The organism is Dyadobacter sp. OTU695, from assembly GCF_038440355.1.
Classification (GTDB): Bacteria; Bacteroidota; Bacteroidia; order Cytophagales; family Spirosomataceae; genus Dyadobacter.
In genome coordinates, this window is the sequence record NZ_JASATN010000028.1 from 1 (window position 1) to 57,671 (window position 57,671).

48 protein-coding genes and 1 tRNA gene (1 of these 49 running past the window's edge) are annotated in these 57,671 nt (G+C 50.1%); 21 read left to right on the forward strand and 28 right to left on the reverse strand.

From position 1 onward, the window contains the following. Nucleotides 1-1,458 (reverse strand): TolC family protein (locus tag AAHB90_RS29665; protein ID WP_342088934.1); only part of this gene is annotated, 1,458 nt, incomplete at its 3' end. 155 nt (nucleotides 1,459-1,613) lie between these two features. On the opposite strand from AAHB90_RS29665, the gene AAHB90_RS29670 reads away from it, so the two are divergent. After that, complete coding sequence (locus AAHB90_RS29670; protein ID WP_342088935.1) at nucleotides 1,614-2,291, forward strand: response regulator transcription factor; 678 nt, start codon at nucleotides 1,614-1,616, stop codon at nucleotides 2,289-2,291. Beyond that, the gene (locus tag AAHB90_RS29675) at nucleotides 2,288-3,550 is read left to right on the forward strand and encodes a sensor histidine kinase (protein WP_342088936.1); all 1,263 of its coding nucleotides are present in this window, start codon (nucleotides 2,288-2,290) and stop codon (nucleotides 3,548-3,550) included. Before AAHB90_RS29670 ends, AAHB90_RS29675 begins: the two co-directional genes overlap by 4 nt. 39 nt (nucleotides 3,551-3,589) lie before the next feature. Here AAHB90_RS29675 and AAHB90_RS29680 read toward each other — a convergent pair whose 3' ends face one another. Next, nucleotides 3,590-5,059 carry a TlpA family protein disulfide reductase gene (locus AAHB90_RS29680; RefSeq protein ID WP_342088937.1) on the reverse strand — a complete coding sequence of 490 codons (1,470 nt, stop codon included), beginning with the start codon at nucleotides 5,057-5,059 and terminating at the stop codon, nucleotides 3,590-3,592. A gap of 188 nt (nucleotides 5,060-5,247) precedes the next feature. Here AAHB90_RS29680 and AAHB90_RS29685 point away from each other — a divergent pair, with 188 nt between their 5' ends. Further along, complete coding sequence (locus AAHB90_RS29685) at nucleotides 5,248-8,199, forward strand: FAD-linked oxidase C-terminal domain-containing protein (protein ID WP_342088939.1); 2,952 nt, start codon at nucleotides 5,248-5,250, stop codon at nucleotides 8,197-8,199. 3 nt (nucleotides 8,200-8,202) lie between these two features. Here AAHB90_RS29685 and AAHB90_RS29690 read toward each other — a convergent pair whose 3' ends face one another. Beyond that, complete coding sequence (locus tag AAHB90_RS29690; RefSeq protein WP_342088940.1) at nucleotides 8,203-8,463, reverse strand: hypothetical protein; 261 nt, start codon at nucleotides 8,461-8,463, stop codon at nucleotides 8,203-8,205. A gap of 222 nt (nucleotides 8,464-8,685) precedes the next feature. Here AAHB90_RS29690 and AAHB90_RS29695 point away from each other — a divergent pair, with 222 nt between their 5' ends. Then, nucleotides 8,686-9,450, forward strand: coding sequence for a hypothetical protein (locus AAHB90_RS29695; RefSeq protein ID WP_342088941.1), 765 nt, complete (start codon nucleotides 8,686-8,688; stop codon nucleotides 9,448-9,450). Nucleotides 9,451-9,533: 83 nt separating this feature from the next. Here the strand turns inward: AAHB90_RS29695 and AAHB90_RS29700 are convergent, their stop codons facing one another. Then, nucleotides 9,534-10,994, reverse strand: coding sequence for a SusD/RagB family nutrient-binding outer membrane lipoprotein (locus AAHB90_RS29700; RefSeq protein WP_342088942.1), 1,461 nt, complete (start codon nucleotides 10,992-10,994; stop codon nucleotides 9,534-9,536). 17 nt (nucleotides 10,995-11,011) lie between these two features. Continuing rightward, complete coding sequence (locus AAHB90_RS29705) at nucleotides 11,012-14,149, reverse strand: SusC/RagA family TonB-linked outer membrane protein (RefSeq protein ID WP_342088943.1); 3,138 nt, start codon at nucleotides 14,147-14,149, stop codon at nucleotides 11,012-11,014. A 374-nt stretch (nucleotides 14,150-14,523) separates the two neighbouring features. Between AAHB90_RS29705 and thrA the strand changes: the two genes are divergently transcribed. From thrA to AAHB90_RS29735, 6 genes are all read left to right on the forward strand, one after another. Continuing rightward, nucleotides 14,524-16,980, forward strand: coding sequence for a bifunctional aspartate kinase/homoserine dehydrogenase I (thrA, locus tag AAHB90_RS29710; RefSeq protein ID WP_342088944.1), 2,457 nt, complete (start codon nucleotides 14,524-14,526; stop codon nucleotides 16,978-16,980). Between the two features lie 41 nt (nucleotides 16,981-17,021). Further along, complete coding sequence (locus tag AAHB90_RS29715; RefSeq protein ID WP_342088945.1) at nucleotides 17,022-17,360, forward strand: nucleotidyltransferase domain-containing protein; 339 nt, start codon at nucleotides 17,022-17,024, stop codon at nucleotides 17,358-17,360. After that, nucleotides 17,357-17,749 (forward strand): HEPN domain-containing protein, encoded by a 393-nt coding sequence (locus tag AAHB90_RS29720; protein WP_342088946.1) that lies wholly within the window; start codon nucleotides 17,357-17,359, stop codon nucleotides 17,747-17,749. Before AAHB90_RS29715 ends, AAHB90_RS29720 begins: the two co-directional genes overlap by 4 nt. Beyond that, nucleotides 17,746-18,675 (forward strand): homoserine kinase, encoded by a 930-nt coding sequence (locus AAHB90_RS29725; protein WP_342088947.1) that lies wholly within the window; start codon nucleotides 17,746-17,748, stop codon nucleotides 18,673-18,675. The genes AAHB90_RS29720 and AAHB90_RS29725 overlap by 4 nt, the downstream gene beginning before the upstream one ends. A 90-nt stretch (nucleotides 18,676-18,765) precedes the next feature. Then, complete coding sequence (locus AAHB90_RS29730; RefSeq protein WP_295934580.1) at nucleotides 18,766-19,092, forward strand: HesB/IscA family protein; 327 nt, start codon at nucleotides 18,766-18,768, stop codon at nucleotides 19,090-19,092. A gap of 133 nt (nucleotides 19,093-19,225) precedes the next feature. Then, entirely contained in the window at nucleotides 19,226-20,125 is a 900-nt protein-coding gene (locus AAHB90_RS29735) for a nucleotidyltransferase family protein (protein WP_342088948.1), read from the forward strand. A gap of 87 nt (nucleotides 20,126-20,212) precedes the next feature. Here the strand turns inward: AAHB90_RS29735 and AAHB90_RS29740 are convergent, their stop codons facing one another. The 5 genes from AAHB90_RS29740 to modA form a co-directional block, all read right to left on the reverse strand. Then, the gene (locus tag AAHB90_RS29740; RefSeq protein ID WP_342088949.1) at nucleotides 20,213-22,612 is read right to left on the reverse strand and encodes an FG-GAP-like repeat-containing protein; all 2,400 of its coding nucleotides are present in this window, start codon (nucleotides 22,610-22,612) and stop codon (nucleotides 20,213-20,215) included. A gap of 200 nt (nucleotides 22,613-22,812) precedes the next feature. After that, nucleotides 22,813-23,490, reverse strand: a complete 678-nt coding sequence (locus tag AAHB90_RS29745) for an SGNH/GDSL hydrolase family protein (RefSeq protein ID WP_342088950.1) — start codon at nucleotides 23,488-23,490, stop codon at nucleotides 22,813-22,815. A gap of 88 nt (nucleotides 23,491-23,578) precedes the next feature. Further along, a complete protein-coding gene (locus tag AAHB90_RS29750; RefSeq protein ID WP_342088952.1) occupies nucleotides 23,579-24,508 on the reverse strand; it encodes an ABC transporter ATP-binding protein in 930 nt (309 codons plus the stop codon). Continuing rightward, on the reverse strand, nucleotides 24,489-25,163 hold the full coding sequence (gene modB, locus AAHB90_RS29755) for a molybdate ABC transporter permease subunit (RefSeq protein ID WP_342088953.1): 675 nt from the start codon (nucleotides 25,161-25,163) through the stop codon (nucleotides 24,489-24,491). The genes AAHB90_RS29750 and modB overlap by 20 nt, the downstream gene beginning before the upstream one ends. Before the next feature lie 262 nt (nucleotides 25,164-25,425). Next, a complete protein-coding gene (gene modA, locus AAHB90_RS29760) occupies nucleotides 25,426-26,178 on the reverse strand; it encodes a molybdate ABC transporter substrate-binding protein (RefSeq protein WP_342088954.1) in 753 nt (250 codons plus the stop codon). Between the two features lie 188 nt (nucleotides 26,179-26,366). On the opposite strand from modA, the gene AAHB90_RS29765 reads away from it, so the two are divergent. The 3 genes from AAHB90_RS29765 (at nucleotide 26,367) to AAHB90_RS29775 (ending at nucleotide 29,411) form a co-directional block, all read left to right on the forward strand. After that, nucleotides 26,367-27,524 (forward strand): pyridoxal phosphate-dependent aminotransferase, encoded by a 1,158-nt coding sequence (locus AAHB90_RS29765; RefSeq protein WP_342088955.1) that lies wholly within the window; start codon nucleotides 26,367-26,369, stop codon nucleotides 27,522-27,524. Nucleotides 27,525-27,551: 27 nt separating this feature from the next. After that, nucleotides 27,552-28,409 carry a prephenate dehydrogenase gene (locus AAHB90_RS29770; protein WP_342088956.1) on the forward strand — a complete coding sequence of 286 codons (858 nt, stop codon included), beginning with the start codon at nucleotides 27,552-27,554 and terminating at the stop codon, nucleotides 28,407-28,409. Nucleotides 28,410-28,643: 234 nt separating this feature from the next. After that, the gene (locus AAHB90_RS29775) at nucleotides 28,644-29,411 is read left to right on the forward strand and encodes a murein L,D-transpeptidase catalytic domain family protein (RefSeq protein ID WP_342088958.1); all 768 of its coding nucleotides are present in this window, start codon (nucleotides 28,644-28,646) and stop codon (nucleotides 29,409-29,411) included. Here AAHB90_RS29775 and AAHB90_RS29780 read toward each other — a convergent pair. The 3 genes from AAHB90_RS29780 to AAHB90_RS29790 form a co-directional block, all read right to left on the reverse strand. Next, nucleotides 29,384-30,580 (reverse strand): L,D-transpeptidase family protein, encoded by a 1,197-nt coding sequence (locus AAHB90_RS29780; protein WP_342088959.1) that lies wholly within the window; start codon nucleotides 30,578-30,580, stop codon nucleotides 29,384-29,386. The genes AAHB90_RS29775 and AAHB90_RS29780 overlap by 28 nt on opposite strands. 134 nt (nucleotides 30,581-30,714) lie before the next feature. Continuing rightward, the gene (locus tag AAHB90_RS29785; protein ID WP_342088960.1) at nucleotides 30,715-33,372 is read right to left on the reverse strand and encodes a permease prefix domain 2-containing transporter; all 2,658 of its coding nucleotides are present in this window, start codon (nucleotides 33,370-33,372) and stop codon (nucleotides 30,715-30,717) included. A 3-nt stretch (nucleotides 33,373-33,375) separates the two neighbouring features. Continuing rightward, nucleotides 33,376-33,729: a PadR family transcriptional regulator gene (locus AAHB90_RS29790; RefSeq protein WP_342088961.1), complete on the reverse strand. Its 354-nt coding sequence runs from the start codon at nucleotides 33,727-33,729 to the stop codon at nucleotides 33,376-33,378. 240 nt (nucleotides 33,730-33,969) lie between these two features. Between AAHB90_RS29790 and AAHB90_RS29795 the strand changes: the two genes are divergently transcribed. Beyond that, nucleotides 33,970-34,854, forward strand: coding sequence for a KilA-N domain-containing protein (locus tag AAHB90_RS29795; RefSeq protein WP_446717941.1), 885 nt, complete (start codon nucleotides 33,970-33,972; stop codon nucleotides 34,852-34,854). Between the two features lie 18 nt (nucleotides 34,855-34,872). Here the strand turns inward: AAHB90_RS29795 and AAHB90_RS29800 are convergent, their stop codons facing one another. From AAHB90_RS29800 to AAHB90_RS29830, 7 genes are read right to left on the reverse strand one after another with little or no spacing between them, the layout of a single operon-like run. Next, nucleotides 34,873-35,811, reverse strand: a complete 939-nt coding sequence (locus AAHB90_RS29800) for a glycerophosphodiester phosphodiesterase family protein (RefSeq protein ID WP_342088962.1) — start codon at nucleotides 35,809-35,811, stop codon at nucleotides 34,873-34,875. Between the two features lie 14 nt (nucleotides 35,812-35,825). Then, entirely contained in the window at nucleotides 35,826-36,428 is a 603-nt protein-coding gene (locus AAHB90_RS29805; protein WP_342088963.1) for a histidine phosphatase family protein, read from the reverse strand. 2 nt (nucleotides 36,429-36,430) lie between these two features. Beyond that, on the reverse strand, nucleotides 36,431-37,888 hold the full coding sequence (locus AAHB90_RS29810; RefSeq protein ID WP_342088964.1) for an FGGY-family carbohydrate kinase: 1,458 nt from the start codon (nucleotides 37,886-37,888) through the stop codon (nucleotides 36,431-36,433). Nucleotides 37,889-37,891: 3 nt separating this feature from the next. Then, nucleotides 37,892-39,337, reverse strand: coding sequence for an FGGY-family carbohydrate kinase (locus tag AAHB90_RS29815; protein ID WP_342088965.1), 1,446 nt, complete (start codon nucleotides 39,335-39,337; stop codon nucleotides 37,892-37,894). A 10-nt stretch (nucleotides 39,338-39,347) separates the two neighbouring features. Next, on the reverse strand, nucleotides 39,348-40,352 hold the full coding sequence (locus AAHB90_RS29820) for a 2-hydroxyacid dehydrogenase (RefSeq protein WP_342088966.1): 1,005 nt from the start codon (nucleotides 40,350-40,352) through the stop codon (nucleotides 39,348-39,350). A gap of 15 nt (nucleotides 40,353-40,367) precedes the next feature. After that, nucleotides 40,368-41,627, reverse strand: a complete 1,260-nt coding sequence (locus AAHB90_RS29825; RefSeq protein ID WP_342088967.1) for an MFS transporter — start codon at nucleotides 41,625-41,627, stop codon at nucleotides 40,368-40,370. 28 nt (nucleotides 41,628-41,655) lie between these two features. Beyond that, nucleotides 41,656-44,829 (reverse strand): TonB-dependent receptor, encoded by a 3,174-nt coding sequence (locus AAHB90_RS29830; RefSeq protein ID WP_342088968.1) that lies wholly within the window; start codon nucleotides 44,827-44,829, stop codon nucleotides 41,656-41,658. Nucleotides 44,830-45,231: 402 nt separating this feature from the next. On the opposite strand from AAHB90_RS29830, the gene AAHB90_RS29835 reads away from it, so the two are divergent. Continuing rightward, the gene (locus AAHB90_RS29835; RefSeq protein ID WP_342088969.1) at nucleotides 45,232-45,999 is read left to right on the forward strand and encodes a DeoR/GlpR family DNA-binding transcription regulator; all 768 of its coding nucleotides are present in this window, start codon (nucleotides 45,232-45,234) and stop codon (nucleotides 45,997-45,999) included. Nucleotides 46,000-46,024: 25 nt separating this feature from the next. Here AAHB90_RS29835 and AAHB90_RS29840 read toward each other — a convergent pair whose 3' ends face one another. The 7 genes from AAHB90_RS29840 to hflX all read right to left on the reverse strand — a co-directional run bounded on the left by AAHB90_RS29840 (nucleotide 46,025) and on the right by hflX (nucleotide 52,110). Next, a complete protein-coding gene (locus AAHB90_RS29840; RefSeq protein WP_342088970.1) occupies nucleotides 46,025-47,245 on the reverse strand; it encodes an inositol-3-phosphate synthase in 1,221 nt (406 codons plus the stop codon). Between the two features lie 389 nt (nucleotides 47,246-47,634). Further along, complete coding sequence (locus tag AAHB90_RS29845; protein ID WP_342088971.1) at nucleotides 47,635-48,189, reverse strand: fasciclin domain-containing protein; 555 nt, start codon at nucleotides 48,187-48,189, stop codon at nucleotides 47,635-47,637. Between the two features lie 328 nt (nucleotides 48,190-48,517). Further along, the gene (locus tag AAHB90_RS29850; RefSeq protein ID WP_342088972.1) at nucleotides 48,518-49,210 is read right to left on the reverse strand and encodes a hypothetical protein; all 693 of its coding nucleotides are present in this window, start codon (nucleotides 49,208-49,210) and stop codon (nucleotides 48,518-48,520) included. A gap of 310 nt (nucleotides 49,211-49,520) precedes the next feature. After that, nucleotides 49,521-49,913, reverse strand: coding sequence for a hypothetical protein (locus AAHB90_RS29855; RefSeq protein WP_342088973.1), 393 nt, complete (start codon nucleotides 49,911-49,913; stop codon nucleotides 49,521-49,523). Between the two features lie 151 nt (nucleotides 49,914-50,064). After that, nucleotides 50,065-50,442, reverse strand: coding sequence for a DUF3805 domain-containing protein (locus AAHB90_RS29860; RefSeq protein WP_342088974.1), 378 nt, complete (start codon nucleotides 50,440-50,442; stop codon nucleotides 50,065-50,067). Between the two features lie 292 nt (nucleotides 50,443-50,734). Beyond that, nucleotides 50,735-50,806 (reverse strand) — tRNA-Arg (locus AAHB90_RS29865). 68 nt (nucleotides 50,807-50,874) lie between these two features. Next, nucleotides 50,875-52,110 carry a GTPase HflX gene (gene hflX / locus AAHB90_RS29870; protein WP_342088975.1) on the reverse strand — a complete coding sequence of 412 codons (1,236 nt, stop codon included), beginning with the start codon at nucleotides 52,108-52,110 and terminating at the stop codon, nucleotides 50,875-50,877. A gap of 339 nt (nucleotides 52,111-52,449) precedes the next feature. On the opposite strand from hflX, the gene AAHB90_RS29875 reads away from it, so the two are divergent. From AAHB90_RS29875 to AAHB90_RS29900, 6 genes are all read left to right on the forward strand, one after another. After that, on the forward strand, nucleotides 52,450-53,835 hold the full coding sequence (locus tag AAHB90_RS29875) for an MATE family efflux transporter (protein WP_342088976.1): 1,386 nt from the start codon (nucleotides 52,450-52,452) through the stop codon (nucleotides 53,833-53,835). 359 nt (nucleotides 53,836-54,194) lie between these two features. After that, nucleotides 54,195-55,586 (forward strand): MBL fold metallo-hydrolase, encoded by a 1,392-nt coding sequence (locus AAHB90_RS29880; protein WP_342088979.1) that lies wholly within the window; start codon nucleotides 54,195-54,197, stop codon nucleotides 55,584-55,586. Nucleotides 55,587-55,632: 46 nt separating this feature from the next. Beyond that, nucleotides 55,633-55,842 carry a hypothetical protein gene (locus AAHB90_RS29885; protein WP_342088980.1) on the forward strand — a complete coding sequence of 70 codons (210 nt, stop codon included), beginning with the start codon at nucleotides 55,633-55,635 and terminating at the stop codon, nucleotides 55,840-55,842. Beyond that, nucleotides 55,827-56,048, forward strand: a complete 222-nt coding sequence (locus AAHB90_RS29890) for a hypothetical protein (protein ID WP_342088981.1) — start codon at nucleotides 55,827-55,829, stop codon at nucleotides 56,046-56,048. Before AAHB90_RS29885 ends, AAHB90_RS29890 begins: the two co-directional genes overlap by 16 nt. Before the next feature lie 29 nt (nucleotides 56,049-56,077). Then, nucleotides 56,078-56,653, forward strand: coding sequence for a YeeE/YedE family protein (locus tag AAHB90_RS29895; RefSeq protein WP_342088982.1), 576 nt, complete (start codon nucleotides 56,078-56,080; stop codon nucleotides 56,651-56,653). 109 nt (nucleotides 56,654-56,762) lie between these two features. Continuing rightward, nucleotides 56,763-57,221 carry a DUF6691 family protein gene (locus AAHB90_RS29900; protein WP_342089001.1) on the forward strand — a complete coding sequence of 153 codons (459 nt, stop codon included), beginning with the start codon at nucleotides 56,763-56,765 and terminating at the stop codon, nucleotides 57,219-57,221. Here the strand turns inward: AAHB90_RS29900 and AAHB90_RS29905 are convergent, their stop codons facing one another. Continuing rightward, on the reverse strand, nucleotides 57,222-57,671 hold the 3' portion of the coding sequence (locus AAHB90_RS29905; protein WP_342088983.1) for a class I SAM-dependent methyltransferase. Its footprint extends 294 nt past the window's final position; only the last 450 of its 744 coding nucleotides appear in the window; the start codon falls outside the window, past its right edge; its stop codon occupies nucleotides 57,222-57,224.

Genomic DNA, 57,671 nt, shown 5'->3' on the forward strand with positions numbered 1-57,671 from the left:
TGTTTGATTTAAGAACATACTTAGGTCTCCGGCAGCGGCGGCTTTCAGCAAGAGCGAGCGCCATGCATTGCCGTTGGTTACGAACTTGTCAATCTCCGCACGATTGAGTGCATTTACACTTTGCGCGAGCGTGAAAAGGTCGGTCAGGCCGCTCTGGTAGCGGGCTTCTGCCTGGTTAAAAGCCGTCTTCGCGGCTGCGAGCTGTACGGGCGTGAGGCGTGCCTGCGCGAGCGAGAGCTGAAACTGCATTTCCGATTCGCGCGCCTGGCGGTCGAGTTGGAGTTGCTGGGTTTGATACAATGATTTGAATCGTTCTGCCTGGAATTGCTCGGCCCGGTAGTCGTTTCTGACTTTGAAAATGTTGGTCAGGTTCCAGCGTGTCGAAACGCCTACGAGGTAATTGTACACCTGATATTTGACTCCGCTTCCGAAATCGGTACGGAAGGAATCGTCCTTATTCGAAACCCCCGAGCCGCGCCCCCAACCTGCTCCTACCAGCGAAACGGATGGCAGGTACGACCGTTTTACAGCAAGGCTCCGAGCCACCGAGGCGTCAATCTGAGCTTGTGAAAACCTCAATGCAGGGTTTTTAAGAAATGACCCGGTTTCTCCCGGTACGACAGGTAGCTGGGAATAAAAACCCATCGTATCGACTTCGATGCTGTCGTGCAGCTCGCCGGTCAGCTCTGAAAATCGCAGGCGCTGTGCTTTTTCCGAACGTTGGCTTTCCAGTAACAGCAACTGTGCTTTGGCATATTCCGCAGCGGCCAGCGAGCTATCGACGCCCGGGCGCATGCCGGAAGTCACGGCGGCATCGGTGACGCGTTTGAAAACAGTTGCGCGTTGCAGGTTTTGCCGCTGGGCTTCTACCAGTTTCTGGTTGATCAAAAGCAGCAGATAAGCATCGATGATTTTGACCTGATGTTGAAAAAGCTCGTTCTCGTAGTCGGCCTGGGTACGGGCAAGGTCGGCTTTGGCGGCGTTTACGTTCGCATTGACCTTTCCGAAATTAAACACCTTCCAGTCGACCATGGCTGTGGTGAAGCTGCCGAATGTGGGCGTGTAAATATTTTCGGAGCGAATGCCGCCCGAAGGCGACAATGCGCTACCCTCGTTGGGCAGGAATGCACCGGCCACGCTGTTGCTTGTGGCATAGGTATATTGGTCCTGCACGATGAATGCGGGCAGGTAATCGGTTTTAACAGACTTTATGCGGCTTTCGGCGCTGTGTACTTCTGCTCTTTTGGCTTTCAGAAAGGGAAAATTGCCTTTGCCCTGTTCCAGCGCTTCGTGCAGTTTGATGTGCTGCGCGTTCGCCTGTATACCTGCGAAGGCAGCGAAAAGCAGCGCGAGCCAACGGTTTCTGATATTGAAGAACCGGAGCGTAAGTCTTTCCGGAGAATGCATGTTTCCCGGCGGAAAAATGCGTGGAAACGAATGATACTTGGAGTGCTTCATAATTCGGGTTAAAGAGATTTTTAGCCGAAATTAGAGCTCAATTCTGGAAACATTTGGGAAGCCTGGCCGTACAATGGACTGTTTATTACCGGATTATCCTTCCTAAATGTTTCCAACTTCCGGGTGTATTTTTGTAAAGTATCTTTTGAAAGAGAATGAAAATTTTAATTGTCGAGGACGAAAAAGGGCTTGCAGAAAGTATCACCGAATACCTTTCCCGGGAAGGGTTCGTTTGCGAAGTGGCCAACACTTTCTGGCAGGCCGATGAAAAGATCAGCCTATACCAGTACGATTGCACGATCGTAGACCTGACATTACCCGACGGCAACGGTTTCGATATCATCCAGACATTGAAAAAGATTGCCGCAGCCACGGGTATTATCATTATTTCTGCACGTAATACATTGGAAGACAAGCTGAAAGGACTCGAAATCGGGTCGGATGATTATATGACGAAGCCGTTTCATCTTTCCGAACTAAATGCCCGGGTGAAGTCGCTGATCCGGCGCAGGAATTTTGGGGGGAACAATGATATGACGTGGAAGGATATCAGAGTGAACCTCCCCGCACGGAAGGTTTTTATCAGGGATATTGAAACCGCATTGTCGCGCAAGGAATACGATCTGCTGCTTTATTTTCTTTCCAATATCGATGTGGCATTAACGAAGGAATCCATTGCCGAGCATCTCTGGGGCGATAATATGGATTCGGCCGATTCGCTGGATATGGTGTATTCGCATATCAAAAACCTCCGCCGGAAAATCGTGGAAAAAGGAGGAAAAGATTACATTCAATCGATTTACGGAATAGGTTACAAATTCACCGCGCCTTGAAACTGCTCGAAAAAGCCAGTCGCATTTACCTGCTCGCCTCGCTGCTGATTTACCTGGCGGTGGGGATCGCGTTTTTCTGGATCATCAAATTCATGATCTACGATGAAGTGGAAAGCCGGCTTATGGTTGAAAAGCAGGACTTTGAGACTTACATCCGCACAAATGATACTTGGAGCAATAATTCCTATTTTGTCGAGAATAAAATTGAAGTAGTACCGGTTTTTGGCAAAGTCGATAACAGGGTTACTTTTACCGACACGCTCATCCGCAATCGCTACGAGGAAAGTGCTGACCCGTTCCGGCAGCTTACATTTCATACATTGATCGGTGGCTCACCATACCGCGTCGCGATCAGAAAGTCGATGATCGAATCTTATAAGCTGATCGAGGCGATTTCCGTCGCAATGGTCGCCTTTCTGGGATTGCTTTTGGTCAGTACATTTCTCTTTCACCGGGTGTTGTCGGGCAAGCTATGGAAACCGTTTTATGATTCGCTGTCAAGAATTAAAGAGTTTGACTGGACGAAGAACAAGCCGCTGGAAACAGTACGGAGCGAAATCACGGAGTTCAATGAGCTGGGTGATGTGATGGAGAAAATGGCTTCGAAAATGCAGCACGATTACCGCAGCCTGCGTGAATTTACCGAAAATGCCTCCCACGAAATCCAGACACCTCTGGCGCTCATCAATGCGCGGGTAGAGCAGTTTATCCAGTCTAAGGATCTGGGCGAAACCCATACCTATTGGATCGAGGAGATCTACCACGCCGCGCGCCGCATGTCCCGACTGAACCAGGGCCTGCTGTTGTTGGCCAAAATTGAAAATCAGCAGTTTACAGAACAGGAAGAGATCGACCTCTCGGAACTTGCATTGAATAAGCTGAAAGATTTCGAAGATATTCTGCAACATAAGGAGATCATACTCAGCGTGCAGTCGACGGCGAGTTTCCGGAAGGTAATGTCACCCGCATTGGCGGAGATTTTGCTTACCAACCTGATTAATAATGCGGTGAGGCATAACTACACCGGCGGGGAGCTCAGGCTGGAATCCGGGAACGATTATGTACAGGTCAGCAATACCGGAAATCCGCTGAAAAGCGATCCTGAAAGGCTTTTTGAAAGATTTAAAAAGGAGTCTGCCGGAGCGGAATCGCTGGGGTTAGGGCTGGCGATTGTGAAGCAGATCTGTGATAGTTACGATTTGCAGATCTCGTACCACTATGATGAGCCGATGCATTTGATCCGCATTGCCGCGAAATAGCGCGAAGCTCCTGCTTCGCGCCTGCTATTCGCAGCTTAACTATTTGGCAACTTTCTGCAATTCAGCTTCCAAGGTTTTATTGTTAGGGAACTCCTGCGGAATCCACCGGTTCACGATCTTGCCAGTAGCATCGATCACCAGGAACGGGTAACGGATATCAATGCCGTATTTTTCCTTCAAAACCTCGATATTTTCATCCGAAGCCCAAAAATGCTTGGCTGTCGGCCTTGTTTTTACATATTTTTTCCAGGTCGAAAGTGGGATGCCCGTCGCGACGGAGATGTAGGCGAAGGTCACTTTGTCTGCATATTTATCTTCCAAAACTTTCAAACCCGGCTCGTGCTGGCCGATGCTGAATGAGAAGACCATCAAAACAGGCTTGCCTTGCAATGAGGACACGGTTACGGCCGTGCTGTCGGTATTGAGCAGGGTAATATCGGGAACAGCTGCGCCGGGTTGCAGGGATTCTTTGGTTTGGATCAGTTTAGAAATGTATTCCGAGTAAGGCGATTGCGGGAAGGTCGTTTTGTAATCCGCCAGCAGCGTTTTAGCCGTTTCAATACCGGGAATGGCCGTTGCGGCATAGTTGAGCCAGTAAGTAGCCAGGTACTCCTTCTGTTTGGGATAATCGGCCAATTTTTCCTTGCTGAATGTGTACACATCCTTCAAAGCCTCCGGACTGATCTCATAACGCGTTTCCGATTCCAGCGGGAATTTGCGGGTAGAGGGGATAAGCGCCCAGTTGCGGAGCTCGTCGCGGTAGGCCTGGCTGAGCAATGCGTCGTCGGGCTGGATTTTAAAGTCGGTCAATGTGAAATCTTCGAGTTCCTTCCGCTGCGTCGCATCGAGTTTGGCCACCCGGTTGCGGCGCATGATCTTTTCCTGAATAAGCTGGCGCGTCAGCGAGGGTTCGGTTGCCGTGGTAGCGAGTACATAAGATTCAAATGCTGGTACCACCGGGTTCGCCATTTTGAATTTTTCGAAAGCGTCAAGCCGCACCTTTTTCAGGCTGTCGCTTTGCTGAACTACGCTTTTGTTATCGATTTGGGAGGGTTTATAGCCAAAAACGGGCAGGTATTGGTATTGATTTTCAAGAAAGTAGTTCTTTAAAAATGTCTGATAACCTGCATTCTTGCCCGTGAAGGTAACATCCGCATTCTCCGCGACGTTGATCGTCAGGTCGTCGCCGGGTTGCAGAAAGACCATCCACGTTTTATTTACGCCGCCGCCGCTGTATTGCAGGCGCATCATTTTGGGCTCGCTGAGCTGGATCACGGCTTTTTCAGTGGTTTTATCTGCAAAGTTTATAGAAGCGACTGCGTCGAGCTTGGCGTCGGCTAGGCCCGTGCCCAGATTGGGGTGAAAATGTACATCTTCCAGCACCAGGGTAACGGTCACGGGCGCTTGTTTGGCCGCGGTGAGGGTTATATTAGCCGTATTTTGCGCGTAAGCAGCCCAGCTGAATGTGCAACTGAATAGTGTGAGGATCAGAATGTTTATGTGTTTCATCGTTTCGAAAGGGAAAACAGTTTTTTACCAGAACAGGAAGTGTAAAAATTGTGCCAATATACGTAACTCGGACCGGTATCTTTTCCGGCTGCTTATTGAGCGTTGTCCGGGAGTACATTAATGCAGTTTTTTCGACGCATTAATAGGCCAACTACCGTAAATTCGCTCTTTGATTATCGATTGTTCCCATGACCCGCGTTTCACAATTTCAGTTCAATACGCTCCGCGCCCGGTTCGAGGGTGAGCTGTATTTTGACAATTCCACCCTGCACACCGCCCAGCGCACTGTTTACGCTACCGATGCATCCGTTTATCAGGAAATGCCCGTTGCGGTGGCTTTGCCAAAAAACGTGGAGGACATCCGCGTGCTGATTGATTTTGCCAAAACCAACCAAGTGACATTGATTCCCCGGGCGGCAGGGACTTCCCTTGCCGGGCAGGTGGTAGGAAAGGGTATCGTGGTCGATATTTCAAAACATTTCAGGAAGATTATTGAAGTCAATGCAGAAGAAAAGTGGGTACGCGTGCAGCCGGGTGTGATCCGCGACGACCTGAACAAACACCTGGCACCCTACGGCCTGCTTTTTGGCCCCGAAACTTCCACGGCCAGCCGCGCGATGATCGGCGGGATGATCGGCAACAACTCCTGTGGGCTGCATTCGATCACATGGGGCGCCACGCGAGACCATTTGCTGGAAGTGAAAGTATTGCTTTCCGACGGTTCCGAGGCGGTATTCAACGAACAATCGATTGCGGATTTTACCACTGAAATCCGGGAAAAGCAGGTCAAAGGCCAGCGCTTGCAATCGATCCTGGCGGGAATGTTCGGGTTAATATCTAACCCTGTTGATCAGGATTTAATCAAAAAGCAATTTCCCAAGCCTACGGTCACACGCCGGAACTCGGGTTACGCGCTCGACGCGCTGGTAAGGAATTTCGAGAAAGGAAATATCAACCTCTGTAACCTCATTGCAGGCTCAGAAGGTACATTATGCTTTGTAACCGAAGCGAAAATCGCATTGGTGGACGCGCCTCCGGCTGCGGTGGGCGTCGTGTGTGTGCATACGGGCTCGCTCGCGGAAGCGCTGCACGCGAACCGGGTAGCGATGCTGCACGATCCGAAAGCCTCCGAACTGGTCGACAAATACATCATGGATTTTACCAAAAACCATAATGTATATTCCCAAAACCGGTTTTTCATGGAAGGCGACCCAGCCGCGATGCTGATGGTCGAGTTCTGGGGCCTTGCCAAAGAAGAAGTAGAGCAAAAAGCTTCCGCATTGATCCAACAACTGAAAGCTGAGAACCTCGGCTATGCCTATCCATTGCTATTTGGCGACGATGCCAACAAAGCCTGGGATATTCGGAAAGCCGGCCTCGGCCTGATCCGTAACCTGCCGGGCGATACACAGCCTGTGAACCTGATCGAGGATTGTGCCGTGGCAGTGGAAGACTTGCCTGCATACATTGAAGAGTTGGAGGTTTTATTGGAAAAACACGGCTTGCGCGCCTCGTACTATGCACATGCGGGTGCGGGAGAGCTGCACGTCGAGCCGATGATTAACCTCAAAACCAGTGAAGGGAAGCAGCAATTCCGCGCTGTGCTGGCCGATACGGCGGTACTGGTGAAGAAATACAACGGCGCATTGTCGGGGGAGCATGGCGACGGTCGGCTTCGCGGCGAGTTCATTCCTTTCATGATGGGCGAGGAAGTATACGAAATGTTCAGGCAGGTGAAGCGGATTTGGGACCCGGATGGCGTTTTCAATGCCAACAAAATCGTCGATACACCGCCGATGAACGAGTTTTTACGCTATGCACAGGACACGCCTAACCCGCAGATCGATACTATATTTGATTTTTCGCGTCAGGAAGGGATTCTCCGGCTGGCCGAGAAATGCAGCGGTTCGGGCGATTGCCGCAAAACCGAACTGACTGGCGGTACCATGTGCCCCAGCTACATGGCCACGCGCAGCGAGCGCGACACCACGCGTGCCCGTGCGAACATTTTGCGCCAGTACTTCACACCCGAAACCGCGCCGGCCACCAGCCAGGAAATGGTAAAGGAAGTGCTGGATCTTTGTCTTTCCTGTAAAGGCTGCAAATCCGAATGCCCTTCCAGTGTCGATATCGGTAAAATGAAGGCGGAATTCACGCAGCAATATTATGAGACACATGGCGTGCCAATGCGCAGCAAGCTGATCGCCAATTTTTCCAATCAAATGAAACTGGCTTCTATCGCTCCCTGGGCATTCAACGGGATATTCGGAACACCCGCATTGCGGAAAATGGCCAACAAAATGGTGGGTTTCCATCCCGACCGGTCGATGCCTAAGCTAGATAGCGAGACGTTAAAAGCCTGGTGGAAAAAGCATCAGCGGACGAAAGCCGCCGCACATCCCCATTCGCGGAGGGTATATTTGTTTTGTGATGAATTTACCAATTACAATGACGCCGAAGTTGGTAAAAAGGCAGTGCTTTTGCTTGAAAAACTGGGCTATGAGGTCATTATCCCCGAGCACGTGGAATCGGGACGTTCTTATTTATCCAAAGGATTTGTCAAAGAGGCGCAGAAATTGGCGGTCCGGAATGTGGATTTGCTGAAAGATAAAATCACTTACGACGCGCCGCTGGTGGGAATCGAGCCGTCGGCAATCCTTTCGTTCAGGGATGAATATGTGGACCTGGTAGGGGAGATTGAGCGAGAAAATGCACAGAAAATCGCCGGGAATGCATTGCTATTTGAGGAATTTATAGCTCGCGAGATCGATGAAAAACGCATTCAGAAAAGTGCTTTCATTGCTCAGAAACAGCTGATCAAGCTGCACGGGCATTGCCATCAGAAAGCGCTTTCGACATTAACGGCTTCTAAAAAGGCATTGCAATTGCCGGAGAACTATCACGTTCAGCTCATTCCGTCGGGCTGCTGCGGAATGGCGGGGTCGTTTGGATATGAAGAGGAGCATTTCGAAGTATCGATGCACATCGGCGAGTTGGTATTGTTCCCAACTGTCCGGCAGCAGCCCGAAGATGTGATCATCGCGGCCGCCGGGACAAGTTGTCGCCATCAGATTAAGGATGGTACCGGACGCAAAGCGATGCATCCGGTGGAAATTTTATATGATGCATTGATCAAATAACGCTTATTCGGTGCCGCGGACATGCTCATAAACGGTGTCGGGCCGCATTTGAGTACCTGCTGTATCGGATGCAACGCTGTCCACTGTCACCGTGCCCTGATCGGCCGGGTTATCGGCCTGGCCTGAGAAATTCCTGTCGTGGTTAAAGAAGCCGCCAAACCAGGCGATCAGCGAAAGAACGATACCGATGCCGACAATCCACTTCCAGACGTTCTTGACATTCTTGGTGGCTCTTGCTTCCTTATCTGTTTCTTGCCTGTTCATGGGTTTAATGATTTAGTTTGAAACAAACCCTTACCATTTCCATACCAGCGCAGATTCAGCACTTTTTGAGCGACTTTTCAAGCGAATTATATAACATTGTGTTGATAAAATTTCCCCAAACTAAGTAGCTGAATAAAAATGTAATATATCGGGGATGTTTGATGTTACCTTAGCGGAAAATTTCGTTTCACGTACTAGTTCTTCTCACAAACAGCCATATTAATGAAAATTAGCCAACGTTTCTCTATCACGCTTTTTGCACTTTTCCTATTTACGCAAGTCGGCGCCAAGGCGCAGAACGATAACCGGCATTTCCTTTCCGTTACTGCCGGATACAGCTTGCCGGTAGGGGAGCTTGCCAGGGAAAAACTCAATGACCCTTTTGCAGGTCTGACAGGCTCGGGTTATTATGGACAGGCCAGTTACGACTTTCGTATCGCACGCTGGTTTGGTTTGAAACTCTCGGGAAGTATGAATAAAAATACCACCCGCCCCCAGCCGATCGTTGACATTGCCGACCTCCGCGTGGAAGAAATCAAGGGATTTATCAATGAAACATCCTCGCACACCTGGGACACCCGCGTGTCGCGCTGGAAATTCAATGCGATCATGGCTGGACCGGCGATATTTCTCAATTTCAACAGGGTACAGATTGAGGGCCACGTGCAGGGCGGTTATGTGGAGGTTACATCGCCTACGGTGGATATGACGGGTACATTTCAATCCGGCGAAAACCAGATTTTAGTGCATTTAAGTCCGGCCTCCACGAGCGGTTTTGGCGTTGGCGCCGGAGCAAGTTTGCGTCTTCCTATTGCCGGGCCATTGTACTTCCACCTATCCGGCGATTTTCTTGCTACGGAAGCTGAGTTGAAGAATGTGGCGGTGAATGTACGCGTGGGTAGTTATCCCGAAGTAGGTATTCCTATTAATGAAAAGCGTTTTGTAGGGGTTGCGAATATCGGTGCGGGGTTAGGGATTTCGTTTTAATCAAATACAATACTCAAAGAAAACGGGCCGGATGCCGCACGCATCCGACCCGTTTTGCTTTTTTAACAGGGTTTGGGTATGCATTATTTTGCAAACCAAAGCTTCATTTTCATGTCATTCTTGCCTCCCTGGGCGGTGAGCGCCGCTGAGAAATTTTCGTAATTCAGCGATTCTTCCGAGTTCGGGTAGGGCAGCCGCGTTGGAATGACATTCTGGTTGGTATTCAATACAGGAGGTTTCAAATCGGGGATGCCTGTTCTGCGGAATTCAGTCCAGGCTTCGAGTCCCTGTCCGTACAATGCGATCCATTTTTGCTCGATAATCTGAGTGAAACCGGCTGCACCGGGCTTCAAGGCATTCGCGCTGAGGTATTCAGGGGTAACGGTCAATTTGTATTGGGCAAATGAGGCGGTAATCGCATCCGAGTAGTTCTTGGCTGCTTCGCCGGCGGCCGCTATTCCTTTGTAGGCAAACTCGCTTTTGAGGAACAACAACTCCGCATAGCTCATGATGACGCCCGGCGCTGTGGGGCCGGTAAAGTAACTTCCTACCCTAGAAGTACTGTCGAGGCCCAGTTTTCCTGCTTGTGAAGAGGAAAGTCCGTTGGGAACGCCCGTGTATTCGTCGCGCAATACTGGCTTGTTGGCGTAAATTGGCAGGCGTGCATCTTTCAAATCCTTCAATTTATTCACCAAAGTAGCGCTTACGCGGTGGTCGTCGCGGGTTTTGCGGTTCACGTTCACCGGGTTTTGGTTGTTGGTGGCATCTAGGTAATTGAGCTGAATGTTGTCGGCGACAGATGCGATCACGGGATATTTGGCAGGGTCGCTCAAAATCCGGGTGATTTCGGCCTTCACGTCGATGGGCGCGTCGGCTTTGTCAATCATGCGGCTTAGTACACGCAGACTCAGTGAATTGGCAAATTTTTTCCATTTGGCAAGGTCATTATTGAAGAGAATGTCGCCCGCTATCGCCATACTCTTGTCGGTCGTGTTGATAGACTCTCCCGCCGATTTAAGTTCGGCGACAATGCCCGCGTAAACGTCCTTTTGTTTGTCATATTTAGGCAAAAGGTTTCCTTCCAATCCCTGCAACGCATCGGTGTAAGGGATATCGCCATATACATCGCTGAGCAGCGTAAACGCCCATGATCGCAGTATCATTGCTACTGCCTGGTAATTGACGTTGCCTGTCTCCTTGCCGATTTTATAAATGCGTTGATAATCCGCGAGTGATTCCACATATAATCCCTGCCACGCGGCAGTATATACATCGCTTGAAACCGTGTATTGGTCAATGTCTGTGTACTGGATCCGGGCCCAATGCTGTGAATAGCCGTCGCCGATATCCATTCCCAGCGAGCCGCCCCAGTAAATATCGACGGCGCTTTGGATGCCGTGCGGCAGGAAAAGGTCTGCCGTACCGGTGGCCGCGCTGTTGTTGTTGGTATTAATGGTGTCGAAATCGCCGGTGCAGCTCGTTGCGCAGATAATAGGGAACGAAAGCAGCGTCGAAATGCCCAATGAATATATTTTCTTTTTCATCGTCTCGAAAAATTATCCTATAAGTTGAAACTGATATTAAAACCCATGGTTTTGGTGGTCGGGATCTGCCCATTTTCGATCCCTTGCAGGTTGCCATCGTTGTAATAGCTGGTTTCAGGGTCGATGTGCGGTAGGTTGCTCTTCAATAGGGCCAGGTTACGCCCGACGATGGAGATCGCGATGTCGCGGAATGGCAGCTTGTTAAATACCTTTCCGGAAATCATGTAAGTAAGCTTCACCTCCCGCAGTTTGATGTAGCTTGCATCGAAAATGGTGTTCTCGTTGTTGGTCAGCAGGTAATATTTATGATGGTACTCTTCCGACGAGATCCGCTTTTCGTTAGGCACATACTCGGGAGCGGCTGAGGTTCCGATATTCACCACGCCTTGTCCGACGACACCATCTTCGCGCCCGAAAGTGGTTTCTTTCAGCACGCCGGTATATCTGCCGATATTGATCGATTGCGAGAAAATGTCCCCACCCTGCTTCATATCGATGAGTGTGCTGAGCGAGAAGCCTTTGTAGGTAAATGTGTTGGAAATACCGCCGATCCAGTCGGGTGTAAAGCTGCCGAGTACCCGGCTCACTGGGTCGATCATCGGGTATCCCTGGCTATCGTACACGATCTGGCCGTCCGGCGCGCGCAGGAATCCTTTGCCAAAGAAGGTGCCGTAAGGCTGGCCCACGCGCGCTTCCACTGATAACCCTCTGAAATTGTTGCTCGATGTCGCCTGGGTCAATGCATTATAGCTGTTGTTCAGCTGATAGGTGGTAAGCCCGCCGTCCAGTGCCACCACTTTATTGTTGTTTTTAGCCCAGTTTACCCCGATGTCCCATGAAAACTTGTCGAGCTTCACAGGCGTGGCGGTCAGCTGGATTTCGATACCCGAGTTTTTGATCTTACCCGCATTCAGCAATTTGGACAAGAACCCGGTCGCATTGGAAATATTAACGTCCAGGATCTGATTCTTGGAAACCTTACTGTAGTAAGTGACGTCGAGGCCTACCCGGTTGTGCCAAAGCCTGATATCCGCACCAATTTCATAAGAGGAAGTGATTTCCGGTTTCAGGTTAGCATTCAGCATCGCATTGTTCTCCGACAGGCTCGGCGTACTTCCCCACGCGTTTTCGTATTTGTAAGTACTCACCAGGCGATAGGGATCGGTATCATTTCCCACCTGGGCAACGCCGGCGCGTATTTTTGCAAAGGACAAAAGCGATGATTTAATGTCGAACATATCCGTCACGATCGCGCTCACCGCTGCCGACGGGTAGAAATACGAGCGGTTATTGGACGGCAATGTGCTTGACCAGTCGTTTCGTGCGGTCAGATCAAGGAATAGGTAATTTCGGAAGCCGAGGTTAGCCGCTGCGTAAAGGCTGTTAACCGTCTTTTTGATATAACTGTTTTCACCAACGAGCTTCTGACGCGAGTTTCCGAAGTTGTAAACCCGGGGGATCGCCAGCTCGGTAGCGCCCATGTAGTTGCGTTGCGCGTAGTTGGTGCGGTGGTTTCCGCCAATATTGGCAGTAATGTCGAAATCGCCGAACTTATGGGTCGCATTGAGCAGGAAGTCGGAGTTGGACTCGCGGACGAAGATTTGCTCTTCATTGTATGCGTCGTAAAGTGCCGAGGTTCCGATAATAGCCTGCCGCGCGGCACTCTTTGTCTTGCGACGGTCTTCGTAGAAATCGGTACCGGTCCTGGCGGTCAATGAGAGCCAGCCGGTGAACTTGTAAGTTGCCGAGAAATTGCCGTAAAGCCGGTCCTTTTCGTTGGCCCGGGTGCTCTCGTTGAGCAGGTAATAGGGGTTTGTCCAGTAATTGTCGTTCCAGTTGTACTGGTAAATGCTCCCGGGTTTTTTATACGCTTTCAGCTTGTCCATATCAACCTGGCGACCGAACCAGATGAAATAGAGGCCGAAATTGTTACGGTTATCAGAGCCGTCCTTGATGTAATTTCCCGTTGCGCGGATACTCAGTTTGTTGGTGAGGTTCCAGCCGGCATTCAGTGAAACAGTTCTTCTTTTGTAGTTGGTGTTTGGTAAAATACCCGTTTGGTCCAGGTTTGTGAATGCGAGCCGGAAATCCGCTTTGTCGTTCGAACCTGTCACGGCAACGCTGTTGGTAAATGTTCTGCCGGTTTCAAAAAACTTGTCTACATTGTCCGGATGGGCAATCCAGGGTGTGGGAGTCCTTGTACCATCAGCCGCGATCGGCGAATCGAATTGTGCGATCAGACGGCCATCCAATCTCGGTCCCCAGCTTTCGTCCACACCGTCGCCCTTACCACCGCCTCTGCCATCCACATAAGTAAACTGACCCGCAGCGCCCTGGCCATATTCGTTTTGCCATTCAGGCAACCTGAACGGGCTTTCGAAGGCCGTATTGGAATTGACCGAAACACCGATCCCTTTCGTGCCCTTACCGCTTTTGGTGGTGATCAAAACAACGCCATTCGCCCCGCGGGAGCCGTAAAGCGCTGCTGCGCTTGGGCCTTTCAGCACGTTAATGGATTCCACATCGTCGGGGTTGATCGACGCCGCAGCATTACCATAATCGATCCCTGTTCCCGAGCCGAAGTTGCTGTTATCTACCGGCACGCCATCCACTACGAACAAGGGCTGGTTGTTGCTTCCGATGGAACTGGCACCGCGGATGATCATCCGGGACGACGAACCCGGCGCGCCATTGGAATTGGTTACCTGCACACCCGCCAGGCGACCGGAGAGTGAATTCACGAGGTTTGTCTCTCGGGCCTGCGTGAGGGTTTTGCCGCTCACTTCTTGTACGGAATAGCCTAATGCCTTTTTCTCTCGGGCAATACCGAGTGCCGTCACGACGATCTCGTTGAACTGCGTCGCGTCACTTTCGAGCATAATGTCGAAAACGGTCTTTGAGCCGACGGGAATCTCCATGGTTTTGTACCCGATAAACGAAACGACGAGGGTTGCATTAGCCGGCGCGCTGAGGGTAAAATCGCCGTTGGCGTCCGTGGTACTGCCACGACTCGTGCCCTTGATGAGGATGCTGGCACCGGGAAGGTACCCGTCCGCCGATTGCACTTTGCCTTTGATGCTCAGGTCTTGTGCAAAACCTGTTCTGGTGAGGGACAGCAAGAGCAATAAGAAGCCTAATGTAAAGACTTTCTTCATGATTGATTAGGTAATGGAGTGAAACAGTTAGGTAACTCTATTAAAACAGAAGAATCTTCTATTTTTAATTAATTTCAAAAAATATCTAATTGGGAAAAAATGTTTTAATGAAATATTCCTTGATAAATATGATTTTGTTTGAAATTTAATATTTTTAAAAGAGATGTTTATATGAAGTTACACTCACTGGCAACTTGCTGAGGGTGAGGGGTGCGGATTGTCTTCGTATTTCTCGGTCAGCTTAAATGCCGGGAGCCTGCTGCATTTAGGGGTATTATTGAAAGTAAGCGGCGATTGAATTGCTATATTTGCATTCTGTTCAAAATGAGCGGCCCTGTGCCGTTCACATTCGCATATTTCGAATATAGCTTTAAATGAAGGTTCTTAAATTTGGCGGCACCTCTGTCGGATCGGTCGACAGTATCAAAACGGTAATCAGTATCCTCGAAGAAAATCTGTCAAAAGGCGAACGCATTGCGGTCGTTTTTTCCGCTATGGGCGGGGTCACGAACAGGCTGATTGAGATCGGGAAAATGGCCGCTGCCGGCAATACGGAATATGTCGAGTTTTTGAAAGGGGTAGAAGAACGGCATTTTGCGGTCGTGCGTGGGCTGATCCCCGTGAAGAACCAGAGCAGCACATTTGCGGCCGTAAGAGGGCTTTTCAATGAATTGGAGGACATTCTCCGCGGCGTTTCCTGGATCAGGGAGCTGTCCGAACGCACGCTCGACCTCATTATGAGCTTCGGTGAACGGCTTTCCACGATGGTAATCGCCGAGATACTCAAAAGCAAAGGTGTCGCCGCAGAGTTCTGCGACGCGCGCCAGATCATCCGTACCAATGCTACCTATGGCATGGGCGATGTAAATTTTGAAACAACCAATCACCTGATATTAGAGCATTTCGCGAAAAGCACGGCGCTGCAATGCGTTACGGGCTTTATCGCATCGACTGCCGAAGGTGTTACGACGACGCTCGGCCGGGGAGGCTCCGACTATACTGCCTCTATCCTGGGTGCCGCGCTCGAAGCCGATTCGATCGAAATCTGGACGGATGTTGATGGTATGATGACCGCCGACCCGCGCAAGGTCGCGAATGCATTTACGATCCCGTCCATTTCGTACGCGGAAGCGATGGAACTGTCACATTTCGGCGCGAAAGTGATTTATCCGCCAAGCTTGCAGCCTGCATTTGCCAAGAATATTACTTTAAAAGTCCTAAATACATTCAATACCGGTTTCGAAGGGACATACGTCCAGAAATCCGCTAACGGTAAGGAATATGTGATCACGGGGATTTCGTCGATTGATGAAATTGCGCTGGTGAATATCCAGGGTAGCGGGATGATCGGCGTGGCGGGTATTTCCGGCCGTTTGTTCACAGCCCTTTCTAACAATGCGATCAGCGTGATCCTCATTTCGCAGGCATCTTCCGAGCATTCGATCTGTTTTTCCATAGACCCGAAAAACGCGCAGAAGGCAATCGATGTCCTCGAAAAAGAGTTCGCGACCGAGATTGGTCTGGGGCATATTGATGGCATTTCGGTAGAGAAAAACCTGTCGATCGTTGCGATTGTCGGCGAGGGAATGAAGAAGAACACCGGTATTTCCGGCAAGCTGTTCTCGGCCCTCGGGAAAAATGGTATCAATGTGGTGGCCACCGCGCAGGGCTCTTCCGAGCTCAATATTTCGGTGGTTATTTCAAAAAGCGACCTCTCGAAGGCATTGAACGCGATTCACGGGGTGTTCTTCCAATCGGAAACGCGCTCGCTGAACCTGTTTATCGTCGGCGTAGGGTTGATCGGCGGCACATTAATCGAGCAGATCCGCAACCAAACGCAGTATTTGCGCGAGGAAAAGTTGCTGAACCTGAATATCGCCGGTTTGTCCAATACAAAAAAAATGCTTCTCGACCCGGACGGTATCAAACCCGAAAACTGGCGCGACCGCGTGATGGATGAGGGCGTGAAAACGAGCCTGCCCGCGTTCGTGCAGCGCATGATCGAGCTCAACCTGCCGAACAGCGTTTTTGTGGATTGCACTTCTGATAAGGATATCGTACAATACTACCACATGCTGCTCGATGCGAGCATCAGCGTGGTAACGCCTAATAAAGTGGCCAACTCGGGCAGCTATTCTGAATACATTGCATTGCAGCGCACCGCATTGCAGCGCGGCGTGAAGTTCCTGTATGAAACGAATGTAGGCGCGGGGCTGCCCATTATTAATACCATTCAGGGCCTGATGGCCAGCGGGGACAAGTTCCTGAAAATCGAAGCGATCCTGTCGGGAACGCTATCCTATATATTCAACAATTTCGGCGGCGACAACCGTTTTGTCGATGTCGTGAAGGAAGCCAAAGCCAAAGGCTTCACGGAACCCGATCCGCGCGACGACCTCAGCGGGGCGGATGTAGGACGCAAAATCCTGATCCTTTCGCGGGAAGTAGGGGTAGCATTGGAGCCGGAAGAGGTAAAGATCTCGCAGATCCTTCCGGGAAATTGCCTTAATGCACCCACCGTGGATGCATTCTTCGGCGAGCTGGAAATTTCCAACGCCTATTTCGCCGATATGCAGGCAGCAGCCGAAGCCAAAGGCGAAAAACTACGCTACATCGCGACGCTCGAAAACGGCAAAGCCACGATCGAGCTCAAAACCGTCGACGCCTCGCATCCGTTTTACACGCTTTCGGGCAGCGACAACATCGTTTCCTTCACTACGGAACGTTACAAAGACCGCCCGCTCGTGATCAAAGGCCCGGGTGCGGGAGCAGAGGTGACAGCATCCGGCGTGTTCGCGGATATCATGAGTATCAGTAGCTATTTGGGATAGAAGAAGCTAAATTGCGATAGTTATTCTCAACCATTTGAGTGATGAGCAATAGGAAAGTCCCCGAATCGATAGCGGCATTGGCCAGGGAGTTTGCGGAAAAGGTTCGTGGACTCTATGGTGACCGGCTTGACAAGGTAGTCCTATTCGGTTCATACGCAAGGGGAGAGCAGCACGAAGAGTCGGATGTTGACTTTTTGGTGGTTTTGAATGACGAGAAAATAAATGCTTTTGCAGAAATAAGCCGAATGTCCGGCATCAGTGCCGAGCTTGGGTTGAAATTTAATTTCTGGATATCAACGGTTCCTATTTCGATAAACAGGCTGCTTCGAGGTGAGGTAGCTTTGGCTATTAATGTTCAAAAAGAAGGAATCGTTGTATGACAGAACTAACCGCAGGCCGGATTATGAAAAAGGCTGCGGATTGTTTGGAACACAGCAGAGAAGCATTTGATCGCAAATCATTTGAGGCGTGCATTAACAGAGCCTATTATGCCATGTTCCATTCCATCCACGCTTTGTTATTAGTATCGGGAGTTCAGACAAAAACACATGTCGGAACCCACAATAGGTTTAGAGACATATTTATCAAGACGGGTGTGATGGATATGTCCCTAAATATGAGACTGCAAAGAACATTCGAAAAAAGACAGTTTGGCGACTACGATTATGATGAGGTGGCGGAATCTGAGGCTTTGGAGTCTTTCGAGGATGCGACACATTTTTTCGAGGTAGTCGTTCGATATTTAAAGGAAAACAACCACATAAAGTGAATTCAGTAAAAGCTTTTGCGCCGGCGACAGTCGCTAATGTGTCGTGTGGGTTTGATATTTTCGGTTTTGCTATTCAGGAGCCGGGGGATACGGTTGAGGTACGCAGGCGCGACGAGCCTGGGATTGTGATCACGGAGATTACGGGTGATGAGGGCCGGTTACCACGGCAGGCAGAGAAGAATTCCGTGACGGTAGTCATGCTGGCTTTGCTGAAACACCTGGGAATCAACGACCTGGGCTGTGAGGTGGTTTTGAACAAAAATATGCCTTTGGGCAGCGGAATGGGTTCCAGCGCGGCGAGCGCGGTGGCTGGTGTGGTGGCGATGAATGAGTTGCTGGGTAACCCGTTAAGCCGCAAAGAATTGCTGCCATTCGCGATGGAAGGTGAGCGCATTGCATCGGGCTCGGCGCACGCTGACAATGTGGGGCCGTCGCTTTTGGGCGGTTTTGTTGTAATTCGTAGTTATAACCCGCTGGATATCTTCACGATCCCTGTTCCGGATGATCTTTATTGCACGCTCGTGCATCCCGATATCGAGATCAATACCAAAGATGCGCGCTTCATTCTGCGTAATGAGGTTTCCCTGAAAAATACCATTGCTCAAATGGGCAACGTGGCCGGTCTGGTGGCCGGGCTTATGAAAGCGGATTATGACCTGATCAGCCGTTCGATGGTGGATGTGATCATCGAGCCGGTCCGTTCGATCCTCATTCCTGAATTTAAGGAGGTGAAACAGGAGGCTATGTCGAATGGTGCCTTGGGGTGCAGTATTTCGGGATCAGGGCCGTCGATGTTTGCCCTCAGCCGGGGCATTGAAAACGCTCAGAATGCCGGTAATGCGATGCAAGCAAGGTTTGCCAGTGCGGGTATCGATTCGGCCGTGCACGTTTCGGCTATTAACCAGGGCGGGGCTGTAATTTTGTAGTATTGTGAAGAATGAGACGTTTTCTGCGGCTTGGTGAACTTTCAGGTTCTGTTAGAACGTTAGTTCGACAGGTAATAAAACATTAGAAAAATGGTTACGGTAAGCGATACAGCCAAAAATAAAATTGTAGAACTCCGCAAGGCCGATGGTTTTGAGGAAGATTATCAAATCCGCGTCGGTGTGCTTGGAGGCGGTTGTTCGGGTTTGACCTACAATCTGGAATTTAACTCCGAATCGAAACCGAACGATATGGTTTTCGAAGACAAGGGAGTGAAGATTATCGTAGACAAAAAGAGCCTGCTCTACCTAGCCGGAACGACACTTGATTTTTCCGACGGACTCAATGGAAAGGGCTTCCAGTTCATCAATCCCAACGCAACCCGCACCTGTGGATGCGGTGAGAGCTTCGCGGTATAATTAAATTATTAAAATATTTTATTTTGAAAAAACGCGCTCCGAAACCCGGAACGCGTTTTTTTTATCGTTTTGAATGGGTTTATTTTGAACCGTCTTTAACACACCACATTAAGGAACGTTTAAATCCATTTGAATGAAACCAACTCTTTTGATTTTGGCTGCCGGCATCGGTAGCAGGTACGGAGGTATCAAGCAGCTCGACCAGTTCGGTCCCAACGGAGAAACCATCATCGATTATTCTTTATACGACGCCATTCGCGCAGGTTTTGGAAAAGTAGTGTTTATAGTCCGCCAGGAGATCAAGGACAGCGCCGAAGCCATTTTCGCCCCTAAGTTGAAAGGTAAAATCGATTTCGACTTCGCTATACAGGGCGTACAGTCGTATGTACCTGAAGATCTCGGCACCGTCGAACGCACCAAGCCCTGGGGGACCGGCCACGCTACGCTTTGTGCCTGGGAGCAGACAGATACCCCTTTTGCCGTCATCAATGCCGACGATTTTTACGGGCGCGACGCATTCGAAACAATGGCCAAATTCCTGCAAACGGATACCAACGATAAGCAGCATGCGATGATCGGCTACGAGCTGAAACGCACGCTTTCCGAAAACGGCACTGTCTCGCGCGGCATATGCGTGGAGCGTGAGGACCATAACCTCGAATCGGTGGTTGAAAGAACCAAAATCTTTGAAGAAAACGGTACTATTTATTTCGAAGAAGGCGAAACGCGCACCGAACTCGCTCCTGAAACACCCGTTTCGATGAACTTCTGGGGCTTCAAACCATCGATGTTCCCGATCACCAAAGACCTTTTCGAAAAATACGCCCGCGAAAATATAAACACGCCGAAAGCAGAATTCTACATCCCGACCGTGATGACGCATATCATCAAAAGCGGGCTGGGCGATTGCCGGGTATTCCGTATTGCTTCGGACTGGTTCGGGGTTACTTATCCGGAAGACAAACCATCGGTACAAGCATCGCTGAATGCATTGCATGAGGCAGGGGTTTATCCCGGGAAGTTGTGGGATTGACAAAAAATAAAAAGGCGTTCACGAACCACTCGCGAACGCCTTTTGCATTACCGCTAAACCTTATTTGTACTCATGGAATTCTCACATTCATCGGCGGATGAGGATTTTGCGGGTGGTATGCGAGCCGTCAGTTTTGGTAATGGTCAGGAAATAGGTCCCCTGGGAGAGTTTGCTCACATCAACCCATGACCTGAACCCGCTTGCTTGATATACTACCGATCCGCTAGCCGTGTGGATTCTCAGACTTTCTACCTGGTCTTTATCTTTCAAATCAATGTCCAATCGATCGGCGACCGGGTTAGGGTATACGGTAACCGGTTCAGATCTTGCCTCGCTTTTCATCTGGGTATTTTCCGGCTGCATGTTTCCCAAAAGGCGTTCCTGTGTTTCCTCTGGCACCGGAGAAGCGCTATTTCCCATCAGGTAAGCCGGTAAATAACGCCACGGACCATACGACTGCCCGGTTAGCGCCAATACCGGATCATATTTGACCCGTACCCGCACTTTCGTCTCCGCTCCCTGCTTATCGATTACATTTTTCAGTTCGAACCCTGTTGTACCGAGATTGGAATATGCATTTTGTGAGCCGGTGGATTGTGTGCTGTTGGTAATGCGGTTGTTGCTGCCTTTTGAAAATCCCTGGTTCACCGGTTTTGTTTCCCAAACCAGTTTGCCTTTGTTTCTGCCCTGGAATGATTTAGCGAAAATGCTTGCGCCGAAGTTGGGTTGAGGGAATTGGGTATGGTTGATGGGAGTAGTGAGGTCGGAGTTGTAGAGGCGGAGGTTGTTGCGGACGCCTAATGCGCTGTTGCCGTAATAGATGAATGCTTTCCCTTCATTGTATTGGCCATTGTCATATTGATGGGCACTCAAGATTATATCGCTGAAACCGTCTCCATTTATATCTCCTGCACCTGCCACATCATTCCCTAAAAATGCACTTGCCTGATTGCTTTGTAGCAGAATATTAGAACTACTAATAAGTCCGTTAGGGGAACCGAGAAATAAGTAACCCGCTCCTTCGTTGTCCTGACCATTTGAGTAGCCATAACTTCCGACAACTAAATCACTAAATCCGTCGCCATTTACATCGCCTGCAGATGAAACTCTACCAAAATACCCATCATGAATGTTACCTTCTATAATTAGTGGCTTTATGTTTATCCCATTACCTGAACCGTAATAGACAAAAATAGCCCCTTCCGAATTTTCGGGATTTGAATACGCGGTAGCGCCGACGGCAATATCATTGAAACCATCACCATTGAAATCGCCGGTAGCGATCTTATTGCCCATTTGCGCCCCCATTACGTTGCTTTGCACAATTGTGAGGTTTAAGGGGGTTACACCGGTTTGAGACCCATAGTAAACATATGCTGCACCCTCGTAGTATTCCCCGTCTGCAAAAAATGTACATCCCACCAGAACATCACTGTAACTGTCGCCGTTAATGTCTGCGCCGGAAACCGAGAACCCAAAATATAAATTATCCAATTGACCATTGAGTATTGTTCCATTGGGGATTAATCCGTTAGCCGAGCCGTAATAGATCCAGACTCTGCCTTCATCAGAATACTCCCAATTACTAAGATCGTAGCCAGATTCTCCAACGATGATGTCGCTATATCCGTCGGCATTCACATCACCTGCCGATGCAACGGAAAAGCCCAGCAATGCCCCGGCCTGGTCCGATTCCAGCAGGGCGTTGGCATTGCCCGGATTACCGTTGACAATGATTGGATCGATGGTGACGGGGTAGGCGGCGTTGCGGACATCGACAGTGATTAGAATTTGCTGTTGCTTGCCGGTTAGCCGGGCTGTTAATGGCCGGTTGTGTGCGTCCCAGCATTTCAAGTCACGATAGATGAGGCCGGGATACGTTTTGTTATTTTCAGTTAAAAACAACAATTCATTCTCACCGCCATCCTGAATATGTACACCTCGGGCGGTCAGGGCGACTTCCAATTCGCTTGTTCCCGCAGGGGTCTGTTCGACGATGAAATTTTGTCTTACACCCTCCTCATTGTTGATAAACTCTTCCGAGAATTTCGAGTGGCGGATGAGCAACCTGTTACCCAATATCTCAGGTTCTGCCCAGGGGTTGGGCTGCCCGATCAACTGACCATCGGCGCGGATTCCCTGATTGTGCAATGAAAGTGAAAAATGCCCATCGGAAGAATTTGTGCGGTTTTGAACGGTCAGCAGTCCCGGCCGGTAATAGGCGCGGAGATTGTGCTTTCGGTTGGGACTTTGCAAAAGCTGCCTGGCTTTGTCCATCGAAATGTGGTATTCACGGGCGGCAATGGTCTCCGCGAAGCCGGGCAGAAGATCGTTGCCGCCGCGTTTGCCAGGGTCGGCAGGCCTGATAATGGAAGCGTCCGGCGCGGGTTTATGAAAAGGATTTGGGAAAAAACAGGTGTAACAGGCGTACACGAAGAGGGTAATGACGGATGTCGCGATGGACAAGGGCAGGAGGTGTTTTTTCATCGATCAGAAGGAGTTTAAGGTGAAGTGCTGGCGACCGGCGATCGGTCTGCGACCAATTTTGCAGCTTCCGTAAATTCCTTACTAATCCGATGATCAAAAGAGGGTAGTGATTACCAAACGGCTTTTCACAAAAAGAGCCCCGGAATTAGTTTCCGGGGCTGGATCATATGATTTGGCACTCTTTAATGTTGGCGGCTGAATTACTTCTGTACCAGCGCTTCGAGCATTTTTTCGGCCAGGAATTGGTTGCCGGCCTCGGTCAAATGCACGCGGTCCGTGGTGAGGATGCCTTTTTCCTTGTTTTCGGGATTATTGTTGGCAAGGTAATCAAGGAAGTGCTTGCGCAGATCGAGCAGTTGCAGGTTGTTTCGGGTCGCTATCTCGCGGATCAGCTTGGAATACTGGTTCAGATCGCCGTCCTGCTGGTTGGAGTTATCATTGCGCTCACCGATGACGGTAGGCGTGCACACGATTACACGGATATTCTGCGCTTTCAGCTTTTTGATCAAAGCCTCATAGAATTTCACATATTTATCGGGATCAGTACCGGTTCCGGACGACGCCTTGTGCCATACATCGTTGATACCCACGTAAATAAATACAACATCCGGCTTTTTGGCCAGCACATCGTCTTCCAGCCTTAAATAGAGGTCATATACCTTGTTCCCGCCAATTCCTGCACCGATCAGTTCGTACTGGCTATCCTGGCCTTTCGCTTTCAGCATTTCGCCGACTTTGGTAATGTAACCCGTAGGACTTACTCCCGCCTGTGTAATGGAATCGCCGAAGAAAACGACGCGTACCGGTTTGTCCTGGCGAAAAGCAAGCAATGGCAGCGCTAAAAATACAATCTGTAATAGTTTGAAAAATACCCGCATGGTTGAGTGTTAAGAATGATTTTTGGGAAAAAGACTGGTTGTTGTTAAAGTTACCCTTATGCACTGTGCGCTGGCAGGCGACTATGGTTTAGGGACTACGGTCGGTTGGCGGAAGATCGTTCATTCCGGGTTTAATAATTCGGAAATCGGCATTGTCGGTGGTGTAATGCATTGTAAATGTACTGCCAGGCTGCATTTGTGCCTCGAAGTGAGCCGGTATTGTGAGCTGCCTGATTTTGCCGTCGATCCAGGCATGGACCGAAAGTGTGTCGCCTTGCCGCTCGCAGGTTAGCACTTCGCCGTAGATCAGCACCGGGCCGGGTTGTGATGCTTGGTTTAAATAGAGTTCGGAAGGTGTTCCGAACCGGATCAGTTTGCCGGTTTCTATTAATCCTACACGGTCGGCGAGGCGGAATATTTCGGCCATGTCGTGGGTGACGAGAATTGCCGAAAAATTATGCTGCCGGTGCAGTGTGAGGAGTAAATCCTGCAATTGGAGGCGCATTTCCGGGTCGAGGGCGGCGAACGGCTCGTCCATCAGGAGTAAGTCTGGCTTGCGTACGAGCGCACGTGCGAGCGCGACGCGCTGCTGCTGCCCGCCCGATAAATGAGTCGGTTTGCGATCGGCCAGTTGCGTCAGCCCTGTGGCTTGCAGTAGTTCATCGACAATTTCCGGCGGTTGGTTTTCACCGAGCGCAAAACTCAGATTTTTCCTGACGGTCATGTGCGGGAACAATGCGTAGTCCTGGAAAACAAAGCCGATGTGCCGCTTTTGCGCGGGTATATGCACACGCGAGGCAGTGTCGAGCCAAACATCACTTTGAAACGCAATGCGGCCGGAATTCGGATGGATTAGTCCGGCTATGAGCCTGAGCAAGGTAGTTTTTCCCGCGCCGGAAGGCCCCGTCAATGCCATAATGCCGCCTCTCGCAAGCGAAAAATCGACTTCCATGGGCAGAATGCCATGCGCGGTGTGCAAAGTATGCCGGATATGGACTTCAAGCTGGCTGTCGGACACGGAGCAGGCGGTTGTTAATGGAGTAGACCAGCAGCAAAATAATGAAAGTGATGGCAAAAAGCACCATCGCATAAGCATTGGCAGCCGGGTAATTCAGCGATTCTACCTCATTGTAAATGGCTACGGAAGCCACTTTGGTCACGCCGGGGATATTGCCGCCGATCATCAGCACCACACCAAATTCGCCCACGGTATGCGCGAATGTGAGTACAAATGCCGTGAGTATGGCCGGTTTACAGTTCGGCAGGAGCACCTGCACGAATGTCTGCCATTCACTTTTCCCAAGCGTGTAGGAGGCCTCCCGTAACGACGACGGCAGTGATTGCAGGCCTGCGCGGATCGGGTAGATCATAAATGGCAGGCTGTATAAAATAGAGGCGATGACCAGTCCGGGAAACGAAAAAACGAGCCTTAACCCGAATATTTCTTCAATCCAGGCCCCAAACCAATGCGACGGGCTGAACGCCAGCAACAAATAGAAGCCTATGACCGACGGCGGCAGCACCAGCGGCATGCCGATCAGCGCTTCCACGACGCCCCGGCCTTTGAACTTCCCGAAAACCAGCCAGTAGGCGATCGGCAATGCGATCACGAGCAGCAAGACCGAGGTGATGCTGGCGAGTTTTAAAGTTAGTAGGATAGGTTGGGCGTTCAATTTAATTTTGAATGATTGACCGGGTCGCCGGTGCGATGATTGAATGATTGAATGATTGAATAAGTGAATGAGTGAATTTGTCGTCAGGTGTTGTCAGGTATTGTCAAGTGTTGTCATGTGTTGTCAAGTATTGTCATGTGCTGTTCCAAGGGATTTAATAACGATTTTTGACTATTAATGACAACACCTGATTTACCTGACTACACTTGACTATTAATGACCATACTTGACTACCCATGACTATACTTGACCACGTCTGACATTATTTGTAACCATACCGTTTGAAAATTGCCTTCGCTTTGGCTGAATACAGGAATTTATAAAACTGCTCGCTGGACGCTTTTTTGGGGGAGTCTTTGCTGTGTTTTAATAGAATAGCGGCTTGTTGAATGGGCTTGTACAGGCTTGAATCCACGATAATGTAATGCCCTTTGCCTTTCATTTCAGGGGATAGCACAATGGATAATGCATTGAAACCGGCTTCGACGGACCCTGTTGTAATATACTGCGCGGTTTGGGCGATGCTTTCGCCGTAGACGAGTTTCTTTTCCGTTTGCGGGTAGAGTTTCCATGTTTGTAATGCCTGAACGGCCGCTTCGCCGTATGGCGCCGTTTGAGGGTTGGGCAGGGCTATTTTTTTGACTTTTTCGGTAATCAGTATTTCCGGTTTGAGGCCGGTTTCCGGGATGTCTTTCGACCAGAGGACTAATGTGCCGGTGGCGTAAACTTCCGGCTTTTGGTCGGAACCGCCGTTTTTGAAGATTTCTTCGGGGTATTTGGTATCGGCGGAAACAAACACGTCGAATGGCGCGCCTTCGCGGATTTGCGTCGTGAGTTTACCCGAAGATGCGACTACGATCTCGATTTTTTTGCCTGATTCCTGTTCGAATTCCTTTTGGATTTCCTTCATCACATACTGCACATTGGCGGCCGTGGCGACGACGATTTTCTCCGATGGTTTGGAACAGCCGGCCAGAAATGCAGTGAAGAGGGCGAGAATGCAGAATTTGTTCATGCCGCAATTTAGGTAAAAATGGATTATATAAACCCGCATCCAACCACGCATTGGCCCCGTCGGGGCCTCGTTACATCCCGTGTCGTTCGCGAAATTGTCGTAAATTGCGCCCCGTTTCGCCGGGCTGTTCCGGACGGGCGTTTTAACCGCTGATAGCCAATGGCTAAAAGCACAATTTAATCATTATAATGATCATAGAAACTGCACAGCGCACCAGGCAGACATCGGAATACTATTTTTCGGTGAAGCTGGCCGAAGTGCGCAAACTGATTGCCGAAGGGCATGACGTCATTAATCTCGGGATCGGAAACCCGGATATGATGCCCTCAGTAGAAACGCTGGAAGCATTGACAACCGCTGCCTATCAACCGCAGGCGCATGGTTATCAGCCTTATACAGGCACCCCAGCTTTCAGAAAATCAGTAGCAGATTTTTATTATCGTACCTACGGCGTAACACTCGAACCGAATACCGAAATATTGCCGCTCATTGGTTCCAAAGAGGGCATTACCCACATATCGCTGACGTTCCTCGATCCGGGCGACGAGGTGCTGGTGCCCGAGCTGGGTTACCCGGCCTACCGTGCTGTGAGCCAGATGGTAGGGGCTGTTGTGAAAGAATACCCGCTGCGCGAAGATCACGGCTGGCAACCCGACTGGAATGCCATGGAAAGCCTCGTGACGCCAAAAACGAAGATCATGTGGCTCAACTACCCGCATATGCCTACGGGAGCGCCCGCTACGCAGGAGCTGTTCGAACAGGCCGTTGCATTTGCCAAAAAACACCGCATATTGCTCTGTCATGATAATCCTTACAGCCTCATCCTGAACAAGAAAGCGCCTATCAGCCTGCTTTCGGTGGAAGGGGCGAAAGAGGTGGCGATCGAGCTGAATTCGATGAGCAAGTCGCATAACATGGCGGGCTGGCGGCTTGGCTGGCTGGCGGGCGCGAAGGAGTACATCAGCGCCGTGCTGACGATCAAAAGCAATGTTGATTCGGGTATGTTCTGGGCTATGCAGGAAGCTGGTGCGAAGGCATTAGGCAACTCCGCGGAATGGCATGCGGAGCGCAATGCCGTGTACCAGGGGCGTTTGGATGCGTCGGAAGCGCTTTTGCGAACGCTCGGCTGCACCTGGGACGACAAGCAGGAGGGTATGTTCCTCTGGGGCAAGCTGCCCGATTCCACCGAGTCGGCGGAAGCGCTCGTGAATAACCTGCTCGTTGAAAAGCACGTTTTCATAGCGCCCGGCTTCATTTTTGGCCCGAAAGGTCAGCGTTACATCCGTTTGTCATTGTGTTTGCCGAAGGAACGAATCTGGCAGGCCGTGGAGCGGATCAAAGGGTAATATTTCAGGATATTTAAATTCAAATTAATGATAATCAGTATCATAGGGGTGGGCCTGCTGGGCGGGTCGTTTGCCCTGGGACTGCGCGAGAAATACCCGCACGTGAAATTCGTAGGCGTGGACAATTCGGCGGTCAATCAGAAAATAGCATTGGCGAAAGGCATTGTGGACGAGATTCTTACGCTCGACGAGGCATTGCAGGTGTCGGAGCTGAACGTGCTCGCCACGCCCGTGGATGCCATTATCAAGTTGCTTCCCTACATGCTCGATCACCTGCCCGACGGCCGGACGATCATGGACCTGGGTTCTACCAAGGAGCTGATATGCAAGCTGGCGGACGGGCATCCCAAACGCGGCCAGTTCGTAGCCGCGCATCCGATGGCAGGTACCGAAAACTCGGGCCCGGGTGCAGCATTCAAAGAGCTTTTGATCGATAAAAACGTGATCATTTGCGACAAGGAGAAAAGCAACCCCGATTCGTGGGGACTCGTGGAAACATTCCTGCGCGATGCGGGTATGAAGATCCATTATATGAACCCTGTGGAGCACGATTTGCACCTCGCTTATGTGTCGCATCTGAGCCATATCAGCTCTTTTGCATTGGGTATGACCGTGCTGGACAAGGAACGCGACGAGCGCGCGATCTTCGATATGGCCAGCACCGGTTTTTCTTCCACGGTCCGTTTGGCCAAAAGCTCCCCGCAAATGTGGGCCCCGATTTTTGACCAAAATAAAAAGAATGTCTCCAAGGCATTGGGCGATTATATCGAACTGCTGAAAAAATTCAAAGACGCGATCGATGGCCGCGATATGGATGCCAGCCTTTCCTATATGGCCCGGGCAAATGATATCGGAAGAGTTTTGGCGGGGATTGAGAAGAAATGATGAATTTTGAATGATTGAATGACTGAATGACTGAGTGATCAGGGTCATTCTGGTCAGGAAATAGTCAGGTGTAGTCTAGAATTGTTTCTTTTAAGTAATTGATAATTAGTATATTGCAAATGGTTCTGAAATTTTTCGGAACCATTTGCGTTTTAAGACCTGTTAGGTTAGGGTCGCCTGGCGACGCATCTTCTTGATTGATTTTGAAGCACATACTCAATAAAACAATAAGAAATGACAAAAGCGCATGGGGTTTTGGCAGCGGTATTGGTGGCAGCAGGCATTTCATTAGGTGTTCACCGGGCCGACTCACTTTCTAATCTTTCTACCACAAAAAAATTACCGATCGCGAAAACCGATTCGGCTTTTACCCGTCCCGAATGGATTTCATTGTATGACTCGCTTGGCCTTAAAAAGCAAGGCTTGTCGGAACGTGCATTCTATTGTGCATGGTTTGGTTTTCAAAAAATCAAACTCGATAACCCGATCATGGCGATCTGCGACTTCACGCAATCTTCGCGCAATAAGCGGCTGTATGTCATTGATTTACTGAAAAAGAAATTGCTTTTAAATACTTACGTAGCGCATGGCCGTAACTCGGGAAATGAGTTTGCCGAGCGCTTTTCTAATGCCAATTCTTCTTTTCAGTCCAGTTTGGGCTTTTATAAAACATTGGGCACCTACCAGGGCAAACATGGCCTTTCGCTCCGGCTCGAAGGTCTTGAAAAAGGCATTAACGACCGTGCATTGGAACGTGCCATTGTGATGCACGGCGCGGATTATGTCAGCGAATCTTTTATCAAAAACACCGGCAGGCTTGGCCGTAGCCTTGGTTGTCCTGCCGTGTCGATCGCCGATTCCAAAAAGCTGATCAACCTGCTTTACAATGGCGCAGGGCTCTTCATTTATTCCGGGGATCAGCATTATATCCAAAAATCCTCATTGCTGGCAGGTATGGAAGCGATGGCCGATGTTCAGGCATTAGGCGTTTCGCGTTTGTAGACGTCAGGGAAATACATCACATCACCTTTTGGATTACAATCCGCAGGTAAATACAGCAAAAATACAGGTACCCTGACTTCCAGCTTATGCCATTTGGGCGGATGCGAAATGGTGTCCGGTTCGGTCATGAAATCGCTGTCAAGCAGTTTCGTGCCCGCCATGTAGTTGGCCAGGTCAGTAGGATGTTGCACACGTACGCATCCGTGGCTGCGCCAGCGCTGGTTGCTGGTAAACAGATATCTCGCATTCGTATCGTGCAGATAAATCGAAAGCGGATTCCTGATTTCCACTTTCAGCAAGCCCAGCGAATTGTCCTCACCGGTTTCCTGCCTGAAACGGTACGGGAATTTTTCAGCGGTAAGGTCGCCCCATTCCAGTTCTTCGGGATTGATCGCCTGACCATCTTTGTCGATCACCTGAATGCGGTTTTTAGCCAAATATTCGGGGTTTGCCGCAGCTTTCGGGAAAATCTCTTTAATCGCAATGCTTTTGGGCACATTCCAGTAGGGGTGCGTGACAATGCTCGTCGCGTAGGTGTCGATTGTAGGCGTGGGCGTATCGCGCTTGCCTACGATGGTGCGCATGGTAAGCACATGCTGGCCGGCCGAATCCATCGCGGTCAGGTAAGCGCCCCGGATGTTGACCACCACAAACCGCGGTGCGCCCTTAGTTTGTCGGCGAATCCAGCGATAAGCATTCAGGGTTTGGGCCACATAGGCCGCGCTGTCCTTTTTTTGTTCCTTCAATAGCCGGGCATAATGGATTTTAAGGTTGTGGTAAACAGGGAAAACCGGTTCCAGCTTTTCCAGCACTTTTTCCACAGATTGTCCGTTGAAAAGCTCTTCGGCCGCGTCGCGGATCAGGGCGGTGTCGGCGTTGATTTTTTTCTGGGTAAACCGGATGGTAGGTTTATGCCCGAACGCGATTTCTTCCAACAATCCAAATACCGGTTGCGCGCCGGCCTTCGTCTCGAATTTGCGTGTATCGATCCCCGCATTGCCTGCAAGGTCGATGAGTTGTTGATAAGTTTTCTTTTCGCTGATGGCTTCGGCGAGCTCGTCGTCCGTCATTTCCTTCGGGTTTTTCCGGCAGGATTGCATGATCGCGAGCGTAAAAAGAATCAGGAGGGGGATGTACCGGGCTTTGCCCAGGCCGGAGAGCATTTTCATGAGGGGTGTTGATTTTGGTGCTGGCAAAAACAGTACAATTGTTATGCTAAGTTAAAAAGAGCATAAGCGTGCTGCCAGCAGCTCAAAAATGGGGAATTAAAGTGGCATCGCTGTACTTTAATTCCCTAAATCGACTATTCGTTGCGAAGGCTGCGGACCGGGTCGGCGGTGGCTGCGCGGATGGCCTGAAAGCTCACGGTACCAATCGTTACCACCAATGCGGCAAAACCCGTCGCTACGAACACCCACCAATCGATCGTCGTCCGGTAAGGATAGCTTTCCAGCCACTTTTGCAACGCATACCAGGCAAGCGGTGATGCAACGACAATGGCGATGACGACCAGTTTGACAAAATCTTTGGAAATCAAACCCACAATACCTGCCACCGACGCGCCTAGTACCTTGCGGATACCCACTTCCTTCGCCCGTTGTTCGGCAGCCTGTACCACTAATCCGAATATGCCTAATGCCGAAAGGAACATCGTAAGCCCGCTGAAGAACAGGAAGAGCTCATGGAGTTTGGACTCGGCTTCGTATTGTTTGGTGATTTGTTCTTCAATATTGTTGATTTGGAGTAATTTCTCCGGGAAAAACTGCTTCCACAGCTTACGTACACCCACCGCGACCTGCATTTCCGTCCCCGGCTGAATGCGGATGAGCATACCTGCATATTCGGGAGATTTCTCCGCGAGAATGAATGTGGGCTTCATCGGCTCATAAAGCGATTCATTATGGAAATCGCCCACGATCCCTACCGGCACGGAATGCGCATTTTGCGTCTGAACATCCAGCTGTTTGATCCCCAACATTTTCGCGGCCGACGCGGTCATTAGGGAATTCTGGTTGATCTGCGCTTTTTCGAATTTTTCAAAACCTTCTTTCTGTAAGGAATCGGCGTCGAGCGCGTCGGCGAAGCGGTTACTGAACATACGTCCCTTCACCAGTTTCAGTCCTAAAGTGGTCGGCAAATCCACATCGCCGGCAACGTACCACACGCGAAGGCGACGACCGGCATGTGCCGGATCCGGGACCTCGCGTTGCATGTAGCCGCCGCCTTCAGTAGGCATCCACATGGCCAGACTGCTGCGCACCACGCCTGGTATCCTTTGCAGCTCGTTTTTAAATGCGTCGCCCTTGCCATTCCAGGAAATCTGCTCGATACCGATGAGGTTATTTTTATCATAGCCGAGCTCCTTATTTTTCATCAGATCGAATTGTTGCCAGACCCCAATGGTAGCGAGCAGTACGATGATCGAAATGGAGAATTGCGCGACAACGAGTGTTTTGCGAAGCCCTGTTTGACCTAATGAGGCCGTAAATATGCCGCGTAAGGTGTTGGCAGGTTTAAAACCCGAAATAACCCAGGCAGGGTAAAGGCCAGTCAGCAAGGCGGTAAGGAAGAACATCAGTAATGCGCCTCCGGCCATCAGGATATTGGAAGTAAATGTGACCACGAGCCGATGCCCGAGGAAATCTTCGACGGGACGTAATGTGAGGCAGTAAGCAAACACAGCAATGCCGATGGAAATACCGAATAATAGCAACGTTTCCGTCAGAAGCTGCATGACCAGCTGCGTCCGCGATCCGCTGAGGATTTTTCGGACGCCGGCTTCTTTTACCCGGGCAAATGCCTTGGCGGTACTGAGATTGACAAAATTGACGCAGGCGATGAATAGCAGCAGTAATGCCACACCGGCAAAGATGTAGATTGTCCGAATGCTGGCCTTCACACTTTGCCCTTCCGCGAAATCGGAATGGAGGTAGACTTCTTTTAAAGGCTGGAATTCAAATTGTTCCCGGTTATTGTTTTTCGTAAACCGGGCATACCATGCATTGACTCTCTTCGTGAATTCCCCCACATCCGTGCCACGTTTCAGCAGAATGTAATTTCGCCCGAAGCTCATGACGCCGTTATTGAGAAGGGGTTCCGGCTTTGGGGCCTCAAGTCTGATGGCATCGGCGCGCAGGTGGCTGTTGTATGGCAAATCGTCGATCAGGCCTGTAATTTCATAAGGGGTTGGCTCGGCGCTGAAAGTGGGAATGTCGTAGATGATCTTTCCGACCGGGTCCTGGCCCGGAAAGATCCGGGTGGCATAGGATCGCGTTACAAGCAAATTCCAATGCTTTTGCGTCGAATGTTTGAGACTTCCTGTAAGCAGCTTCAAATCCAGTAGCCGACTTACCGCCGTATCAGCGGAAAGTAAATTTGTATTTATGCCGTCGCCATCCTCCGGGCGGATTTTAAAATGTAATTCACTTGAACTCAAGGTCGACCAGGATTCAACTTCTGCATAGTTCTTCTGCAATTCCGGAGCGAGGCCCATGGGTGAAGAAGAATTGCGTTCAGAAAGGTCTTTCCCCATTTTATTGACCGTCACAATCCGGTAAATATCATCCTTCCTGCTCCATTGCTTGTCATACGACAAACTATCGATCACCACAGTAGCTACCATCATACAAGTCCATAAACCAATAGAGAGCCCCGTGAGGTGGATGAGCGAATAGCGGCTGTTTTTCAGCAAGACGCGCGAGCCGATCTTGAAATAATTGCGCAGCATTTCGGAGTTCAATGCGGATGGAGAGGCGTAAGGAGAGGGTTTTCGTTTCATAATGGAGGGCCGAAGTAATGCTGTGACTTCCCGGAGGAAAAACCAGTTGGCTTTGCGCGCGCCTACGCGATGGTGGCGCAAGGCATAGCGTTCGTAGAGGTCGCCGAGGAGTTCTTCACGAAGATGCGGGGCGCAAATGCGGTTGGCCAGCTTGTCGAGCCAGCGGGGAGGGAGTGGTTGCATGGTTCAGCTGTTTGAAAAATCGAGGCCCATTTTTGATAATTCTGCCGGCGTAATACGGTTCCAGAGGCTGTTCCGCACGGTTCGCGCTTCGTGCAGGATCTTGCCGCCGTAAGCGGTTACGGTAAAGAGCCGCTTGCGACGTCCGCCGCGCTCCTGGGTGGCTTCGCCCAGGTGCGAGGTTAGGTAACCCTTTTGTTCGAGTCGCTGCAATGCAGCATGCACGGCCCCGGTGCTCATGGTCTGCCCGGTTTCCTTTTCAAGCTCTTCGGCAATACTCACCGAATAGGCCCCCGGAGCCAATGCAGCCACCGCCAGCAGTACGATTTCTTCAAATTCTCCCAGATCGCTTCGTCTCATAGAATGTGTTCGGAGTTATTATATCTATTTCTGTATGTAAAATAATCCTGCCAGATATTGAAAACTGCATTTATGTTGAAATGAATGCTATTTTATGAAAAGGCTCTGTTCGTTTTCGAACAAGGCACGTCCGGTGTTGCACGGGGTTTTTAAAAGTTATCAGGAAATTCGATGCGATAGAATCAGCAAAGCTTTTCCTTTATCAGGTTGCAAGTACCATAACATCAAAATCATCACACTATGGCGAAGATGAGTAAAATTACGGTGGATAACGTCGACATATCCATTACAACTATCCATGATAATGACTACATCTGCCTCACCGATATGGTGAAGGGAAAAGGGGATGCGAGCAGGGCAGCAGATGTGATTAAAAACTGGATCAGGAATCGCTCAACCATTGAATTTCTAGGGACATGGGAGACGATATATAATTCCGATTTTAAAGTGGTCGAATTCGACCACTTTAGACGGGAAGCCGGTGTGCCTACTTTTACCATGAGTGTTTCAAACTGGATTGAAAATACCAATGCAATTGGAATCTTTTCTAAATCAGGCAGGTATGGGGGTACTTATGCGCACAAGGATATAGCATTCGAATTTGGGTCGGCAATTAGTCCGATATTTAAGCTTTACGTTATTCGGGAATATCAGAGGCTTAAAGAGATTGAAAACAATCACTCTGAGTTGGAATGGAACGTAAAGCGCATTCTATCAAAAGCCAATTATCAAATACATACCACTGCCGTGCGGGACTATCTCATTCCGAAAGCCGGCTATTCCCAAGCGAAGGAATGGCTGCTTTACGCGGATGAGGCCGATTTGCTCAACCTCGTTTTGTTTCGTTGCACAGCGAAGCAATGGCGTGACGCTAATCCGCAACGCCATCTGACAGGCGAAAACATTCGCGACATGGCCAGTATCAATGAATTAACGATACTTTCAAATCTTGAAAATCTCAATTCTGTGTTAATCAAAACCGGATTGGGTAAGCGAGAGCGCTTTAAAATCTTGGACGAAACCTGTCATGACCAACGCAAAACATTAGAGCAGCTTGATATAATCAAGTCTGTTAAGAAGGAACAGAAATCTTCATTCTTAGATTTTGATAAAAATGAAGCTTAAATAGGTAAGACGGTTTCACTACTTCTTCCCAAAAAACTGTTGCTTCGAACTGCTTTTCTGCGTGTACTCCTTCACCGCCTCGGCCGCCTCGATCGGGTAATCCGATTCCAGGATGGACGCGCCGTCTCTGGCGATCGCGATGTAGGCGGCTTTTCGTTCTTCGGCGGTTTTCAGTTTATCATAGGAAGACGCTGCCGAGATCATGCACATCGTGCCTTTTTTATTCAGCAATGCATATAATTCCCTGTTCTCGGGCTTCACGTGCGGGCCGATGTAGGCGATCATCTGGGTGAAAGGTACACCGGCTTTCTCGTAATCCTCATACTCCTTCATATTCCGGATGAATGCCGAGAATGTGTGGTTTTTGTTTTGAGATAAATAGTAAGTCATTTCCGCTGCGCTGTGCACGGTGAGCATGACGAATGCATCGGCCTTATGCTTTTTGATCAATGCGGCGGTCATTGCCAGCGGTACATCCTTATGGTCGAGGTTGAGGACGGTTTTACCGCGTGCCCATTCGATCACTTCCGAAAGTGTCGGGATAGGGAAATCGGTGATATTGCCCTCGGCGTCTTTCAACCGGAAATTTTTGAGTTCTTCATAGGTGTAGTCCGACAGTTTACCCTTGCCGGTCGTCGTGCGGTCGAGTGTGGCGTCGTGCATGAGCACCATCACGCTGTCCTTCGTCAGCCGGGGATCGATCTCGAAGAATGCCGGGGTGTGTTTCAATGTATTTTCAAAAGTGGCAATGGAGTTTTCAGGAAACCCCTTCACCATTCCGCCGCGGTGACCCGTAATGAGGAGCGGATCGTTGCCGGTGAATTGAAAATAGGCATGAAGATCCTTGGCGGTCTTGATTTTCAGAACATTGAGTTTGTCCTGCGCAAAGCCCGTCATTTGACTGCCGATGGTTAGTACTGCAGTAATTACAAGCGGGTTAAGGAAGTTCTTTTTCATAATCATATCAAAAATTAAGAGCGGCAGTTGAGTTTTAAGAGACTGAATTCACCCTGCGCATCCAGACTGAACAATGTTACCGAAGAGTTCTCCTGGACGATCTGCCGGTAGTTTTTAAGCGGCATACCCAGTTTCCAGGCCATATAAAACCGATTCACGGCATTGTGCGCCACCACGAGCACCGTACCATCGGGATGTTTTTGGGTAATAGCATTGAAAAAATCGTCGACACGCGTCACGATCTCCATGGCTGTCTCGCCCGTACCGCCCGCACGTGCGTAGTCGGGCTCCTGCGCCCATGCGTCCCAGAGCGCGGGATTCTCGGCAATGAATTCCGCCCGTGTTTTTCCTTCCCATTCACCGAACGACGCTTCGATCAGCCGTTGGTCGACGATAATGTCCGGATTGTTGCCCGAGGCGATGCTGGCCGTGTGGTGTGCGCGTTGGAGCGGCGAGGTATAAACCGCGTCGAAATGAATGCCTTTCAGCAAGCTTGCGGCCTGGTGCGCCTGTTCGAGGCCTTTTTCGGTGAGTCCGATATCTGTGGCGCCGCAGTAGCGGTTACCGTCGGCATTCCAGAATGTTTCTCCGTGACGGAGCAGATACACACGAAGCATAGTCAATGAGTTATGGGCACGGGGCCTGCTATGAAACCTTTTTCGGTTAAAGTTTGGATAAAATTCCGGTGTTGTCGCTCGTAAGCTTCGGTCAATGCAGGTTCGGGGCGGATCGTTTTTTCAATGCGTGTCATCGCCCGCGCCGCCTCGGTAAGCGTCGCGAAATACGATCCGGCAGCCGCTACGATGGCGGCACCCGCCGCACCGGTGACATTAGCGCATTTATGCACGGGCCGGTTGAGGACATTGGCGCGAATCGTGAGCCATATATCGCTATTGCTGCCGCCTCCGGCCGTGTAAACGGCATTCACATCCTCTCCCGAAAGACTTTCGATCATCTCGTAAGCATAACGCTCCACGAATGCGACGCCCTCCATATTCGCAGCAAATGTGGCTGCCCGATTTGCATTGTCGGGTGCAAAACCCCGCGCTTGCGGCGCTATGAAGGGGAAGCGCTCGCCTTGCTGTAATAGCGGGTAGGCGATCAGCCCGGTTGGGATGAGCTCTGCGGCGGCGGCGGTCAATGCAGGGAGCTCGTCGGCGAAGCCTGCGGAGACCCAATCGGCGCCGATATTGCCTGCTCCGCCAGGCATCCAGTAGCCTTCGGGGTGGCGGTGGCTGTAAAGCCGGCCTTCCGGGTCGCGGACTTCCTGGGTGGTAACCCCCTTCACGACGAGCGTGGTGCCGATAGTAGTATTCCAATCGCCGGGTTGTACGGCACCGGAGGCTACTTGCGATGCACAGCCGTCGGTCATGCCTGCTATGACTTGAATTGGTTTCAAACCGAGGCTCTTACTTAATTCAGGAAGCAGGCGGCCAATTTGCGTGCCGGATGGGACCACTTCTTGCAGCCATTCCCTGCGCAGGGGCAAATGCTCCGTGAGCCAGGCAGGCCATTCGCCGGTACCAACGTCGAACCCTGATTTTAATGCATTGGTATAATCAGTGTATGAATAGTCACCGGAGAGCTTTCCGATGATAAAATCCGTAGCATGGATCCAGGTGTTAATGCGCGCCGCTTTTTCGGGAAAGTGGTTGACAAACCACACCATTTTCGAAAGTCCGCTGGATGCATTAAAGCCGGTATAGCCATGGGGATGATAGCGTTCCGCGGTTTCCCGGCAAAGTTTGCCTTCGGCTGCCGGACGGGTATCGGAATACATCAATGCATCGTGCAGCGGCTCATTGTGTTCATCAAGCGGAATGACGGTGCCCGAAGTGGAAGTGACGGATACGGCTTTAACAGCTTTTATATCAATGACTTTTCCGGCAGAAACCAACAGGTTTTGTAAACATTCGAATGCCGATTCCCACCACACCGCCGGCGATTGCTCCTCGCGCGAATGCCGCGTGAGCGGGAAAACCTTTTCAGTACTGCCAATGGTGTTTCCCGACTCGTCGAGCAGCACCGTGCGCACGCCCTGGGTTCCTACATCTATTCCTAAAAAATATGAATGCATCCTTTAATTCAATGTTTTAAATGCCTCTCTGCTTCGTTTCCAATCCTTATACCATTCTCCATAAGCTCCGTCGCCGTTCGGCTCGGTTACTTCGAGCGTTTCAGGGGAAAGGTTCGGGATACCCAAGGCATTATTACAGATCACTACCCCGCCCGAGACCGAGGCCTGGCGGTAATTGGCGCGTATGATTACTTTTTTACCTAACAAATTGGCAATAAACTGCCGCAGCAACCGACTTTGCACGCCGCCGCCGCACATCCACACATAATCGTGGTCGTGGCGGGTTACTTCGCATAACACCAGATAATTTTCCGAAATACTGCACGCAATGTCCCAAAGCGTTGCCCACACGAAATGTGCCCGGCTAAGCTGGTGCGATACGGGCGTGTTGAAAATAAATCCGCCGCGGATGAGTGGCGTCTTTTCATTGGCCAGTAGAGAGCCCAGCGCGCCCACGCAATGCGTATCGCGGATCGCCGCTACCTCGGTTTCGATCAGTTCATAGGGCTCGTTGGGGTAGAAAATTCCTTTCAGACGCTGGTAGTTCAGGCCGGTGACGCCCGCATTGGCTTCCAGCAGAAAGCTGGCATGGTCGGTATGTCGGTTGGTCCAGGTGCGTGCCTGCGTGTCGGTTACGTAATGGTCGGCTATTTTGAGAATAGGGGTGGTCGTGCCGGAAACGATCACGATGTCGTCTACCGACGGTTCCATGCTCATGATCGCCAGCTGCGTATCCGACCCGCCCACGACCACATCGGCTGTTTCCGAAATGCCGAATTGCGCGGCCACTTCGGGCAGCACTTTACCGAGAATGGAGCCCGAATGCACCAATGGCGGCAGAAGCGAGGCACCCAACTGGTATTGGTCGCAAAGGTTTTGCGACCATTTGCCTTGGGCAACATCGTAAAGCAGCGTTTCGGAGGCCTGCGAATGCTCGTAACCCTGCACGCCGCTGAACATGAACTGTGCCCAGTCGCTGATGCTTACAAACGTCGAAACCTGCTGCCAGAGGTCACTACGGCCATTGCGGAGGCCTACGAGTTTCAATGCGGAGAAAAGCGAGGTAGGGAAGCGGCCGGTAAGCAGGTATACCCCGTGTTTGTCGGGCGTAATATCCTCCCATTCACGGCCGCGGTGGTCGATGTTGGGCATGCCAATCAGCGAACGGCCGGAGTTATCGAGCGCCACAATGCCTTCACGCTGGCTGGTGGCGGTAACGGCGGCGATGGTGACCGGCCCGGCCTGCGCCAATGCGGTTTTAGCCAGGGTTTTTATTTGCTCCCAAAGTGCACCCGGGTCGAAAAATATGGATTCGGGGTAATGCTCGTCTTTTTCATAACGCATGTCGTCGCTCGCTACGCCGAGGATCGCGCCGGTGGTGTCGGCTATGGCGACGCGCACGTTGCCTGTACCGATGTCGGCCACGAGGTATGCCTGTTTCAATGTCATTGGTTTAGGATTAATGGGTTTTGACAGACAATATTTCACGGTTCACCAACTGGCGGATGTTCCGGTTGCCTTCCACATAAAAGTCACGCAGGGCCTTGTTCATAATGTCGGCATGGTGATCTTCGACCTCGAAAGTGGCCCCGGCGATGTGCGGGGTAGCGAGTACATGTTTGTGGTGGATCAGCCGGTAATCCAGCTCGTCGGGTGGTTCGTGATCGAAAACGTCGAGAATAGCACCGCGGATCGCATTATTTTCAATGGCAGAAAGCAATGCCTCCCGTTTCACGACCACCGCCCGCGCCGTGTTCACGAAAATCGCATCCTTTTTCATCAAATTAATCAATTCCTCTCCGATCATGCCCTCAGTTTCTTGATTCACAGGTAAATGGATCGATACCACGTCGCTGAGGCGAAAAACGTCTTCCAGGCTCACCTTTTTATAATCAGGATCATCGGAAGTATAAAAAGGATCGTAATAGAGAATTTCCGCCGGGAAATGCCTTACAAGATTGGCGATAGTCTGCCCCACAGCCCCGAAACCGACCATTCCGATCGTTTTTCCTGCAATTTCATTTCCCTTAAACTGCAAATAGGAAGTATGTGCCCCGGCCTCCCAATGCTCGCCTTCGAGCCAGGCAATGCCTTCGAGCGTGTTGCGCAGGAGGTTGATGAGGTTGGCGATAAACATTTCCGCCACTGCCTGTGCGTTTCGGGCAGGGGTGTTGAAAACGGGGATGCCTTTGGCGGTGGCAGTCGCTACGGCGACGTTGGAAGGTGTCCCGCGGCATACACCGATGAACTGTAAACCCGGAAACGCTTCGATGACGCCCGATGTCACGTGATCGTGCTCGGTAATGAGGGCGTCGGCCCCGGTTTCAGTCAGCAATGCAATGAGCTCGCCCTCGTTATAGGCGCGCTCCTGTAATTTCCATGGCTTATAGATGATCTCTCCGAATTGTTCTTTCAACGCTTGCTGCGCCTTGTCTTGGTAGGGCGCGGTGATGAGGACTTTCATATCTGGTGTCGAGTTTCAAATGGTATTATTAATGGTAGTTTGTTGTGCCACAACGTTTTCTGTTTTGGGTAATGTAATAAACCGGGTCAGAATGGCGCTGATGAAGTACAGGATCGCGAGCGTCCAGGCAACGCCTTCACTGCCTATTGACCCTATAAAAAGCCCAACTATGGCCGGGCCGATGAATACCGGCAGGCCTGCGCCGAGGTTCAGGATGGCCATGGAGGCGCCTTTTTCTTCTTTTACCAGCGACGGTACCAATGCCGAAAGCGGCACGTAGCCGGCCAGCAGACCGCCCCAAAGGATGCCGGGGATGAGGATGAGCCAGAAATTGCCGTCGAACAGGGCCGGTGAGTAGTAAAAAAGCAGGGTGCTCACGCCGCAACCGAAGCCGCCGAACCACATAATGGTGTTCTGCCAGCCCAGCCGGTCGCCTACGAAACCGAAAATGAGGTTGAAAATGATGTTACTGGTGAAAATGGTGCCCCATATCCACAGCCATTCCTGCGTGGACAGCCCGTGCGCAGCCATGTATGTGGGCATGAAGACCGGGAATGCAAACTGCGCCGTGGTGTTGATAATGCGGACAATGCCGCCGATGAGCACTTTGGGTTCTTCACGGATAATCGTAAAGCCTTTCAAAAGCTCTTTTGCCTTGCCGGCCGCTTCACCGGTAGAGTGGAATTGATCTTTATTTAAAACCAAAGCAAAAAATGCCCCGACGGAAACCCAGAAAATCGAGCTCCAAAGCGTGTTCTGGTAACCGATCCGCTCAATGGCCCAACTGGAATAGTAGGCGCCGAATACATTGAGCCCGCCTGTAAATACAAACCAAAACCAGCCCACCGCGCGCCCAAGCGCATTCTCAGGCGTGCGGTAAGTGATCCAAACCAGGAACGAATAGGCAAATAACGGATACCCGAACCCTCTGACCGCATAAGTGAGCAGCATAACCGGGAAATTCAGCGATTCCATGCCAAGCCCGACAAAACCCAGCGTACCGACCACATAGAGCAAAATGCCCATCAACATAGCCTTGCGCGGGCCGTACCCTTCTGCCAGCACGCCCGAGAACCACGATGAAATGGCAATGGTAATGCCGTAAACGGTGAACAGGGATGCGGATTGCTGGATGGTCATGCCGCGGTCGAGGAGGTAGGGGCTGAGCCAGCCCTGCTCCACGCCGTCGCCCATCATGAAGATCAGGATGCCCAGATACCCCCAGGCGAGGTGCCTGGGTAATCCGATGCGGTCAAAAGGTGTCGTTGGTGTCATCTTGGATTGGTTTAGGGAAATAAAAGGGTTAGTAGAACGAATATCTCACCCCCAGCTGAATGCGCCAGGGTGTACCGCCGATCGGGCGGGTGGCAATGTTCTGTACCGAATAGTTGTACTGCTGCTTCGCCTGATCGAACCCGTTAATGTTGAGCAGGTTAGTATTGCCGCGGTTATAGTTGCGTCCCCATTCCTTGTTCAGGATATTCAAAAAGTTGAATGCGTCGGCGGAGAATTCGAGGTTATGGCCTTTAGCAATGCTGAATGCCTTCGTCAGACGAAGATCTACGGTAGTGTAGAACGGGTTGGAGCCGCCGTTCCGCTTCGCTACCTGGCCGATGTTAGAGTTGATATAATCCTTCACACTCTGATCTGTCTCCGGGTTGCTCAACAGGTCGCTGATACCTTTGCGGATGTTTTCGGGCGTGCTGGGATTGTTGGGGTCAAAAACGTAGGCCAGATCATTGGTTAAAACAAAATCACCATTCAAACTCGTGTTACCGCCCACCAGGAAGCTGTAACGGCTGCCACCGATGCCGATGAGCGTCGCACCGAGCTGGAAGCCTTTCCACGACGGCGCCGCACCGTTGATAACAAGCTTGTTGCGGAACTGCTGATCGGAATAGCTGTAGTTAAGGTTACGCGGGTCGTCTTTTACCGGAAGGAATGTGGAAGTATTGGCCACGCAGCAGTTATAGGAGGAGTTATCCTTCGCCGAGTTGATGGTATAGCTCGCATTGACATACCCATCATTTCCAATGCGAATGCTTGCGTCCGCGACGAATGTAAGCTGGTTGGATTCGCCGGTAGAAATCAGTTCCAGTACCCGGCCCACATCGGCGGTCTTGCGCGATTGCAGCCAGTCGGTAACGCCCTTGGCCGAGATCGTCGAGGCCGGTACGAATACGCCGCGGTTATCCTCATTGGCCAGCCTGAATGCCGGATTATCGGCCAGGTTGCGGTCGACATACACATAATTGTTAACGGTACGGCCCACGATTGCATTTAATCCAACCCGAATGCGGTCGCCAAAGAAGTGATTATAGTTGATATTGGCCTTGTAAGTGGTAGGGACCTGGAAATCCTTGTTCACGGCATTAATCGTCGAAATGTAGTTTACACCCTGCGGAATGCCGGGGATCGTGGACGGATCGTTGCGGTAAGCATTAAAATCGGGTTTCGGAACAGCCGCGCCGGTGACGTCTATCGCACCTACCATGGTGCCGCTGTTCTGGATATTGTTCACCTGTGCGTAGTAATGCGGCTGCGAGGAGAACATGCCGCCGCCGATTTTAAGAATATCCTTCTTGCGCCCACCCATATCCCACGTTACCTGGAAACGCGGCTGAATATTGTTCCAATCCTGCGGTTTGATGTCGGTACGAACACCCAGCGTCCTGTCGACAGTTGCATTGTAATCGCCGTTGGTGAGGAACGCCGTGGCATCGTAACGCACACCGAGCACGAGGTTCAGGTCGCGGTGCGGGTTGTATTCAGCCTGTGCGAACGCGGAAATGTCGAGCACGGTTTGCTCCACAATTGGCGCGCCCTTTAATGGCACTTCGCGGGCATAACGGTAGGGGCGCAATGCGGCCAGGTCGTTGAGGCTGTTGAAGAAAAAGCGGCCGTTCTGCTCGCTGGAAAGGTAAGTTTCCATGTAGGTGAGCATATTGTCGGTACCAAAGGTGAAATTGATTTTGTCGGTATTCCAATAGGCGGTGTTGCTCAAATGCACCTGTTTCATGCGGTTGGATTCGGGGCTGAAACGCTGCCCGCCAAACTGTACCGACTTCGTTTGCGTCGCATTCGGATTAGCTTCCGTCGGGAAGGGCGATGTCACATTCACGATCGCACGCGGAATGTTCGAAAACGGCAGGTAGCTCTGCGGTGTCTTCGGTTTGTAGGAGTACATATATTGTACTTTGAACTCGTTGGTCAACCGCGGATTGAGCGAAGAGCGTAATGCGGCCATGGCGGTGGTCGAAACATCCTTGAAATCGTTGTAGGATTCCAGCAGGTTGATATTCGAGTTATCGCCTTCATTGAATGGCGAGACGTAGCGCGTGGTATTGCTCCGGAGCGTCAGTTTATGTTTCTGGTTGATCTGCCAGTCGAGCCGGACGAATGCCGTATTGGTAGTCGTCTTGCGCGGAAACTGACCGTATTGCTGACCTTTCAATCCATATAATTCCGAGGCAATGCGGATGAGTTTGTCGAGTGTGTCTTTCCGGATGCCGTAACGCTGCTCGTCATCGGCGCTTTTGATATCGGCTATAATCAACGGCTGGCTGGCATCCTGGCGGTCGTAGGCGATGAAGAAATGCAGTTTGTCTTTGATCAATGGCCCGCCCAGGCTGAATCCCGACTGGTAGTTACTGAAATCCTGCTCGCGTTTCACCCCGCGGATATCGTAGCCGCTGGACAATGTATTGTTCCTGAAATAAAGGAATGCTGAACCTTCCAGCTTATTGGTACCGCTTTTAGTCACCGCGCTGATGGCACCACCCGACTGCCTGCCCTGTGTCACGTCATAATCATTGGTAATCACCTTATACTCGCGGATCGCTTCCAGGGAAATGGCGTAAGGTCCTTCCGCAACGGTACCGTTAGTCCATTGGTTCTTAGCGTTCATTCCGTCGATCGTCACGTTTGCGCCGGTAGCGCGCTGGCCGCCGAAGCTGAAATTGTCGCCGCCCTGCAATGGGGAAAGGTTATTGAGGCGGGTGAAATTGCGGCCCTCGTTAGGCAGACTTTTGATCTGCGCGGCGGTGATGGATGTGGAAGCACCCGCCTGTTGTACTTCTTTTGTAAACCCCTTTTCGGAAATAACCACCTCTTTCAAAGCGGTTTCCGAAGCGGAAAGAGTAATGTCAACATTCAGTTTATCACCATAATTGAGTGAATAACCGGTCTGTTTCACGGTTTGAAGCCCTACAAACGATGCGCTGATCGAATAGGGCTTACCCAGCGGCAATTGGTGCAGGGCATATTCGCCTTTGGCATTGGTAATGGTATGTGTTTCAAAACCGGTGGCATCGTTACGGATCGTAATGGTGGCGCCGGGCAGCAGTTCGTTGTTCGTAGCGTCTTTGACCGTACCGGTAATGGAGGCATCGGTGGCCTGGGCATGCACACAATGTGCACCCGCGAGTAGCGCCAGCAGCAGCGTGAAGGCTGCCAGATAAGTGTTGAAGGATTTCATGGGTGGATTGAGTAGATCTAAATTTTACATTTTCATAATGATGTGTTAAAATTTATTTCACTTTCCAATCGGTATCCGGCGCCTTGGATGCCATTTGGAATGCCTTTTGGTATAATTGTCATAAAAACCATGACATATTGTAGTAAAATAGCATCACAAACAAAGTGAAATAAAATTATTTAAACAAAATTAAAGTTTATTAAAGTATATGAAACACCGATTTTGGATTGTTAACGATATGATAATATGCTGCCAGGCGTGGTAATCTGCCCATATTTAGGATTCTTTATTGTATTATTTATATTCAAAAAATAAATCTGCCGCTATGGGAGCGTGCAGATGTGTAGGAAGGTTTCCGTGTTTTGGAAACTATGGTTATACTTGCTTTCAAAGTGTATCGAAATGACTATTACGGAAAGGCATCAATTCATTTTGCAGGAGCTGAAAAGGGCAGGTACGGTCAGTATCGTGCAGCTTTCGGAGCAAATGCAGGTTTCCGGCGTGACAATCCGGAAGGATCTGAAACTCCTCGAAGACAAAAATCTGCTATTCAGAACGCACGGCGGAGGTTCGCTCAACAATCCTTATGCCGTAGAGCGGCCGATCAATGAAAAGGAATTCATCAATTCCGACGAGAAGCAAAGCATCGCACGCGAGGCCCTGACGCTGATCCGGCAAACGGATTCGATCATGATCGGCTCAGGTACGACAGTATTCGAACTGGCGCGCTGCCTGCATCCGACCAAGCAGATCACGGTGATCACGCCCGCGGTGAAGGTGACGCTGGAACTCAATAACCGGCCGAATGTAGAGGTGTTGCAGCTAGGCGGACTGATTCGGCAGAACTCGTCGTCGGTGGCCGGCTCCTATGCCGAATATATTCTCGAGCATATTTCCTGCGGCGTTCTTTTTATCGGAGTGGACGGGATTGACTTTGATTTTGGGCTGTCTATCAGTAATTTAACAGAAGCCGGATTGAACCAGAAGATGATCAGCACGGCGCAAGTGGTGGTGGTACTTGCCGATCATACCAAGTTTGGCAAGCGGGGGATTGGCAAAATTTGCGACCTCGACCAGGTGCAGTACATCGTAACCGATGCCGGCGTTCCGGACGAGGCCGTCAAATCCCTGGAAGACCGTGGCGTGAAAGTGCTGGTCGCAGGAAGGTAAGGGTTTAGGTAAGTAAGTCTGCTTTTTAATCCATTTTGTCGGCCAGTTCGAAGCTCATTTTCAGCTGCTTGCGGGTCGAAGCGGTGAGTTCACGTTTAGCTAACGCGTGGCATTCGTAAGTAGCGTCGGCGAACATCATTTGTTGCGGTGGAGTCTTCTGGGTGGCTGCCGAAGGTCCGCGCAATGCGCCCACGAGCCCCATCTCGCGCGCCACGTACACATAACGCACGGCATCGATCACGACGCCCGCCGAGTTGGGGGAATCCTGCACCGAAAGTTGCGCGTCGAGCGTTACGGGTGAGCCCATAAATCCTTCCAGTTCGAGACGGAAATTGGCAACCTTATTGTCGCCGTAAAATGCAATGTATTCCGACGGCCCGGCGTGCAGGAAACTGTCGGCCGTAGAGATACCGCGGATGTCGTTTTGAGCCCGGATCACATTCTCTTTCGAGATTTTCTTCGATTTCAGGCGGTTTTTGTCTTCCATATTCAGGAAGTCGGTGTTGCCGCCTACATTTCGCTGGATGTGCGCCTTCACGTGGTGGCCGCGCTCGAAGGCCAGTTCCTGCAACATTTGAGACAATATACTCGCTCCAAACTGGCTGCGCATATCGTCGCCGATCAGCGGAATACTCGCGTTGATGAATTTTTGCTCCCATTCCGGGTCGGAGGCGATGAATACCGGGATGCAGTTCACGAGCGAAATGCCGAGTTCGAGGCAGATTTCAGCGTAAAATTCCGTAGCCAGTTGCGAACCGACCGGCAGGTAGTTGATCAGTACTTCGGCTTCGTGCGCTTGCAGGCGGGATATGATTTCCTGACGGATGGTGGCCGTTAATGCTTCGTTATACCTTTCTCCGCTGGTCAGCAAATCGGTTTCTTTCAATTCTTCTTTTACGACGAACCGGTTTTCGGCCGGGTAAGCAAGCATTTGGGGGGAAACGCCGTCCAGTACCGGCGAGCGGTAGACCGGCGCCGCGCTGGTAATGTCGGTATACAACTCGATCGCGCAATTGGGTTTTGTGAAAATGGCGTCTTTCAGTGCCAGGCCGATTTTGCGTTCGTCTACATCGAAGCCGCATACAAATTCAATGTTGGCTGCGCGGTAACCACCGATGTTGTCGGCCATCAATCCCGATGTTTTTTCGGAATAGCGTGTGTAATATTCAACGCCTTGCACAAGCGAGCTGGCGCAGTTTCCAACGCCTACGATCGCCACTTTTATCTTCTTATCGATATTTGACATTTCCAATAATTCAAGTTTCTGATGAAAATTTATTTTTAAAATATTTTAATTAATATAAAATGATTGAATTTGAGCCAAAATAAAGTATTTAAATCTAGTAATGCAACTGTAAGTGCGACTTTATGCAAACGTTTGCATAAAAGTATTTGATTTGATTTTGGATAGATTTAAATGCCACGAAGGCACGAATTTGACACGAATGTTCTTCGTGCTAGTTCGTGCCTTCGTGGCATTCAGAGCGTCTTTTCGATTACATGCCGACGTGCCGTTATCAAAAGGTCATAGCGCTGACGGCTACTGGCTTTGTATCAGAGAGTTCATTCAGGCAAATAAAAAGCCAGACAAGATGCCTGGCTTTTGCGATTGTAATGGGTGTGGTGTCGTACAACCTAGTTCGGCATCAGTACAGTGTCGATTACATGAATCACGCCATTGGATTGGAAAACATCGGCTATCGAGACTGTTGCATTGTTTCCTTTGGCATCGGTTAAAATGATTTTTTTGCCTTTCTGCATGGCGGTCAGCGTTCCGCCCGCCACGGTTGTGAGTGTCGCCTTACCGCCGCCGTCCTTGATGGCTTTCATCAGATCTTCGGCACTCATTTTGCCGGAGACGACATGGTAAGTCAAAATGCCCGTCAACGTCGTTTTGTTTTCAGGTTTAACCAACGTCTCAACGGTGCCCTTAGGCAATTTATCAAAAGCGCTGTTTGTGGGCGCAAATACGGTGAATGGTCCGGGTCCCGACAGGGTTTCGACCAGTCCCGCGGCTTTGACGGCCGCTACGAGTGTGGTGTGATCTTTGGAATTTACTGCATTTTCGATGATGTTTTTAGATGGATACATAGCCGCTCCACCAACGGTAACGGTTTTTTCCTGACCGAACGAACGTTGACCTATCGCCATCAAAGCAATCAGGGCGAAAACAAAATTTAACTTTTTCATATTGTATGTCAGCTTGAAAGTGAACAAATAGTGTGTGTGATCGATCAACACGACCAATCTACGCCGGCCAGTACCTCCTTGGATCGAAGTGGGGATTTAATTCGATTGGGAAGGGGAGTGTTTGGGTTTTAGTGTGTTGATTTTGAGGATGTCTGGTGTTTTATTTTTTGGCGATGTTGTCGAGTGCGGAGAAGGTCACTGCCGGAAGACGATGGAAGCATGCACGAGGGTGGCTCGCCCTCTTAATCCCGCGCTATCTACGATTCGACTTAATGACGTCGTTGACAGACTAGAAAGGCTGAACACTATCTCAATGAGAGGATTCGGGCTATAATTTCTCGTTTAAGAAGGTTATGAGTTGCGTGGTGGCCTCTTCAAACGACTTTGTAAGCCTCGCCCGTGCCGTACCTGCGCCAAATGTATTGAAAGCCCCTTTTAAAGATTCGATTTCTTTGATAGCGGGCTTTCCACCTTTGTATACGGTAACGAAGTAGCGGGTTTGCGTATGCCACGCGCCAGGATAAAATACAGCATCATAGGCCTCGATGCTTATTTTGACATCGGGGGACGCTGAGCCCGCTTCAACAATATGAACTCCCTCCGTTTTTGGGTTTTTTAGTATTTCGGCCAAAAGATCGACTAATTCCTTACCTGAAAATTCAACCTTGCTTTTGGCAGGCGACGTTTTTCGGTTGTCGATGATTTGAATTTTTGCTGATTTGGAAAGCATAGGTAGCTCAACCTTCTTCATACTTGGGGCCCAGATGAACATCTTTTTGTCACCCTTCGATTCTATTTTAAAAATGTCTTCTTCTCCATTAGCATAGGTGATCCCGGCCAGCTCCTTTTTGTCAATGGTATAAGTTGGGCCATCCTGGTTATCTGTTTTTTTGTATTTGACATTGTCGGGGTTCACTTCCAATACTTTTGCATTGATTGTCTCGCCATTCTTTTTATTAAGAACATCTTGAGATACGGCACTAAATGATAGCAGCAGAAATAGGAATAAGATGTTTTTCACGTTGGAGGTAGTTAAGTCACCACAATAATATCAATTCCTCAAAAATATAAAAATAGAGTAGGTGCGGAGCCGTAAGTGACGCAAGGGCCACAAAATGCTATATGACGTGCCGGCCAAAGCCTCCAATTTCTCCAGGTTCGTTTTTTCTGAAACGTCAATTACGACGGTAAGATAAATGAAGGCTGTAACCCAGATGGCAAGGGCGATTTTTTAACAAATTTGCGTGGGTAGGTAAATAAGTCTTTGGGATCCATATTGAGATAGGGAAAGGTATTGTTTCAAACATTTCTTGCACGAGGCCATGTAGCCTTCACTCTTCTGGCTTTACTTCCGGATACAATCTCAGATAGGTGAATCGCCAAATTGCCCAAAGGGCAGTGGACACCAGAATTGCAATAAAAACACCGTAAAGGGGGATTAAGCTGACGCCAACAACCCAACAGGATGGTCCCAGGGCGCCTATGATTTTTTTCTTCATAGTGAGGGTAGTGTTACTCGGAAAAATATATCGGAGGAATCGAAACATGCCGTAAATTATCCCGAGTACAAGGTAGGCAAATCCAAGGACTTTTACTTTGTCCCAGATGGGGGCTTCTTCTACGAGGATCAATACGGTTTGTACAATGGCTATGAGTCCGAATCCAGCGTAGAACGCAATCGTGGTTACTCGACTTGTTGCGGAGCGTAAATTTTTGAAGTCCATCAGAGGCTGTTTAGGTTTATCGTTTGTATCAGTTGAGAAAAATTGGGATTCTTCTTGCTACTCCTTGGTTAATGGATGACAAGGCTCCTGAGGATACTCTGTACCGAATCTAGCTGTTTAGAATTTAGAACAGTACCTTTTTGCTTTTTGTCTATGACAAAAGAGCAAACGAAAAGGTCGTCTCGAATACCTCTGACCCAATAGTAGAAAGCATTCGCCTCCCCCCATCAGGATCCTCCTCTGTGTAGAAGGCTAGTTCAAGTTGACCCAATTTGATTTTTACTGCATCAAGGGTGTCTCTCAGTACGCTCTGGACGTGATTAGCCGCGTTGTCGACAGTTGGATCTCCCGATATGGCCCATCGGCAAGGGGTGATCCTGAGGTTCCCACTCCAATCCTCGGTAGAGCTATTGAAAAATGCGTAGGTCATCGTGTCATCGTCTTCCTCGCTATCGTCATATTCAAACCAGCCTGTCGGTAGTGTCAGACTGAACCGGCCGTTTTGTGATTGGAAATTAGTGCTATCCATTTGGGGGGCTATAGAATGTAGACAAGACTATTTGTTGCGGATGCCGTACCGAACAAACTGAAGAACCAAAACCCTATCCTGAAGGCCAATAAGATGCCGCCAAAGGCCTCCACTTTTCAGAACCAACTTTGTCCGACAGGAGGACGACACTAATATTCCAGATAATAATGATCCAGAAGAAGACGAAGGAAACTGTGTCGGAATATATCAGGGTGTATAAAAATGAAAAGTGCCTCACATTGCTGCAAGGCACTTTTTTGAGGTTGTATAATGATGTGAAATTATACTTTCGTGACCGCGACGGGAATCGAACCCATATCTAGAGTTTAGGAAACTCCTATTCTATCCGTTGAACTACGCAGTCAATACCCGTTCCCGATACTGGGATTTCGGGGTGCAAAACTGAGAAAAATTCGTTTGAATTACAAATGATTATTCCTCGGTTTCTACCGCTGTGTAACCGAGATCCAGCCAGTTGGGGTAAATGGAGAAGTGTTTTTCCTTCACCAACGCGAACAACGTCCGTTTTAATTCATCGATATTTTCCTTCTGCTGTGCGGAGATGAATACCACACGATCGGCTTTTTCGGCGATGTAGCTTCGTTTCAGTTGGTCGAGTACGTCCTGTGTGGACGGCGCAGTTTCCTCCTGGTCTTCGTCGTCGTTGTAAGAAGGCTTATAAAGGTCTATCTTGTTGAAAACCAATATGGAAGGTTTGTTGGCTGCGCCGATTTCTTCCAGCGTTTTGTTTACTACATCCAGATGCTCCTCGAAAGAAGCGTGTGAAATGTCCACCACGTGCATCAGGATGTCCGCCTCCCGCACCTCGTCGAGCGTCGATTTGAATGATTCGATCAGCGTCGTTGGCAGTTTCCGGATGAAGCCGACGGTGTCCGTAAGCAGGAAGGGGATATTCTCCATATTTACCTTCCGTACAGTAGAGTCGACGGTTGCGAAGAGCTTGTTTTCGGCAAAAACGTCGGCCTTGGACAGGTTCCGCATCAATGTCGATTTACCCACGTTGGTATAACCTACAATGGCCACGCGCACGAGTCGGTCGCGCTCCTTGCGGCGGGTAACGCTCTGCTTATCGACCTTTTCGAGCTTTTCTTTCAGGAATGCAATCCGGTCTTTCACGATCCGGCGGTCGGTTTCGAGCTCGGTTTCACCGGGGCCCCGCATACCCACGCCTGCACCCGACTGGCGGCTAAGGTGCGTCCACATTCGCGTCAACCGCGGGTACATATATTGGTACTGCGCGAGTTCCACCTGCAATTTTGATTGGGCTGTCTGCGCACGCATGGCAAAAATGGCAAGGATCAGCAAGCTGCGGTCGATTACCTTAATATCCTTAAAAACCGCTTCGAGGTTGCGGACCTGCGAAGGCGATAGATCGTCGTCGTAAATGATCATGTCCACCGGGTTGGCAGTGACGTAGATCATGATTTCTTCGAGCTTTCCTTTTCCGGTATAGGTCCGGATGTCGGGCCGTTCGAGGTTTTGGGTAAACGTTTGGACAGTCTCCACGCCCAGTGTTGTTGCCAGGAATGCGAGTTCTTCCAGGTATTCTTTGGTCTTTTCAGCGTTTTGCTTCTGGGTACTTACAGCCACCAGTACGGCGGTTTCTTTTTGGGCGGCTGTGGAATATAACTTCTTCTTATCAATCATGCATTGGTGTTTTAATGGCTTGTTCCCGGCTCAAAAACTACTGCAAAAGCAAACCCGCACGCCGGAAAAGGGGCAGAGTTGCAACGGTTTGCCCGGCGCAAAAGTTCACGACGGGAATTCGTGAAATTACATTTACCATTTAACAAATCCATTTTTTTATTTGATTGTTCGAAAAAGTCTTTTGTATCTTTGCCGAGATTCTTTAAGCCTATGTTGGTGCTCATCCTCGGCTAATACTTAGCCACAACTCATTCTCCGCCTCTTAACAGGCAACTTTTTACGGCCCTCGCTGGCCGTGCAATTTTCTATTTTATTCATTATTGCAAATTTTTATTATCCATGAAAAAGTGGTTTACACTGCTTCGCCAGGCTATTCGTGGCTCCGAAGAAAGTTTTACCGAGGGAAGCATCAACCGTGCCATTTTCTTGCTGTCAGTACCTATGATCCTCGAAATGGTCATGGAGTCGCTTTTCGCAGTGGTCGATATTTTCTTTGTTTCAAAAGTAAGTACTGAGGCCGTAGCGACAGTTGGGCTAACCGAATCTGTTATCACACTGGTTTACTCCGTTGCCATTGGTTTGAGTACCGCGGCTACGGCCACCATCGCCCGGCGTACCGGCGAAGGGAACATGGACCAGGCCCGCCACGCGGTTGGGCAGGTGATATTCATTTCACTGGCGATTTCCTCCGTGACGGCCGTGGCCGGTTATTTGCTCGCTGGCGACATTCTACGCATGATGGGTGCCGACCATAAGGTAATCGAAACAGGGACCAATTTTGCGCGTATCCAGTTTCTGAGCAGTCCGGTAGTGGTGCTGCTTTACTCCCTGAGCGGTGCATTGCGCGGTGCGGGTGCAGCGGCAACGGCTATGCGTTCGCTGATGATCGCTAATGGTTTCAACATGATTTTGGGCCCGATCCTCATATTCGGTATCGGGCCGTTTCCTGAGCTGGGCGTAACAGGAGCCGCTTTGGCGACAGCCACAGGGCGTTCGATTGGTGTTGGTTATCAGCTGTTTTCGCTTACGAAAGGAAGAAGGGCATTGGGTTTGCTTTGGGAAGACCTTAAACCGAACCCGGAAACGATCAGGGCGATCGTTAAAATTGCCACCGGAGGGACGGTACAGTTCCTGATCGGCTCTGCGAGCTGGATTTTCCTGACACGCATTCTTTCCGAATTCGGCAGCGACGTTGTGGCGGGTTACACCATTGCCATTCGTGTGATTATGTTCACATTGCTGCCTGCCTGGGGACTTGCCAATGCGGCGGCGACACTGGTAGGGCAGAACCTCGGGGCCGGGAAGCCGGAGCGTGCCGAGGCTTCGGTCTGGAAATGTGCTTCGTTTAACCTGATTTTCCTGGGCGTGCTTGCGGTAATCATGTTTATCGGTGCCGAAAGCATTATCGGGTTGTTCAGTTCCCAGCCGCATGTGGTCGAAACCGGTAAGCTTGCGTTGCGTGTGCTTTGTTTGGGCTACGGATTTTATGCATACGGAATGGTGGTAATCCAGTCGCTGAATGGCGCGGGGGATACGAAAACGCCGACTGTTTTGAACCTGATCGCATTCTGGACTGTGCAAATCCCGACTGCGTATGTACTGGCCGTTATCCTCGGTTTTGGGCCGGTTGGTGTGTTTGCTGCGGTACCCATTGCGGAATCCGTTCTGGCCATGCTGGGCATCTGGCGGTTCCGTCTCGGGGGATGGAAGGTCGTTAAAGTTTAACTATGCCGGGAATTATTCGTGGGGGCCTTTTATTGTTGGGGTTGGTCAGGAGTTTTCTGATCGTGATACGCTATTGCCTGGCAATTGTACGGCGGAGGTGAGGCGGAATAGTCATGTGTTGTCAGGAGTGGTCAGGTGTCGTCAGATGTTGTCATGAATGGTCAGCTGATGTTGGGTTAGTCAGGAACTGTCGGATGTAGTCAGGAGTTGTTAGGATAGGATTGCAGGTTGATATCACTAAAAATCTTAAAACATCTGACAAAACTTGACTATTCTTGACCACACCTGACTGTACCTGACAAAACTTGACCAACACCTGACTGTACCTGACAACACTTGACCACAATAGTAGAAACGACATGAAAATAGAACAGATATATACCGGATGCCTGGCGCAGGGCGCTTATTTTATTGTTTCAAACGGCGAGGCCGCGGTAATCGATCCGCTGCGGGAAGTGGCCCCCTACATTCAGAGAGCGGAAAAGACTAGCGCCCGGATCAAATATGTATTTGAAACCCATTTTCATGCGGACTTTGTCTCAGGCCACATCGATCTGGCGGAAAAGACGGGTGCGGAAATAGTTTATGGCCCTGGTGCACAAACTGGTTTTAAGGCGCTTATCGCCAAAGACGGTGAAGAGTTCAAATTAGGGAATGTCATTATCCGCGCATTGCATACGCCCGGGCATACAATGGAATCCACGAGTTACCTGTTGCTGGATGAGTCTGGCAAACCTGTCGCACTATTTTCCGGGGATACTTTATTTATAGGCGATGTGGGTCGCCCTGATTTAGCGCAAAAGGGCGATCTGACGATGGACGACCTGGCAGGTATCCTCTACGATAGTCTGCGTTCCAAAATAATGCCCTTGCCGGACGACGTGATCGTTTACCCGGCGCACGGTGCAGGTTCCGCTTGCGGAAAGAATATGAGTAAAGAAACATCCGACACGCTGGGTAACCAAAAGCGGTTCAACTACGCATTACGCGCCGATATGACCCGCGAAGAATTTGTCAGGGAAGTAACAGCAGGCCTGTCCGAGCCGCCGCAGTATTTCCCGGAAAACGTGAAAATGAACCGCGACGGCTACGAAAGCATCGACGACGTGCTCGAACGCGGGCATCAGGCACTATCCCCTGAGGCATTTGAAGCGAAAGCCAACAATACGGGCGCATTGATCCTCGATACGCGCAAACCGGCAGACTTTGCAAAAGGTTTTATCCCCAATTCCATCAATATCGGCATCGAAGGCAGCTTTGCCCCCTGGGTCGGCGCATTGATCCCCGACCTGAAACAGCAGTTGCTCATCGTAACGGAGCCGGGCAAGGAAGAAGAAGTGGTAACACGCCTCGCCCGCGTTGGCTACGATTATACGATTGGCTATCTCAATGGTGGTTTCGAGAGCTGGAAAGAAGCCGGAAAGGAAGTCGATACGGTAGAATCGGTAAGCGCTGAGGCGTTTGCAACACGTTTTGAATCGGGCAATGTGGAGGTGATCGATGTGCGTAAGCCGGATGAATTTGCGTCCGGGCATATTAAAGGAGCGCGTAACCTGCCTTTGGACTATATAAACGACCTCATGCCGGAATTTCCAAAAGGGCGCAAACTGCACATCCACTGCGCAGGCGGCTATCGCTCCATGGTGGCGGCCTCGATCCTTAAATCACGGGGGATCGACGACGTCGTCAACATCGACGGAGGCTTCGGCGCCGTAACCAAAACCGACGTGCCTATATTGACGGAGGCGTGATTATTTGGTTGATTATTTGTAGATTGGAGAAACAAATAGGTTAAATATGGAAACGTTGGTAGTGGAGCTAACCCATAAAAATGCATTACAACTCTTGAAGGACCTGGAAGCCCTTGACATTATCCGCCTGCGTGGCAGTCAGCGTGCTGAGGGAAAGAAAATATCTGAAAAGTATAAAGGCATTTTGACAAAAGAGGCCGGAAAAGAGTTGATCAATCACGTTGACCAAATGCGTAACGAATGGAGCAATATTTGATTGATACAAATATTGTTTCCAAATATTTGTCCGGCTTGCTTCCAGCAGCAGGAGAGCAGCTGCTGGATTCTATCATTGATGCTACTCCGGCATTGTCGGTGATTACCCAAATTGAGCTACTATCCTGGAAGAGCGGATTTGAAACCCAGATTGGTGAGTTTGTGGGCGATAGTATTTTGACAGGGATTTTTTTTGCTTTAAATTAATATATAAAATCTATATACTTAATATTTATATGAGCATATTCGAATTTCTCAAACAGCCATGGCCGTGGTATGTTGCAGGGCCGTTGATTGGTCTTACGGTGCCGGTTTTGCTTTTGTTGGGGAATAAGTCTTTCGGGATTTCGTCGTCGTTGCGGCATATCTGCGCGGCGGTGATTCCAGCCGGGCTGCCCTTTTTTAAATACAACTGGCGGAAGGAGGCCTGGAATTTGTTTTTCGTGGCCGGGATCGCGGTAGGCGGGTTTGTCGGGAATTTTGCATTGGGTAACCCGGACGCTATTGTCATTTCAACCGATACGAGACAGACTTTGGCGACGCTGGGCCTAACGGATTTCTCGGGCCTGATGCCGACGGATATCTTCGCGATCACCAATGTGTTTTCCTTAAAGGGATTGATATTCTTTGTGTTAGGCGGCTTTCTGGTCGGTTTCGGGACGCGTTATGCGGGTGGCTGCACCTCCGGACACGCGATTATGGGGCTTTCCAACCTGCAATGGCCGTCGCTGGTTGCTACGGTCAGTTTCATGATCGGAGGATTTGCCTGCACGCATTTGTTGCTCCCTCTTCTACTAAATCTCGCCAGATAGGTGGCCTGGACAGTCATCCATTAGCTTTAACATTCACTCAACAATGGAAAAATTTAATCAGCATTCTCCGCTCGCAGAACCGGAGCATCCCGATTTCGACGGTATCAAAATGGACGGCTGCGACGGCGCGAACCGCCAGCAATCTGCCGAGGGTTTCACTGCCAACCTGAAATATCTGTTGGTAGGTGTCATCTTTGGGATCGTGTTTGTCAAAGCCGAGATTGTTTCGTGGTTTCGGATCCAGGAAATGTTCCGGATGGATTCGTTTCACATGTACGGGGTGATCGGCTCGGCTGTGGGAGTCGGATTATTGTCTATTTGGCTTATCAAGAGGTTTAATATCAAAACACTATCCGGAGAAACGGTGAGCATTGCCGACAAGGTTTTCGATAAAGGCCAGATTTACGGCGGGCTGCTGTTCGGCGTTGGGTGGGCCATTACCGGAGCCTGCCCCGGACCATTGTTTGCACAAATCGGTGCCGGTTACCTTGCCGTGGCTATTACCTTATTGAGCGCCATTGCGGGAACCTGGGTTTACGGACTCGTCCGTGCGCGGCTCCCGCATTGATCACTGTTTGCGGGCCACAAGGTAAAGTTGCTCGTCGCCGAGCATAAACGGATCGGCTTCGAGATTACTGAATGTACCTACTACGTGCAATCCCGCCAGCTCGAACATATAGGTAATTTCACCTAGCGTATAAATATGCTGACGCACGCTGTGGGTCACTTTTTCTGAGCCGGATATGAATGTCTGTTCAGCTTCTATGTAGCTACCTTCCACCCGGTATTCATTTTCGGCGAGATAAACGATATCTTCCTGCACCGGCATCCAGTTTCGCGTCTGGAAATTAGGGAGAATGCTTTCAGCGAGATTTTCGGTATGCACAGCCACATGCGCACCGGGTTTTAAAGCTGATGCGATCTGTCCGATGAATTGCTGCATTTCCGCTCTCGGGAAGAAACTGAAACTGTTTCCAAAACAATATGCGGCGTCAAATTGCCCCTCGGGGAGGGCATA

What these genes read in the sequence shown, in the direction of transcription:
- AAHB90_RS29670 (WP_342088935.1), top strand. Translation starts at nt 1,614, where the DNA reads ATGAAAATTTTAATTGTCGAGGACGAAAAAGGGCTTGCAGAAAGTATC.
- AAHB90_RS29775 (WP_342088958.1), top strand. Translation starts at nt 28,644, where the DNA reads ATGACAAAAGCGCATGGGGTTTTGGCAGCGGTATTGGTGGCAGCAGGC.
- AAHB90_RS29855 (WP_342088973.1), bottom strand. Translation starts at nt 49,913, where the DNA reads ATGGACTTCAAAAATTTACGCTCCGCAACAAGTCGAGTAACCACGATT.
- AAHB90_RS29885 (WP_342088980.1), top strand. Translation starts at nt 55,633, where the DNA reads ATGGAAACGTTGGTAGTGGAGCTAACCCATAAAAATGCATTACAACTC.
- AAHB90_RS29685 (WP_342088939.1), top strand. Translation starts at nt 5,248, where the DNA reads ATGACCCGCGTTTCACAATTTCAGTTCAATACGCTCCGCGCCCGGTTC.
- AAHB90_RS29740 (WP_342088949.1), bottom strand. Translation starts at nt 22,612, where the DNA reads ATGAAAAAACACCTCCTGCCCTTGTCCATCGCGACATCCGTCATTACC.
- AAHB90_RS29690 (WP_342088940.1), bottom strand. Translation starts at nt 8,463, where the DNA reads ATGAACAGGCAAGAAACAGATAAGGAAGCAAGAGCCACCAAGAATGTC.
- AAHB90_RS29845 (WP_342088971.1), bottom strand. Translation starts at nt 48,189, where the DNA reads ATGAAAAAGTTAAATTTTGTTTTCGCCCTGATTGCTTTGATGGCGATA.
- AAHB90_RS29715 (WP_342088945.1), top strand. Translation starts at nt 17,022, where the DNA reads ATGAGCAATAGGAAAGTCCCCGAATCGATAGCGGCATTGGCCAGGGAG.
- AAHB90_RS29805 (WP_342088963.1), bottom strand. Translation starts at nt 36,428, where the DNA reads ATGCTTCGTGTGTATCTGCTCCGTCACGGAGAAACATTCTGGAATGCC.
- AAHB90_RS29735 (WP_342088948.1), top strand. Translation starts at nt 19,226, where the DNA reads ATGAAACCAACTCTTTTGATTTTGGCTGCCGGCATCGGTAGCAGGTAC.
- AAHB90_RS29815 (WP_342088965.1), bottom strand. Translation starts at nt 39,337, where the DNA reads ATGACATTGAAACAGGCATACCTCGTGGCCGACATCGGTACAGGCAAC.
- AAHB90_RS29700 (WP_342088942.1), bottom strand. Translation starts at nt 10,994, where the DNA reads ATGAAAAAGAAAATATATTCATTGGGCATTTCGACGCTGCTTTCGTTC.
- AAHB90_RS29800 (WP_342088962.1), bottom strand. Translation starts at nt 35,811, where the DNA reads ATGAAAAAGAACTTCCTTAACCCGCTTGTAATTACTGCAGTACTAACC.
- AAHB90_RS29770 (WP_342088956.1), top strand. Translation starts at nt 27,552, where the DNA reads ATGATAATCAGTATCATAGGGGTGGGCCTGCTGGGCGGGTCGTTTGCC.
- AAHB90_RS29730 (WP_295934580.1), top strand. Translation starts at nt 18,766, where the DNA reads ATGGTTACGGTAAGCGATACAGCCAAAAATAAAATTGTAGAACTCCGC.
- AAHB90_RS29720 (WP_342088946.1), top strand. Translation starts at nt 17,357, where the DNA reads ATGACAGAACTAACCGCAGGCCGGATTATGAAAAAGGCTGCGGATTGT.
- AAHB90_RS29810 (WP_342088964.1), bottom strand. Translation starts at nt 37,888, where the DNA reads ATGCATTCATATTTTTTAGGAATAGATGTAGGAACCCAGGGCGTGCGC.
- AAHB90_RS29875 (WP_342088976.1), top strand. Translation starts at nt 52,450, where the DNA reads ATGAAAAAGTGGTTTACACTGCTTCGCCAGGCTATTCGTGGCTCCGAA.
- AAHB90_RS29785 (WP_342088960.1), bottom strand. Translation starts at nt 33,372, where the DNA reads ATGCAACCACTCCCTCCCCGCTGGCTCGACAAGCTGGCCAACCGCATT.
- AAHB90_RS29695 (WP_342088941.1), top strand. Translation starts at nt 8,686, where the DNA reads ATGAAAATTAGCCAACGTTTCTCTATCACGCTTTTTGCACTTTTCCTA.
- AAHB90_RS29840 (WP_342088970.1), bottom strand. Translation starts at nt 47,245, where the DNA reads ATGTCAAATATCGATAAGAAGATAAAAGTGGCGATCGTAGGCGTTGGA.
- AAHB90_RS29795 (WP_446717941.1), top strand. Translation starts at nt 33,970, where the DNA reads ATGGCGAAGATGAGTAAAATTACGGTGGATAACGTCGACATATCCATT.
- AAHB90_RS29790 (WP_342088961.1), bottom strand. Translation starts at nt 33,729, where the DNA reads ATGAGACGAAGCGATCTGGGAGAATTTGAAGAAATCGTACTGCTGGCG.
- thrA (WP_342088944.1), top strand. Translation starts at nt 14,524, where the DNA reads ATGAAGGTTCTTAAATTTGGCGGCACCTCTGTCGGATCGGTCGACAGT.
- AAHB90_RS29780 (WP_342088959.1), bottom strand. Translation starts at nt 30,580, where the DNA reads ATGAAAATGCTCTCCGGCCTGGGCAAAGCCCGGTACATCCCCCTCCTG.
- AAHB90_RS29825 (WP_342088967.1), bottom strand. Translation starts at nt 41,627, where the DNA reads ATGACACCAACGACACCTTTTGACCGCATCGGATTACCCAGGCACCTC.
- AAHB90_RS29835 (WP_342088969.1), top strand. Translation starts at nt 45,232, where the DNA reads ATGACTATTACGGAAAGGCATCAATTCATTTTGCAGGAGCTGAAAAGG.
- AAHB90_RS29830 (WP_342088968.1), bottom strand. Translation starts at nt 44,829, where the DNA reads ATGAAATCCTTCAACACTTATCTGGCAGCCTTCACGCTGCTGCTGGCG.
- AAHB90_RS29705 (WP_342088943.1), bottom strand. Translation starts at nt 14,149, where the DNA reads ATGAAGAAAGTCTTTACATTAGGCTTCTTATTGCTCTTGCTGTCCCTC.
- AAHB90_RS29895 (WP_342088982.1), top strand. Translation starts at nt 56,078, where the DNA reads ATGAGCATATTCGAATTTCTCAAACAGCCATGGCCGTGGTATGTTGCA.
- AAHB90_RS29900 (WP_342089001.1), top strand. Translation starts at nt 56,763, where the DNA reads ATGGACGGCTGCGACGGCGCGAACCGCCAGCAATCTGCCGAGGGTTTC.
- modA (WP_342088954.1), bottom strand. Translation starts at nt 26,178, where the DNA reads ATGAACAAATTCTGCATTCTCGCCCTCTTCACTGCATTTCTGGCCGGC.
- AAHB90_RS29880 (WP_342088979.1), top strand. Translation starts at nt 54,195, where the DNA reads ATGAAAATAGAACAGATATATACCGGATGCCTGGCGCAGGGCGCTTAT.
- AAHB90_RS29820 (WP_342088966.1), bottom strand. Translation starts at nt 40,352, where the DNA reads ATGAAAGTCCTCATCACCGCGCCCTACCAAGACAAGGCGCAGCAAGCG.
- AAHB90_RS29890 (WP_342088981.1), top strand. Translation starts at nt 55,827, where the DNA reads ATGGAGCAATATTTGATTGATACAAATATTGTTTCCAAATATTTGTCC.
- AAHB90_RS29860 (WP_342088974.1), bottom strand. Translation starts at nt 50,442, where the DNA reads ATGGATAGCACTAATTTCCAATCACAAAACGGCCGGTTCAGTCTGACA.
- AAHB90_RS29745 (WP_342088950.1), bottom strand. Translation starts at nt 23,490, where the DNA reads ATGCGGGTATTTTTCAAACTATTACAGATTGTATTTTTAGCGCTGCCA.
- AAHB90_RS29680 (WP_342088937.1), bottom strand. Translation starts at nt 5,059, where the DNA reads ATGAAACACATAAACATTCTGATCCTCACACTATTCAGTTGCACATTC.
- AAHB90_RS29765 (WP_342088955.1), top strand. Translation starts at nt 26,367, where the DNA reads ATGATCATAGAAACTGCACAGCGCACCAGGCAGACATCGGAATACTAT.
- hflX (WP_342088975.1), bottom strand. Translation starts at nt 52,110, where the DNA reads ATGATTGATAAGAAGAAGTTATATTCCACAGCCGCCCAAAAAGAAACC.